52 protein-coding genes and 6 pseudogenes (1 of these 58 cut by a window edge) are annotated in these 57,551 nt (G+C 52.8%); 27 read left to right on the top strand and 31 right to left on the bottom strand.

The annotated features are described in order from the left end of the window. A pseudogene (hrpA, locus tag AC5JPW_RS25055) lies at nt 1-1,186 on the bottom strand (ATP-dependent RNA helicase HrpA); it reaches 2,718 nt to the left of the window's first position. 201 nt (nt 1,187-1,387) lie between these two features. Between hrpA and azoR the strand changes: the two are divergent. Next, nucleotides 1,388-1,993 (top strand): FMN-dependent NADH-azoreductase, encoded by a 606-nt coding sequence (gene azoR / locus AC5JPW_RS25050; protein WP_494244137.1) that lies wholly within the window; start codon nt 1,388-1,390, stop codon nt 1,991-1,993. A 35-nt stretch (nt 1,994-2,028) separates the two neighbouring features. Here the strand turns inward: azoR and AC5JPW_RS25045 are convergent, their stop codons facing one another. Genes AC5JPW_RS25045 through AC5JPW_RS25035 form a run of 3 tightly spaced genes read right to left on the bottom strand, consistent with a single transcriptional unit; the run spans nt 2,029 to nt 5,323 of the window. Next, nucleotides 2,029-2,469, bottom strand: a complete 441-nt coding sequence (locus AC5JPW_RS25045; protein ID WP_494244135.1) for a GFA family protein — start codon at nt 2,467-2,469, stop codon at nt 2,029-2,031. A gap of 38 nt (nt 2,470-2,507) precedes the next feature. Then, nucleotides 2,508-2,684, bottom strand: a complete 177-nt coding sequence (locus AC5JPW_RS25040) for a YnbE family lipoprotein (RefSeq protein WP_494244133.1) — start codon at nt 2,682-2,684, stop codon at nt 2,508-2,510. Next, nucleotides 2,681-5,323, bottom strand: coding sequence for a YdbH family protein (locus tag AC5JPW_RS25035; RefSeq protein ID WP_494244132.1), 2,643 nt, complete (start codon nt 5,321-5,323; stop codon nt 2,681-2,683). Before AC5JPW_RS25035 ends, AC5JPW_RS25040 begins: the two co-directional genes overlap by 4 nt. 208 nt (nt 5,324-5,531) lie before the next feature. Here AC5JPW_RS25035 and AC5JPW_RS25030 point away from each other — a divergent pair, with 208 nt between their 5' ends. Both AC5JPW_RS25030 and hslJ read left to right on the top strand, forming a co-directional pair. Next, nucleotides 5,532-6,521 carry a 2-hydroxyacid dehydrogenase gene (locus tag AC5JPW_RS25030; protein WP_494244130.1) on the top strand — a complete coding sequence of 330 codons (990 nt, stop codon included), beginning with the start codon at nt 5,532-5,534 and terminating at the stop codon, nt 6,519-6,521. Between the two features lie 110 nt (nt 6,522-6,631). Next, complete coding sequence (hslJ, locus tag AC5JPW_RS25025; protein ID WP_494244128.1) at nt 6,632-7,060, top strand: heat shock protein HslJ; 429 nt, start codon at nt 6,632-6,634, stop codon at nt 7,058-7,060. Here the strand turns inward: hslJ and AC5JPW_RS25020 are convergent. Beyond that, nucleotides 7,054-7,320, bottom strand: a complete 267-nt coding sequence (locus AC5JPW_RS25020) for a putative hemolysin (protein WP_494244127.1) — start codon at nt 7,318-7,320, stop codon at nt 7,054-7,056. The two genes, hslJ and AC5JPW_RS25020, sit on opposite strands and share 7 nt — an antisense overlap. A gap of 181 nt (nt 7,321-7,501) precedes the next feature. Then, nucleotides 7,502-7,723 carry a hypothetical protein gene (locus tag AC5JPW_RS25015; protein WP_494244125.1) on the bottom strand — a complete coding sequence of 74 codons (222 nt, stop codon included), beginning with the start codon at nt 7,721-7,723 and terminating at the stop codon, nt 7,502-7,504. Between the two features lie 688 nt (nt 7,724-8,411). Here AC5JPW_RS25015 and nifJ point away from each other — a divergent pair. Continuing rightward, a pseudogene (nifJ, locus tag AC5JPW_RS25010) lies at nt 8,412-11,938 on the top strand (pyruvate:ferredoxin (flavodoxin) oxidoreductase). Nucleotides 11,939-12,060: 122 nt separating this feature from the next. Continuing rightward, complete coding sequence (locus AC5JPW_RS25005; RefSeq protein ID WP_494244124.1) at nt 12,061-12,273, top strand: KTSC domain-containing protein; 213 nt, start codon at nt 12,061-12,063, stop codon at nt 12,271-12,273. A gap of 310 nt (nt 12,274-12,583) precedes the next feature. On the opposite strand, the gene AC5JPW_RS25000 is transcribed toward AC5JPW_RS25005, so the two are convergent. Further along, a complete protein-coding gene (locus AC5JPW_RS25000; protein WP_494244122.1) occupies nt 12,584-13,477 on the bottom strand; it encodes a LysR substrate-binding domain-containing protein in 894 nt (297 codons plus the stop codon). Nucleotides 13,478-13,582: 105 nt separating this feature from the next. Between AC5JPW_RS25000 and AC5JPW_RS24995 the strand changes: the two genes are divergently transcribed. Then, nucleotides 13,583-14,221: an NADPH-dependent F420 reductase gene (locus AC5JPW_RS24995; RefSeq protein ID WP_494244120.1), complete on the top strand. Its 639-nt coding sequence runs from the start codon at nt 13,583-13,585 to the stop codon at nt 14,219-14,221. A gap of 113 nt (nt 14,222-14,334) precedes the next feature. Continuing rightward, complete coding sequence (locus AC5JPW_RS24990; protein ID WP_437890339.1) at nt 14,335-14,430, top strand: YoaK family small membrane protein; 96 nt, start codon at nt 14,335-14,337, stop codon at nt 14,428-14,430. Between the two features lie 37 nt (nt 14,431-14,467). Here the strand turns inward: AC5JPW_RS24990 and AC5JPW_RS24985 are convergent, their stop codons facing one another. Then, on the bottom strand, nt 14,468-15,001 hold the full coding sequence (locus AC5JPW_RS24985) for a hypothetical protein (RefSeq protein WP_494244117.1): 534 nt from the start codon (nt 14,999-15,001) through the stop codon (nt 14,468-14,470). A gap of 67 nt (nt 15,002-15,068) precedes the next feature. Here AC5JPW_RS24985 and AC5JPW_RS24980 point away from each other — a divergent pair. After that, a pseudogene (locus tag AC5JPW_RS24980) lies at nt 15,069-15,292 on the top strand (tyrosine-type recombinase/integrase); the annotation flags it as partial. A 48-nt stretch (nt 15,293-15,340) separates the two neighbouring features. After that, a pseudogene (gene ttcA, locus AC5JPW_RS24975) lies at nt 15,341-16,278 on the top strand (tRNA 2-thiocytidine(32) synthetase TtcA). Between the two features lie 30 nt (nt 16,279-16,308). Here the strand turns inward: ttcA and ynaL are convergent. The 3 genes and pseudogenes from ynaL to AC5JPW_RS24960 all read right to left on the bottom strand — a co-directional run. After that, the gene (gene ynaL / locus AC5JPW_RS24970; protein WP_494244115.1) at nt 16,309-16,455 is read right to left on the bottom strand and encodes a proline-rich small protein YnaL; all 147 of its coding nucleotides are present in this window, start codon (nt 16,453-16,455) and stop codon (nt 16,309-16,311) included. A gap of 276 nt (nt 16,456-16,731) precedes the next feature. Next, nucleotides 16,732-17,721: pseudogene (gene zntB, locus AC5JPW_RS24965) on the bottom strand (zinc transporter ZntB). A gap of 266 nt (nt 17,722-17,987) precedes the next feature. Next, nucleotides 17,988-18,967, bottom strand: a pseudogene (locus tag AC5JPW_RS24960) (methyl-accepting chemotaxis protein); the annotation flags it as partial. 553 nt (nt 18,968-19,520) lie between these two features. Here AC5JPW_RS24960 and AC5JPW_RS24955 point away from each other — a divergent pair. Continuing rightward, on the top strand, nt 19,521-20,888 hold the full coding sequence (locus AC5JPW_RS24955; RefSeq protein WP_494244113.1) for an MHYT domain-containing protein: 1,368 nt from the start codon (nt 19,521-19,523) through the stop codon (nt 20,886-20,888). Between the two features lie 175 nt (nt 20,889-21,063). Then, nucleotides 21,064-22,284, top strand: a complete 1,221-nt coding sequence (locus AC5JPW_RS24950; RefSeq protein WP_494244112.1) for a GGDEF domain-containing protein — start codon at nt 21,064-21,066, stop codon at nt 22,282-22,284. Between the two features lie 52 nt (nt 22,285-22,336). On the opposite strand, the gene AC5JPW_RS24945 is transcribed toward AC5JPW_RS24950, so the two are convergent. The 5 genes from AC5JPW_RS24945 to AC5JPW_RS24925 all read right to left on the bottom strand — a co-directional run bounded on the left by AC5JPW_RS24945 (nt 22,337) and on the right by AC5JPW_RS24925 (nt 26,066). Further along, nucleotides 22,337-22,525, bottom strand: a complete 189-nt coding sequence (locus AC5JPW_RS24945) for a YdiH family protein (RefSeq protein ID WP_494244110.1) — start codon at nt 22,523-22,525, stop codon at nt 22,337-22,339. 103 nt (nt 22,526-22,628) lie between these two features. Further along, complete coding sequence (locus AC5JPW_RS24940; RefSeq protein WP_494244108.1) at nt 22,629-23,393, bottom strand: class I SAM-dependent methyltransferase; 765 nt, start codon at nt 23,391-23,393, stop codon at nt 22,629-22,631. A 271-nt stretch (nt 23,394-23,664) separates the two neighbouring features. After that, a complete protein-coding gene (locus AC5JPW_RS24935; protein ID WP_494244106.1) occupies nt 23,665-23,874 on the bottom strand; it encodes a hypothetical protein in 210 nt (69 codons plus the stop codon). Nucleotides 23,875-23,997: 123 nt separating this feature from the next. After that, nucleotides 23,998-24,258 (bottom strand): hypothetical protein, encoded by a 261-nt coding sequence (locus tag AC5JPW_RS24930; RefSeq protein WP_494244104.1) that lies wholly within the window; start codon nt 24,256-24,258, stop codon nt 23,998-24,000. A gap of 191 nt (nt 24,259-24,449) precedes the next feature. After that, nucleotides 24,450-26,066, bottom strand: coding sequence for a peptide ABC transporter substrate-binding protein (locus AC5JPW_RS24925; RefSeq protein ID WP_494244102.1), 1,617 nt, complete (start codon nt 26,064-26,066; stop codon nt 24,450-24,452). Nucleotides 26,067-26,249: 183 nt separating this feature from the next. On the opposite strand from AC5JPW_RS24925, the gene mpaA reads away from it, so the two are divergent. Then, nucleotides 26,250-26,963 (top strand): murein tripeptide amidase MpaA, encoded by a 714-nt coding sequence (gene mpaA / locus AC5JPW_RS24920; protein ID WP_494244100.1) that lies wholly within the window; start codon nt 26,250-26,252, stop codon nt 26,961-26,963. On the opposite strand, the gene ycjG is transcribed toward mpaA, so the two are convergent. Next, entirely contained in the window at nt 26,945-27,919 is a 975-nt protein-coding gene (gene ycjG, locus AC5JPW_RS24915; RefSeq protein ID WP_494244098.1) for an L-Ala-D/L-Glu epimerase, read from the bottom strand. The genes mpaA and ycjG overlap by 19 nt on opposite strands. Before the next feature lie 117 nt (nt 27,920-28,036). On the opposite strand from ycjG, the gene tpx reads away from it, so the two are divergent. Next, the gene (gene tpx, locus AC5JPW_RS24910; protein WP_494244096.1) at nt 28,037-28,543 is read left to right on the top strand and encodes a thiol peroxidase; all 507 of its coding nucleotides are present in this window, start codon (nt 28,037-28,039) and stop codon (nt 28,541-28,543) included. A gap of 42 nt (nt 28,544-28,585) precedes the next feature. On the opposite strand, the gene tyrR is transcribed toward tpx, so the two are convergent. From tyrR to pspA, 7 genes are all read right to left on the bottom strand, one after another. Beyond that, nucleotides 28,586-30,127 (bottom strand): transcriptional regulator TyrR, encoded by a 1,542-nt coding sequence (tyrR, locus tag AC5JPW_RS24905; protein WP_494244094.1) that lies wholly within the window; start codon nt 30,125-30,127, stop codon nt 28,586-28,588. A gap of 150 nt (nt 30,128-30,277) precedes the next feature. Next, entirely contained in the window at nt 30,278-31,330 is a 1,053-nt protein-coding gene (locus tag AC5JPW_RS24900) for a TIGR01620 family protein (protein WP_494244092.1), read from the bottom strand. Next, entirely contained in the window at nt 31,327-32,724 is a 1,398-nt protein-coding gene (locus AC5JPW_RS24895) for a YcjX family GTP-binding protein (protein ID WP_494244438.1), read from the bottom strand. The genes AC5JPW_RS24900 and AC5JPW_RS24895 overlap by 4 nt, the downstream gene beginning before the upstream one ends. Before the next feature lie 116 nt (nt 32,725-32,840). Continuing rightward, the gene (pspD, locus tag AC5JPW_RS24890; RefSeq protein WP_494244091.1) at nt 32,841-33,062 is read right to left on the bottom strand and encodes a phage shock protein PspD; all 222 of its coding nucleotides are present in this window, start codon (nt 33,060-33,062) and stop codon (nt 32,841-32,843) included. Between the two features lie 17 nt (nt 33,063-33,079). Further along, nucleotides 33,080-33,439: an envelope stress response membrane protein PspC gene (gene pspC / locus AC5JPW_RS24885; protein WP_494244089.1), complete on the bottom strand. Its 360-nt coding sequence runs from the start codon at nt 33,437-33,439 to the stop codon at nt 33,080-33,082. After that, entirely contained in the window at nt 33,439-33,663 is a 225-nt protein-coding gene (gene pspB, locus AC5JPW_RS24880) for an envelope stress response membrane protein PspB (RefSeq protein ID WP_494244087.1), read from the bottom strand. The genes pspC and pspB overlap by 1 nt, the downstream gene beginning before the upstream one ends. Nucleotides 33,664-33,719: 56 nt before the next feature. Further along, complete coding sequence (gene pspA / locus AC5JPW_RS24875; RefSeq protein WP_494244085.1) at nt 33,720-34,388, bottom strand: phage shock protein PspA; 669 nt, start codon at nt 34,386-34,388, stop codon at nt 33,720-33,722. A 166-nt stretch (nt 34,389-34,554) separates the two neighbouring features. On the opposite strand from pspA, the gene pspF reads away from it, so the two are divergent. The 10 genes from pspF to pdeR all read left to right on the top strand — a co-directional run bounded on the left by pspF (nt 34,555) and on the right by pdeR (nt 47,590). Continuing rightward, on the top strand, nt 34,555-35,535 hold the full coding sequence (gene pspF, locus AC5JPW_RS24870) for a phage shock protein operon transcriptional activator (RefSeq protein ID WP_494244083.1): 981 nt from the start codon (nt 34,555-34,557) through the stop codon (nt 35,533-35,535). 98 nt (nt 35,536-35,633) lie between these two features. Next, entirely contained in the window at nt 35,634-37,274 is a 1,641-nt protein-coding gene (sapA, locus tag AC5JPW_RS24865) for an ABC transporter substrate-binding protein SapA (protein WP_494244081.1), read from the top strand. Next, nucleotides 37,271-38,236, top strand: coding sequence for a putrescine export ABC transporter permease SapB (gene sapB, locus AC5JPW_RS24860; RefSeq protein WP_494244079.1), 966 nt, complete (start codon nt 37,271-37,273; stop codon nt 38,234-38,236). Before sapA ends, sapB begins: the two co-directional genes overlap by 4 nt. Then, a complete protein-coding gene (gene sapC / locus AC5JPW_RS24855; protein WP_494244077.1) occupies nt 38,223-39,113 on the top strand; it encodes a putrescine export ABC transporter permease SapC in 891 nt (296 codons plus the stop codon). The genes sapB and sapC overlap by 14 nt, the downstream gene beginning before the upstream one ends. Beyond that, the gene (gene sapD / locus AC5JPW_RS24850; protein WP_494244075.1) at nt 39,114-40,106 is read left to right on the top strand and encodes a putrescine export ABC transporter ATP-binding protein SapD; all 993 of its coding nucleotides are present in this window, start codon (nt 39,114-39,116) and stop codon (nt 40,104-40,106) included. 1 nt (nt 40,107) lies between these two features. Next, complete coding sequence (sapF, locus tag AC5JPW_RS24845; RefSeq protein ID WP_494244074.1) at nt 40,108-40,914, top strand: putrescine export ABC transporter ATP-binding protein SapF; 807 nt, start codon at nt 40,108-40,110, stop codon at nt 40,912-40,914. A gap of 124 nt (nt 40,915-41,038) precedes the next feature. Beyond that, nucleotides 41,039-41,827, top strand: coding sequence for an enoyl-ACP reductase FabI (gene fabI, locus AC5JPW_RS24840; RefSeq protein WP_494244072.1), 789 nt, complete (start codon nt 41,039-41,041; stop codon nt 41,825-41,827). Nucleotides 41,828-42,069: 242 nt separating this feature from the next. Beyond that, a complete protein-coding gene (locus tag AC5JPW_RS24835; RefSeq protein ID WP_494244070.1) occupies nt 42,070-43,227 on the top strand; it encodes a carboxymuconolactone decarboxylase family protein in 1,158 nt (385 codons plus the stop codon). 128 nt (nt 43,228-43,355) lie between these two features. After that, the gene (locus AC5JPW_RS24830; protein ID WP_494244068.1) at nt 43,356-45,290 is read left to right on the top strand and encodes an exoribonuclease II; all 1,935 of its coding nucleotides are present in this window, start codon (nt 43,356-43,358) and stop codon (nt 45,288-45,290) included. Nucleotides 45,291-45,604: 314 nt separating this feature from the next. Then, nucleotides 45,605-47,590: a cyclic di-GMP phosphodiesterase gene (gene pdeR, locus AC5JPW_RS24825; protein ID WP_494244066.1), complete on the top strand. Its 1,986-nt coding sequence runs from the start codon at nt 45,605-45,607 to the stop codon at nt 47,588-47,590. Nucleotide 47,591: 1 nt separating this feature from the next. Here the strand turns inward: pdeR and AC5JPW_RS24820 are convergent, their stop codons facing one another. Next, on the bottom strand, nt 47,592-48,461 hold the full coding sequence (locus AC5JPW_RS24820) for a crotonase/enoyl-CoA hydratase family protein (RefSeq protein WP_494244064.1): 870 nt from the start codon (nt 48,459-48,461) through the stop codon (nt 47,592-47,594). A gap of 194 nt (nt 48,462-48,655) precedes the next feature. Between AC5JPW_RS24820 and yciZ the strand changes: the two genes are divergently transcribed. The 3 genes from yciZ (at nt 48,656) to osmB (ending at nt 50,164) form a co-directional block, all read left to right on the top strand. Continuing rightward, nucleotides 48,656-48,838, top strand: coding sequence for a protein YciZ/DeoL (gene yciZ, locus AC5JPW_RS24815; RefSeq protein ID WP_494244062.1), 183 nt, complete (start codon nt 48,656-48,658; stop codon nt 48,836-48,838). Nucleotides 48,839-48,926: 88 nt separating this feature from the next. Then, a complete protein-coding gene (yciT, locus tag AC5JPW_RS24810) occupies nt 48,927-49,685 on the top strand; it encodes a DNA-binding transcriptional regulator YciT (RefSeq protein ID WP_494244060.1) in 759 nt (252 codons plus the stop codon). 260 nt (nt 49,686-49,945) lie between these two features. Further along, entirely contained in the window at nt 49,946-50,164 is a 219-nt protein-coding gene (osmB, locus tag AC5JPW_RS24805; protein WP_494244436.1) for an osmotically-inducible lipoprotein OsmB, read from the top strand. A gap of 116 nt (nt 50,165-50,280) precedes the next feature. On the opposite strand, the gene yciH is transcribed toward osmB, so the two are convergent. The 5 genes from yciH to pgpB all read right to left on the bottom strand — a co-directional run bounded on the left by yciH (nt 50,281) and on the right by pgpB (nt 53,917). Continuing rightward, nucleotides 50,281-50,607 (bottom strand): stress response translation initiation inhibitor YciH, encoded by a 327-nt coding sequence (yciH, locus tag AC5JPW_RS24800; RefSeq protein WP_494244058.1) that lies wholly within the window; start codon nt 50,605-50,607, stop codon nt 50,281-50,283. Next, the gene (pyrF, locus tag AC5JPW_RS24795; RefSeq protein ID WP_494244056.1) at nt 50,607-51,344 is read right to left on the bottom strand and encodes an orotidine-5'-phosphate decarboxylase; all 738 of its coding nucleotides are present in this window, start codon (nt 51,342-51,344) and stop codon (nt 50,607-50,609) included. Before pyrF ends, yciH begins: the two co-directional genes overlap by 1 nt. A 182-nt stretch (nt 51,345-51,526) precedes the next feature. Then, complete coding sequence (lapB, locus tag AC5JPW_RS24790) at nt 51,527-52,696, bottom strand: lipopolysaccharide assembly protein LapB (protein ID WP_494244055.1); 1,170 nt, start codon at nt 52,694-52,696, stop codon at nt 51,527-51,529. 6 nt (nt 52,697-52,702) lie between these two features. Continuing rightward, nucleotides 52,703-53,011, bottom strand: a complete 309-nt coding sequence (locus tag AC5JPW_RS24785; protein ID WP_494244053.1) for a LapA family protein — start codon at nt 53,009-53,011, stop codon at nt 52,703-52,705. 141 nt (nt 53,012-53,152) lie between these two features. After that, entirely contained in the window at nt 53,153-53,917 is a 765-nt protein-coding gene (gene pgpB, locus AC5JPW_RS24780; RefSeq protein ID WP_494244052.1) for a phosphatidylglycerophosphatase B, read from the bottom strand. Nucleotides 53,918-54,101: 184 nt separating this feature from the next. Here pgpB and ribA point away from each other — a divergent pair, with 184 nt between their 5' ends. Next, a complete protein-coding gene (gene ribA, locus AC5JPW_RS24775; protein ID WP_494244050.1) occupies nt 54,102-54,692 on the top strand; it encodes a GTP cyclohydrolase II in 591 nt (196 codons plus the stop codon). 43 nt (nt 54,693-54,735) lie between these two features. On the opposite strand, the gene acnA is transcribed toward ribA, so the two are convergent. Further along, nucleotides 54,736-57,411 (bottom strand): aconitate hydratase AcnA, encoded by a 2,676-nt coding sequence (acnA, locus tag AC5JPW_RS24770; RefSeq protein WP_494244048.1) that lies wholly within the window; start codon nt 57,409-57,411, stop codon nt 54,736-54,738. Nucleotides 57,412-57,551: the final 140 nt, after the last annotated feature.

Genomic DNA, 57,551 nt, shown 5'->3' with positions numbered 1-57,551 from the left:
CTGGTTCGCCGAGGCCTGAGAAACTGGCTCAATCGGCAGACGCTGCACTTTTGTGCGGTAGCTGTAACGGCTGATACGCGCCGTACCCGGGTCAATAACGTACTTAATGCCCGGCACGGTCAGAGAGGTTTCCGCCACGTTGGTCGCCAGCACAATGCGCCGCCCGCTGTGGGACTGGAACACACGGTTCTGTTCACTGTTGGACAGACGCGCATACAGCGGCAGCACTTCGGTGTGCCGCAGGTTCAGCTTGTTCAGAGCATCGGCGGTGTCACGAATTTCACGTTCACCGCTCATGAAGATCAGAATGTCACCCGGCGCTTCACGGCCCAGTTCATCGACCGCGTCAAAAATAGCCTGCAACTGGTCGCGCTCGGTATCGTCTGCCTCTTCGACAATCGGGCGATAGCGGACGTCAACCGGATAGGTTCGCCCGGACACTTCAATAATCGGCGCATTGTTAAAGTGGCGCGAGAAACGTTCCGGATCGATGGTCGCCGAGGTGATGATGATTTTCAGGTCCGGGCGACGCGGCAGAAGTTCTTTCAGGTAGCCAAGCAGGAAGTCGATGTTCAGACTGCGTTCGTGCGCTTCATCGATGATGATGGTGTCGTACTGCATCAGCAGGCGGTCCTGCTGAATTTCCGCCAGCAAAATACCGTCGGTCATCAGCTTGACCATCGTGTTGTCGCTGACGTGGTCGCTGAATCGCACTTTATAACCAATGCAACCACCCGGCTCCGTTTGCAACTCTTCGGCAATACGGTTCGCCACGGTGCGTGCCGCCAGACGACGCGGCTGGGTGTGGCCAATCAGCCCTTTCACCCCACGTCCAAGATCCATACAAATTTTTGGTAACTGGGTGGTTTTACCGGAGCCGGTCTCACCCGCCACGATCACCACCTGGTGGTCACGAATGGCTTCCAGAATGTCTTGCTTCTTCTGACTGACCGGTAAATTTTCAGGGATAGGTAATGGACGGACGCGACGCCTCACGCAGCAGAACTTTCTGTGCCGCTTCGGCGATCTCCCGGTGCATTGTCTGGAAAACAGCCTGTTGTGATTCAGGATTTTTAACCTTCTTCACGCCCTGCAGGCGGCGGGCAAAGCGCTGTCTGTCACGTAGCATCAGCGTATCGAGCTGGCGGTGAAGATCGGCGAGGGTCAATTTTTGTTGTTCTGTCATAATCTTATCGGGCAGAGCACTGCCGGAAAACTTCTCTTTATCTGATTGGGCGTAGAATACCACAACGCGTTATTTCATTTCTTGTTCAAGAAATTCGAACATAGGATTCGATATATTGCGCTATTCACGCAGCAGTTTTGTGAATAGAGTGTCACCTAACAACGGGGCATGCACCCCATCTTAAATAACAAGGATACACCCATGAGCAAAGTATTAGTTCTTAAATCCAGTATTCTGGCAGGGTACTCGCAGTCTGGTCAGTTGGCTGACTATTTTGTTGATCAGTGGAAAGCAAAACACGCCGCTGATGAAATTACCGTTCGCGACCTGGCCGCTAACCCAATCCCGGTACTGGATGGCGAACTGGTAGGCGCGCTGCGTCCTTCTGACGCTCCGTTGACCCCGCGTCAGCAGGAAGCGCTGGCACTGTCCGACGAGCTGATCGCCGAACTGAATGCCCATGACGTTATCGTCATCAACGCCCCGATGTACAACTTCAACATCCCGACGCAGTTGAAGAACTATTTCGACCTGGTGGCTCGCGCTGGCGTGACCTTCCGTTACACCGAGAAAGGACCAGAAGGTCTGGTGACCGGTAAACGTGTGGTTATCGTTTCCAGCCGTGGCGGCATCCATAAAGATAGCCCGAGCGACCTGGTTGCACCGTACCTGAAACTCTTCCTGGGCTTCATTGGCATTACCGATGTGAACTTCGTGTTCGCAGAAGGCATTGCTTACGGTCCGGAAGTGGCTACTCAGGCACAGACCGACGCGAAAGCCGCTATCGACAGCCTGGTGGCTGCGTAAGTGCTGCCCCCCTTCCGCTTCGGCGGAGGGGGCATTTATTTCTCGCCCGCCTTCAGCTCTTCGTAACGCAAATACCCCACCACGCCGTGACTTCCACCATCTTTGGGATGATTAACGCCGTCCATCACTGCTACGCTTGCAAAATCAAACGGTGACACATTTTCAATGCAGGCCACGTTAACACCGTACTGTTCCGTGTTTGAACGCCGCTGATGAAACGTGTATATCCCGCAAACGGAGCAGAAGAAATGCACCGCGGCGCCAGAGTTAAATCGATATTCGGTCAGCTTATCCTGCCCGCGGATCACCTTAATGCCGGAAAGCGGTGCCGAAACCGCGATCGCCCCACGCATGCGGCAAAAAGAGCAGTTGCAGCGGCGGATAGTATTGAACCCATCGCTGAGTTGGACAGTAAAGGCCACTGCACCACAGTGACATTGAGCGTTAACTTTTTCCGGCGTAGCAATAGCAGTCATGGTCTGATTTCCAGTAAAACGTTATGCGGCAACACCGGTTACGGATTCTGCTTATCCAGCAGCGCTTCCACTTCTTTATCCGCTTTGATGTTGATGTCGTGTTCAATTTTCACGTTCATGTTGATGGTGATCGGCTCTTTCGGTGCCGCCACTTCAATGCGCGGCGTGCAGGCCGCCAGCGTCAGGGTCATCATTATCACTGGCAGAAATTTCATTGGTCTTCCTCACACACTTTTCCGTTTGCACAGGGCACCCTGGGCAAGGTGGCATTCTGCTTAAGCAGTGACTGAAGGTTGTCACCGAATCGCAGACTACGCCACAATTCAAAGACATTCTCTTCATGGGTATAGTTCAGGTTCACGGTATTGCTTTTTCCTTCAACAAAGCTGGTGCCTTTGATGGCGGCCTGCATTTTCAGCACACCTTTCCTGTCCAGTTCCAGTTTTGTCCAGGAGCGCGAAATTTCCATATAACGCAGCCAGTTAATCGCCACGCCAGCGGCCATATTGTCTTTGACCAGCGCGTCGGCGGTGTCTTTATCGACGCGTAAGGTCATCGGGCCAGGGTTGTGCAGCCAGCCATCTTTGATTATCCAGTCATTATTGTTATCGAGCCATAGAGGCAGCGCGCCATTAAAGGGACCGGACATCGCAAACTGTTTGGGGTTGATGGCGCTGATCAGTTCGCTGGAGGAAATATTCTGCAACCGCAGCAACGCGGGATCGTGCTGCGGCAGACGCAGCTGGCGCATCGTGACTTTACCGCCCAGCACGTCGATACTGACGTCGCTCAGTTGTAGCGGATTCTCTTCGCTCCACGGGTAATTGCCTTGCAGATCTGCCGCAATATTTTTGGCCGTCACCTGGTTTACAACTTCACCAATGCGCAAGGAGACCGGCCTGCGCGTTCCCAGTTGCCAGTTCCCTTCGCGATAGCGGAACGGCAGCACAAAATCGACGCCCGAGATTTGGTTATCCGGCATCCAGGCGCTGCCACCATGCAGGACACCATGCCCACCGGCTTCAAACCCCTGCCCGGCTGCGGCTGAAAAGGCCACCTGCGCGTACAATTCGCCTCCCAGCAGGTTCATTTTTGACTCGGGCGGCACCAGGGGCTGGAAAACGGTCAGTGACTGGCGTGGCCACCAGGCTTGACCACGTAAACGCACACCGTCCCAGCGTCCGTTGACCCGCACCGGTCCAATTTTATCCGCACGTAAATCCCCCTTAAACTGGAAGAACGTCGGTTCACTTCCTTCTACATTAAAGGTGAGTGTCGAAGGGGGTAGCACACTGCCGCCGGTAAAAGTCGTCTGCCCGGCATCCAGCGTCAGTCCACCGCCAAAGAAGGGATGATCGTTGTCACGCAGCCAGCGAACCGGTTCATTGAGCACCAGACGCGGAGTACTGACGCGCATGGTGCCGTATTGCAACTGGTCAAAGCCCGTCGAGAGTTCACTCAGTTCAATAGTTTTATCACGCCATTCGCCTCGTCCGGCTACATCCCAGCGGGCATTCATCGGTGTGAAGTTGCCGTCGCCCCAGTAGCGCCACTGCCAGAGGCCCTCGTCCGGTAAGAAGTCCTGCGCCCGGCCATCAAGATGAAGAGTGAAATCACCCATGCTGTTTTCATGGGCACGTAATATCGCCTGTAATCGGCCATCCACGCCATGCTGAGTCACTTTCACTCCTGCCAGCGGCCAGCGAATTTCATCGATGTTCAGATCCTCAATGACCCGACCACGTGAACGCAACAGCGCACCTGGTGTAAAGGCGAGCTGCGGATCGCTTAACCCCCCGGTCAGAGCCGCAGGCAGCACAGCATAGAAGGTCATTTCACCCTGCTTGGCTTCACCGGTGAGTTGCAGCGGCATGTCCGTGTCCACCATGCTGAGGCGCCCCGGCCCGATAGTCAGCACGGCGTTACCTTTGCCTGCATCGCCCTGGGTCAATACGTTGAGACGTCCGCTGATTTGTGCGTTTTGCAGCCCTTTTTGCCAGTCATCAATCTGCACCCCAACTCGCCCACTTAACGGGAAGCCTTGATAAGGCCAGTTCCAGCGCCCATCGCTGATGATCAAACGCTCCCGCGTGGCCTGCCAGGGCAGATCAAGGATCGGTTCAGGGTTATCCCGGGCCATCACAATCAGCTGCCCTTCGTTGTCTCGCCATTCAATGTCAGCATCGACCAGCCCGGGTTGCGTCGGCAAGGTTAAGGTGGTCTGCGCATGGCCATTAACCGGCACGCCTTCTGGTACTTTAGGTAGTGTGAACTCACCGCCTAAGGTAATCGGAGGTTGGTTTTCCAGCAGTCCGATCTGCATTTTCTCCAGCGTCATTACCTGACCACGCAGCTTTGCGCTCAGGGAGATCTTTTCACCGTTGTAGTGGAGCACCTGTTGCTCTTCAGACAATGCCAGCGAAATTTTGCCCTGCCACTCCTGCCAGGGAGAGACCGTGAAACGATCAATATTGACCCAGGTTTTGGGCAACATGGATTGCCACTCGGCCAACGTCTTAGGCGCCGCTGGCGAGGGTTCCGTTTCAGGTAGCTTGTTCAGGCAGGTGGTATTGAGATCCAGAGAGTCAATATCGAGTTTCCAGCGGCTGGGGTGCGTTAACGCTGCACCTTTGATCAATGCCAGCGGGCAGTCATCAATCAGATAACGCAGATCGGGGATCTGTAAAGAATGCCGGGTAAAACGCGGGCTCTCTTCCAGCGCAATGCGCGTACCAACTGGCAACCAGATGCCCACCAGCGTGGGCACCCAGTATGCGAGCGTCATTAGCAGCGTCAACGGCAGCAGTATAAATAGCAGTATCAGCGCGAGTGCGGCTTTGTATTTACCCTTCATGGGCAGTTAATATCCTGATTTTGCATATGATTAAGCCGATTCTGGCCGGTATTGTTGCATGTTTAGCCTGGCAAAAAAAGTTGCTGCCCGCTTTAAGCGTAGATGTTTTAGAATGAAGTATATGTCTCTGTTTATAAAATATTTTTTATAATTTACATGATTATTTGAATCATGCTAATGTGGATACAAATCTGATGGAGAAAGTCTTATGAAACTCGCGGTATACAGCACAAAGCAATACGATAAAAAGTATTTGCAGCACGTGAACGAGAAGTTTGGCTTCGATCTTGAATTTTTCGACTTTCTGCTCACTGAAAAGACAGCAAAAACGGCCAACGGCTGCGAAGGTGTCTGCATTTTTGTAAATGATGATGGTAGCCGTCCGGTACTTGAAGAGCTGAAAAAGCATGGCGTGAAATTTATCGCCCTGCGCTGCGCCGGCTTCAACAACGTGGATCTTGACGCGGCAAAAGAGCTGGGTTTACAGGTTGTACGCGTTCCGGCCTACTCACCGGAAGCCGTTGCCGAACATGCCATTGGTATGATGATGGCGCTTAACCGCCGCATTCATCGCGCGTATCAGCGTACCCGTGATGCTAACTTCTCCCTTGAGGGGCTGACGGGCTTCACGATGTTCGGTAAAACCGCCGGGGTGATCGGTACCGGTAAAATCGGCGTTGCCGCTCTGCGTATCCTTAAAGGCTTCGGGATGCGTCTGCTGGCCTTTGATCCCTACCCGAGTGCCGCCGCGCTGGATTTGGGCGTGGAGTACGTTGATCTCACAACGCTGTTCTCCGAGTCGGACGTTATCTCTCTGCACTGTCCACTGACACCGGAAAACTACCACCTGCTAAACCAGACGGCTTTTGATCAGATGAAAAACGGGGTGATGATCATCAACACCAGCCGCGGGGGTCTGATTGACTCTCAAGCAGCGATTGAAGCACTGAAAACCCAAAAAATCGGTGCGCTTGGCATGGACGTCTATGAGAACGAACGCGACCTGTTCTTTGAAGATAAATCCAATGATGTCATTCAGGACGATATCTTCCGCCGTCTGTCAGCTTGTCACAACGTGCTGTTTACAGGTCATCAGGCATTCCTTACCGCCGAGGCATTGATCAGCATTTCCGAGACGACACTTGGCAACCTGAGCCAACTGGAGCGCGGCGAAGCCTGTCCTAACGCCCTGTTTTAATCTCTACATTCCCCTCTTCGGAGGGGAATCGTTTCAGAAAATCCCCGGTGACAACCTCGTCCCGCCTGTTAAAATCCCGCCGTTACGTTAGAAAAGTCTTAGAGGAAGTGATGAAAAAATTGATTATCCTGGTGGCCTTAAGCGTCTTGCTGACGGGCTGTGTGCGCAGCGGTGCCAATAATGTGTCCGTAAAAGCGGAACAACTGGCCGGACACCGTTTTGTGCTGGACGCCGTCAATGGGCTGGCGGTTGAACCAGGTGAACACCCGGCAGAAATCAGCTTTGATAAAGAGATGAAAATCTCTGGCTACATGTGCAACCGCTTTACCGGTCAGGGCAAACTCTCTGAAGGTAAGCTGACCGTCAAGAACATGGCGATGACACGCATGTTATGCGTAGACGCCCAGCGCAACGAGCTGGATAACACCCTCAGTAGCGTACTGAATACCGGTGCTCAGGTTGACCTCACGGGTAATCAACTCACCCTGAACACGGCTGAAAAAACGCTGATTTTTACGCTGGCGGATAACGCTCAGTAAGAACCGCAGGTTCCGGCGGCAAGCGACTGTTCACTACAGCGTTTGCCGTTTGGTAAAGCACACATGCCGACAGCCGTCCCATCAAGTTGACGAGCAACCGATAATGCCCCTCCGATCATGGCACAGTTGGCTTCCCCACCACTGGACATTGCCGCTCTTAAACCTGGTGCTACATGCGCAGCCGTTGCTTGTTGAACCGGCTCATTGCTGCACGCAGAAAGTAATAATGCGGCACACCCCACCCAAAACGCTGAACGCATTTCTCATCCCCCGAAGATTTAGCAAAACCTAAGCATCATAGGCAGCGCAACCCGGTACGTCGAGAGTGCAAACGCACCTTTATGCGCTTTAGCAACATTTTGATGCGATTTTTTGCTCAATGGCTGGTTGATGAGGCGCAATGACGGAATTTGAGTACCGGGAGAGAGGGAGGGTAAATGGTTAAAAATCCTCTTTTTCACCTGCACCATTTTGCTGAAGTGCTTTGATGATCACCTTACCTTCCGTAAGCGCAGACTCCTGTTCGAGGACTACGTTGACCAGTTCTTCAATGGCCGCAGCGGCGGTGAGTACCAGCTTTTTTTCCACTACGCACTCTTCGCGCTCATCCTCGACAACTTTCTTCAGGTGTTCAGCGTAAGCCTGATAGGTTCTGATTGGCATCGTCCATTCCCTTTTCTTTATTTACTGCCACTATAAACAATCGATACCATGAATAAGTCGTATGTAGGGGCTTTTAGGATTAATGCGAATACGCTTTCAGACGATTACCTAATACCTAATTCCCGTCATTCTGCCCCACGTATAAAAAAGCCTGTCCCGGAGAACCGGCTTCAGGACAACAAACCAGGTTGTGGCTATACACTGCCTGGTTTTAATAAGCAGTTAACATGATCCCTGATGTTACAGACCAGCCCCGCCACTACTGAAATTCATCACGTAAAGCCATTGATAACACCTGGTTGCCTGATCTGACCTGTAATTTTTAGGCCCTCACCGGCAGCCGAGACGTAAAAGTAACGAGTGCTACTTACGGGAAAATGTGGCATCGCGTTTTGCGGTATTTTTACGGACACGAATTATGTGGATATGTTGATGTGTTTAATGCATTTAACTGATGAATAAATGTCGGCAAACACCATGAGATCAAAAACCCGCAAGCACGGGCTGTCTATACTAAAAAGTATGCCTGCCACGCCTTACGGTGCAGTAATGATTGAAACAAGATTGAGCACAATGCTGGTTTGCCAGGCTTAAAAACAAGAGAGCGGGTGCGACTTATCGACACCAACGCACCCACCGGGCAAACAGAGTCCATACAAATCTTATCGTTGAGCAATGAGAGTACATTATGATTACTACTGACGGTAATGGTGCAGTCGCATCCGTTGCGTTCCGTGCCAGTGAAGTTATCGCCATTTACCCCATCACGCCGAGTTCCACGATGGCTGAGCAGGCCGATGCCTGGGCCGGAAACGGGTTGCTGAATGTCTGGGGTGATACGCCTCGCGTTGTCGAGATGCAGTCCGAAGCCGGTGCGATCGCCGCCGTGCACGGTGCGCTGCAAACCGGTGCCCTCTCCACCTCATTCACCTCATCGCAGGGTCTGCTGCTGATGATCCCGACGCTGTACAAACTGGCCGGTCAGTTAACCCCGTTTGTGCTGCACGTCGCCGCGCGTACCGTTGCAACCCATGCCTTGTCCATTTTTGGTGACCACTCCGATGTGATGGCGATTCGCCAGACCGGTTGCGCCATGTTGGGCGCGGGTAGCGTGCAGGAAGCGCAGGATTTCGCCTTAATCTCGCACATTGCGACGCTGAAAAGCCGGGTGCCGTTTATCCATTTCTTCGATGGCTTCCGTACCTCACACGAAATCAACAAGATTGTTCCCCTGTCGGATGACACCATCCGCACACTGCTGCCGCAGGCTGAGATCGATGCGCACCGTGCACGTGCGCTCAACCCGGAGCACCCTGTTATTCGTGGCACGTCGGCTAACCCGGATACTTACTTCCAGTCCCGTGAAGCAACAAACCCGTGGTACAACGCGGTGTACGACCACGTGGAACAGGCGATGGATGATTTCGCCGCTGCGACCGGTCGTCAGTACAAACCGTTTGAGTACTACGGACACCCGCAGGCCGATCGGGTGATTGTGTTGATGGGCTCGGCGATTGGCACTTGTGAAGAAGTGGTCGATGAATTGCTGACGCGCGGTGAGAAAGTGGGTGTGCTGAAAGTGCGCCTGTTCCGTCCGTTTAGCGCACACCATTTACTTTCTGTCTTGCCGGAAACCGCAAAAACCATTGCCGTGCTCGACCGAACCAAAGAGCCGGGCGCACTGGCCGAACCGCTCTATCTGGATGTGATGACCGCGCTGGCGGAAGCCTTCAGCCAGGGCGAGCGCGAGACCCTGCCGCGCGTGATTGGTGGACGTTATGGCCTCTCCTCGAAAGAGTTTGGCCCGGACTGCGTGCTGGCCGTCTTTAATGAGCTACGCGCCGCTAAACCTAAGCCCCGCTTTACCGTCGGTATCTACGACGATGTCACCAACCTGTCGCTGCCGTTACCGGAAAATACCCTGCCGTCTCGCGCTAAACTCGAAGCACTGTTTTATGGACTGGGCAGCGACGGTAGCGTGTCGGCAACCAAAAACAACATCAAGATTATCGGTAACTCCACGCCATGGTATGCGCAGGGCTACTTTGTCTACGATTCTAAAAAGGCCGGTGGCCTGACCGTTTCCCACCTTCGCGTCAGTGAGCACCCGATCAATTCAGCCTACCTTGTTTCCCAGGCCGATTTTGTCGGCTGCCACCAGTTGCAGTTTATCGATAAATACGAGATGGCGGAGCGGCTGAAACCCGGCGGTATCTTCCTGCTCAACACCCCGTACAGTGCAGATGAAGTCTGGGATCGCCTGCCGCAGGAAGTGCAGGCTGCGCTGAACCACAAAAAAGCCCATTTCTACGTCATCAACGCGGCGAAAATTGCCCGTGAATGCGGCCTGGCGGCGCGTATCAATACCGTCATGCAGATGGCCTTTTTCCATCTGACCCGGATCCTGCCGGGTGACAGCGCGCTAATGGAACTACAGGGCGCGATTGCCAAAAGCTACAGCAGCAAGGGCCAGGAACTGGTCGAACGAAACTGGCAGGCGCTGGCGATGGCGCGTGAGTCACTGTTTGAAGTGCCACTGCAACCGGTGAATGTGCAAAGTGCGCAACGCCCACCGGTGGTGTCTGACGCTGCCCCGGACTTTGTGAAGACCGTCACCGCCGCGATGCTGGCAGGTCTCGGCGATGCTCTGCCGGTTTCTGCACTGCCGCCGGACGGGACCTGGCCTGTCGGCACCACGCGCTGGGAGAAACGCAACATTGCCGAAGAGATCCCTATCTGGAAAGAAGATCTCTGTACCCAGTGCAACCACTGTGTTGCCGCCTGTCCGCACTCTGCTATCCGTGCCAAAGTGGTTCAACCTGATGCAATGGATGCCGCCCCAGCCAGCCTGCACTCTCTGGATGTGAAATCGCGGGATATGCGCGGTCAGAAATACGTTCTGCAGGTCGCACCGGAAGATTGCACCGGGTGTAATTTGTGTGTGGAAGTGTGCCCGGCAAAAGATCGCCAGAACCCGGAGATCAAGGCCATCAACATGATGTCCCGCCTTGAACATGTGGAAGAAGAGAAAGTGAATTACGACTTCTTCCTGGGTCTGCCTGAAATCGACCGCAGCAAACTGGAGCGCATCGACATTCGTACCTCGCAGCTTAATCAGTCCGCTGTTTGAATACTCCGGTGCCTGCTCTGGCTGCGGCGAAACCCCGTACATCAAACTGCTGACGCAGTTGTACGGTGACCGTATGTTGATTGCGAACGCCACCGGTTGTTCGTCCATTTATGGCGGGAACCTGCCATCAACACCGTATACAACAGACATCAACGGGCGCGGGCCGGCCTGGGCTAACTCGCTGTTCGAAGATAACGCCGAATTCGGCCTGGGCTTCCGGTCTGACTGTCGATCAGCACCGTAAACGTGTGATGCGCCTGTTGTCGCAGTTTGCCGATAAGATCCCTGCGGAACTAAATGATGCGCTGCATGCAGAGGCCGCACCAGAGGTTCGCCGTGAACAGGTGGCCGCCCTGCGCCAGCACCTGGCGGGCAATGAAGAGGCTAAAGAGCTGTTAACCGATGCTGACGCACTGGTGGAAAAATCCATCTGGTTGATTGGCGGTGATGGCTGGGCCTACGATATCGGCTTTGGCGGTCTCGACCATGTGCTGAGCCTGACCGAAAACGTCAATATTCTGGTGCTCGACACCCAGTGTTATTCCAACACCGGTGGCCAGGCGTCAAAAGCCACGCCGCTGGGCGCGGTCACCAAGTTTGGTGAACACGGCAAGCGGAAGGCGCGTAAAGATCTCGGTGTCAGCATGATGATGTACGGTCATGTGTATGTGGCGCAGATTTCGCTCGGTGCCCAGCTCAATCAGACGGTGAAAGCGATTCAGGAAGCGGAAGCTTATCCGGGGCCGTCACTGATCATCGCCTACAGCCCGTGTGAAGAGCATGGCTACGATCTGGCGTTAAGCCATGATCAGATGCGTCAGCTTACTGCCACCGGCTTCTGGCCGCTGTATCGCTACGATCCGCGCCGCGAAGCCGAAGGCAAACTGCCGCTGGCGCTGGACTCTCGCCCACCTTCCGACGCGCTGGCGGATACCCTGCTCAACGAGCAGCGCTTCCGTCGCCTTAATGCGCAGCAACCGGATGTGGCAGAGCAGCTGTGGAAGGATGCGGCGGCTGATTTGCAAAAACGCTATGACTTCCTGGCACAGATGGCAGGTAAAGCGGAAAAAACATCGGCAGAATAATAAGATACATTGATAAAAGCCTGCATATTTGCAGGCTTTTTTATGTCTTTGCCGCTTGCCAGAACCCACTTTCTTAGGGGATGATAATCTTTCCTCGCGCCGTGTAGTAAAGGACATACATCATGAAACACCATCCCGTTAAATCATCACGCATTTTATCCGTCGGCTACGAGGAAAGTACCCGTATTTTAGAAATCCACTTTCACGATAAAAGTACCTGGCAATATCACAATGTCCCACCACGCATTTTCACCGTTTTTCTGACCGTGGTCTCAAAAGGCCGCTATTACGACGGTGTGGTAAAAGGCAAATTCCTCGCAAAGAAAGTGGCCTGAGCAAACTCCCCCACGTCTTCGTTCTGCCATTTATCTGTTATAAAACTGTAAAATTTATGCGCGACACTGCTCGCAGGTAAGACGTTATTCATGTCTCACCTGTTACCCATAGAAACCTGAGATAAACGCATGAAGCAAAGCAGAACCCGTCGCACAATGCAGATCCACTGGAGCCTGCAACGCAAACGTGACAACCATGAGTGGAAGAAATTCAGCCTGGTGCTGACCAACCGCAGAGCCTGACCTGTCATACTCCGTAAGCCGTTATGGTGTTTGTCACGCGTAACGGCAATGCCCCTTTCCCCATCGTTCAATCTGGCCCAAATGCTTTCCTGAGCGCATCGATAAAACATTGAATTTTGACCGTCTGCTTCTTCGCGGTGGGAACCAATACGTGCATAGGCCTCGATGGGCCGTCGTAATCCGGCAGTACACGCACTAAATGACCTTTTTTAATCTCATTATTGAGTACATCCGCCGGGCCTAACGTGACACCGTAACCTTCGACGGCGGCCTGCATCAGCGCCTTCCAGTCGTTAGAGCGAAAGCGCCCTTCCGGCCTGACTTCCTCATTTTTACCGTTTTTGGTGAAGAGCCAGCGACAGGGCATGGAGGGCGACCAGTGCCCGTACACCAGGCAGGCATGCTGATGCAAATCGGCGGCACGTTCTGGCATGCCATATTGCGCAATGTACGAGGGCGACGCACAGGCAATGAGCCGGTAAGGGGCAAGCGGCCAGGCCACCATGCCGCTGTCTGCCAGCTCGCCAATGCGGATGATGACCTCAAAATCCTCTTCAATCGGATCAACGATGCGGTCACTTAACGTCAGTTCAACCTGCACATCCGGGTATTGCCCCAGATAACGCGTGATAAACGGTGACAGCGTGTGGGAACCAAAAGTGACGGGCGCATTGACCCGAATGATGCCGGACGGCGTGGCTTTCATGTTGGTGACAATGGCATCCGCCTCGTCCACTTCAGCCAAAACAATCCGGCAGCGTTCATAATAGCTGCGGCCAATATCCGTGAGATTTTGCCTGCGGGTGGTTCGGTTGATGAGTGCCGCACCCAGCCGGGATTCCAGTGCCGTAATGTGTTTTGCGACCATCTGCGGCGACATCGTCAGCGCCTCCGCGACAGCGGCAAACGAGCCCATTTCGGCGGCTTTCACGAACACTTTCATTCCGGTCAGCTTGTCCACAATTCACTACTCTCAGTTGTTTTTCATTCCACCATCATACGATTTATCTTCATTCAGGGGGCAATTAAAGTGGAGCCCGGTTGTTAAATTCTTCAGGAGTCGAAGATGAAAATTGGAATTATCGGGGCAGGCTTTGTCGGGCGTGCCATCGCAAAACTGGCGATTGATGCCGGACATCTGGTCATGCTCAGCAACTCCCGCAGCCCTCAAACGCTGTTCAGCCTTAAGCCAATGATTGGCTGTGAAATTGGCACCGCGCAGGAGGCGGCCCGGTTTGGTGACGTTGTGGTGATAGCCGTGCCTCTGACCGCCATTGATGCATTACCGCTGGCCGAACTTCAGGGCAAACCGCTGCTTGATGCCGTTAACTACTACCCGGATCGCGACGGCCGCGTTGACGTTCTGGACACCCGGCAGACCACCACCAGCGAGCTGCTGGCAAAAACGCTCGGCAGCACCAGAGTGACCAAAGCGTTTAATGCCATTCCGATGACCCAGCTTGAGAGCGACGGGCTTACGCAAGGCAGCGCAAACAGACGCGCCCTGCCGCTGGCAGGTGATGATGCCGAGGGTAAACGCATCGCCACAGAACTTTATGAAGCATTTGGCTTTGATGTGGTGGATGTCGGTCCGCTGGTTGAAGGATGGCGATTTGAGCGCGGTATGCCCGCGTACTGCGTGCGGATGACGAAGCACGAACTGGAAGAGACACTATCTACTTCGCGGCGTGGAGGGCAAGCTTAAGCCTGACAGACCGTGATTTTCGTGACCAGTTAAAATAAGTTGCTGGCGATTTGAGGTCATTTCGGATAAAAGGGGTATCCCTATGATTTCAAACCGCCAGGAACCTCGCTGTCATGAGAATTGGTATTGCCTTCCCGATTTTAGTTTTTATCGTTGCCGTTGCGTTTCTGACCTGGTTTGTGGTTGGGGGTTATGCTACGCCAGGCTGAGGGCGAGCTTTAACTGTCTGCAACTGACACTTTTCAGTTAATGAATCGCTTCATGACCGAGAATTTTCCCGCCATGCGCCGAAATGCGCTTATCCACGCGCATATAATCGGTATAAAAGAAGGTTGAGGCATCATCGTTGTGGCAAAACTCGATTTCGCGCTGCAGAAAAGTGTCGTAATAAATCACGCCCGCCTTGCATGTACAGTGTCTGCCGCACGAAGGTCCAGGATAAACCATCCTGAACATGTACTTATCACTCACCCTCTGGTGGGCGTTAGCCACCATGATGGCTTCCGGCACGTTCCAGAATAAGCATCCCACCGATCCTGCCACAATAAAGAAGGCGGCAATGGGTCCCCCCTTCTTTTGACCGGGCAGATTTCCATGTCTGAAAACGCGCCACGCGGCGAGTATTCCGATGACGCTGGCGAGTGCAACAATAATGAGCTTAATGCGGGAACCTTCAAGCAAGTAAGCCTGATCTGTATATTCCCGAACCCAAAAGACCCAGGCAACCAATAGTAATGCGACAATGCCACTCGCGATTTCTGTCTTTGTCGGCAATCTCATTTTTCTTATCCACCGATGTTTTTTATATGTGCAGCAAAATAACAAAATGAAAACCCGAAGTGAACGTCGTTGCCAGTCTACTGTAAAACGTGCTGGCTTTCGTCGCCGCAATCCGTACCATACACGACACACTTTCGCATGTCGGTTTAATCCGCAGGCGCTAACCCGTCTTTTATTGTTAATCAGAGGGGGCACGAAAATGCGCAGACAGTGTATGAAATCTATGCTTCATGGCATGAATCAATAAATAGTGAGCAGGTGGCGATGCTGAACGCCAGGCTGGCCTTTTAACATGCCGCTGCCCCACCGTGCCCCATTTGAGAGTTGAGTAAAGAACAAATGTCGCAGAATCAAGAAACTACAAAGAAAGAACAATACAATCTGAACAAACTTCAGAAGCGCATTCGCCGTAATGTCGGTGAGGCGATTGCCGACTTTAATATGATTGAAGAAGGCGACCGTATTATGGTCTGCCTCTCTGGCGGCAAAGACAGCTTCACCATGCTGGATATACTGCGCAATCTGCAACAGAGCGCCCCGATCAATTTCAGTCTGGTCGCTGTCAACCTCGATCAGAAGCAACCTGGCTTCCCGGAGCACATTCTGCCTGCATACCTGGAATCCATCGGCGTTGAATATAAGATTGTCGAAGAAAATACCTACGGCATCGTTAAAGACAAAATTCCTGAAGGCAAAACCACCTGCTCTCTGTGCTCTCGTCTGCGCCGCGGTATCCTTTACCGTACGGCAACGGAGCTGGGTGCCACAAAAATCGCGTTAGGCCACCATCGTGATGACATCCTGCAGACCCTGTTCCTCAACATGTTCTATGGCGGGAAAATGAAAGGGATGCCACCGAAACTGATGAGCGACGATGGTAAACATATTGTCATTCGCCCACTGGCCTACTGCCGCGAAAAAGACATTGAGAAATTTGCCGAAGCGAAAGGCTACCCGATTATTCCATGCAACCTGTGTGGTTCTCAGCCGAACTTACAGCGTCAGGTGATTGGCGATATGCTGCGTGACTGGGATAAGCGTTATCCTGGGCGTATTGAGACCATGTTCAGCGCCATGCAAAACGTCGTCCCATCGCACCTGAGCGATACAACGCTGTTTGATTTCAAAGGCATTCAGCACGGTGCTGACGTGCGTCGATGGCGGGGATTTGGCGTTTCGACCGTGAAGAGATCCCGCTTCATCCTGCGGGCTGGAAGCCGGATGAAGACGACGGCGACTTTAACGCCGTTCGACTGGATATTCTGGAAATCAAATAGACGAAAGCCCTCGAGTCCGAGGGCTTTTTTTTAGCGATGCGGCGGTGGGTCGATAATGGGACGCGGATCCGGATCTGGCGGGTCGGGTAACGGTTGAGGTCGAGGGATTGGGTCAGGAATCGGGACAGGATCGTTCGGAATGGGGTCACTCACCAACAAGGGATCAGACGCGTACATAGTTGCCTCCAGTAAAGGTATTGCCGTCCTTTAAGGGTAGACCGGGCTAAACAAGAGGCAAAAAAAAGCCGACTATTCTAAGTCGGCGTCGTACGAATCAATTGTGCTATGCAGTAATTCAAAAAAGGAAGTAAGACAATATGGAGCGCAACGCCCATCGCTTGACGTTGCATTCACCTGCGAGATGAATATTGCCTGTTCCCGGCACTGCATATATTGATATGGCTCAATTTAAACAGCGATTTTATGTTCATTTTTTGTTAAAAAAGTGAAATTTTACAGCCATTTACTGCGATGCAACCACCATGCAACACCGCCTATCAGAACGACCAACATTATAGCAGAAGACCGCAGAAGCCGAAACGGTATCCGCCGCCGGGAATACCACCAAGGTTGACGCCAAACAGCCCGGTTAAAAATGTGCTGGGCAGAAAAACCATTGCCATCAGCGACATTGTATAGGTTCTGCGTGACAGCGACTCCTGCATGACCTGGGTAATCTCATCGGTCATGACAGCCGTGCGCGCGATACAGGAGTCGATCTCGTCCAGCCCACGCCCTAGTCGGTCCGCAATATCCTGCATACGGCGACGCTGGTCGTCGTTCATCCACGGCAGACGTTCACTCGCCAGACGAGCAAAGACATCGCGCTGGGGCGCCATGTAGCGGCGCATCACAATCAACTGTTTGCGCAGCAAAGCCAGAAAACCACGCGGAGGAATTTCCTGATCGAGCAGATTATCTTCAAGGTCGATAATTTTATCGTGCAGCTCTTCGATAAATTCGCTGGCGTGATCGGTCAGGGCATCGCAGACATCCACCAGCCAGCCGCCGCAGTCCAGTCGGGCCGGTCCCTTCCTGCAGATCGGAGACCACATCATCCAGCGCCAGCACTTTGCGCTGACGCGTTGAGATGATCATCCGCTCATCCATATATAAGCGCACCGCCACCAGCTGGTCCGGGCGCTCATCCGTGCTGCCGTTAATGCAGCGCAACGTTATCAGCGTGCCTTCTCCCATTCGTGTAACGCGCGGACGCAGGCTTTCACCGGCAAGAGCATGGCGAACGTGCATTCGGCAGACAGCGGTGTGGTTTCCAGCCACTGTGCGCTTTCAGGGCTGGTATAGTTCAGATGAAGCCAGCAGGGATGTCTGTGCATCAATCACATCATCATTCTCGAGCGGCTTCACGCCCCCTTTCCCATCCAACTGCCACGCGTATACCGCATCCGGGATATTAACATCCGATCCTTTAATCGCTTCCACGGAGACTCCACAATCAACTCAAGCATTGTTGTCAGTCTAGCTATCCGTGGCGCGTTAAGCAACCATCATGCTGAATTCGTTAGCAAATGTAAAAAAAAGGCCCGCTAAGCGGGCCAGTGGAGGGACAAAAAATCAGAAGGAGTGCCAGTAGTTTTCCTGATTACGTAGCACCGGCCTGATGAGACGAGACTGGCGTTTGATCCTTGGTGTTCTGAGGCTGTGGCTTGCGATACCGTAGCTTGGGTTGCAGGCAGTGCAGCCTGCCCTGCGAGACGGAATTTGCTGGTACGTTGTTGCAATTCAATCACCTGATTTTTCAGGATATCCGATGAACCCGCGAGTTCATCTACCATGCTGACGTTGCTTTGCGTCACTTTTTCCAGCTCCGACAGCGCCAGGGTAATCTGAGAGATGCCCTTCTCCTGTTCCAGCGTCGATACCGCAATTTCATCCATCAATTTGCTCACCACGCTCGCACCGGAGACAATTTCCTGCATATTTTTCTCTGCTTCAGAGACAACAGTCGCCCCCTGAGTAACGTTGTCTGTGGTCACTGCAATCAGTGATTTAATGTTTTTTGCCGCTTCCGCGCTGCGATGCGCCAGGCTACTGAACTTCACCCGCCACCACCGAGAAGCCTTTGCCGTGATCCCCGGCGCGGGCGGCTTCAACGGCTGCGTTCAGCGCCAGGATATTGGTCTGGAAGGCGATACCATCGATGATCGCAATGATTTCCGTCATCTGATTGGCGCAATCAGTAATTGATTGCATATTTTGCGCCACCTGCCCCATCAGGTTCCCCCCTTTGCGGGCACTGCTGCTGGCATCACTTGCACGGGAGCTGGCAAGACGCGTGTTTTCAGCGTTATTTTTGGTGCTACTGGCCATCTGTTCCATACTCGCGGCCGTTTGCACCAGAGCTGCAGACTGCTCTTCAGTTTTCACTGACAGTTCACCGCTACGGGAAGCAAGCTCATCTGAAAGATCCAGCGCCGTCTGAGATGATGATCGAATTTCGCCCACCAAAGTCGCAATGCTGGCCAGACAGGTTATTGATACCAGGGATTAATCGCCCCGCGCAGTTATTACCAAATACCGGAATAGTGATAGAGAGATTACCGGAGGTAACCTCTTCGATGCTTTTTTTAACTGTGTTGATTGGCGTGACCAAATAGTGAGTCATATATAGCCAAAGTAACCCTAACGTCGTCATTAAGAAAACAGTTAGCGCCACGGATAATGCCATATTTTTTGCGACAACGGTCACTAAAACATCCGCAATTATGAAAGCACACGTCAGGAATAATATTATAAAAGTTCTGACACTCATATTTTTAAGCATAGCGACACCAACGATACAACTAAGGAAGGTATTATTCTTATAGCATCCGAAATGCACTTTTTCACTCTCATTTTAATCCTGAAAAATGTTCAGTTGATAACACTGCAAATTTGCATTAGGCGTGAAATATAAGACCACAAACACACCATTTAAAAGGGTTTAAGTGCCATTTTTAGCTTAATTAATCCGAAATGTTTAAAGGATATATGATATAAAACCCTGTAACTTAACTGACAATTAATTCAATGATAAGCCCTACAACATATTTAAGCTGGGCTAAAATAACCCTTTAAAATTAAAGCTTCCACCTTAAATACCGATAACGATTTACATACAAGTTAAAATTAAAAAAATAGATTAAATATTTATATTCACGTACCCACTAAATTCATCAGGTTAGCTGCTAAAATAAATTTCAGGATTTCCCTTTGTCTCTAACACTGACGTGGAATGCATAATGCTTTATGTATCGTGGGACCCTATACTTATCGGTATTTCTTTTGTGGTGGCTTTCATTGCTGCCTTTGTCGCGCTCGATAGCGCCACTAAAATTGGCGCATCAAATGTACGCAGCGCCTTGTTCTGGCGGATTTGTGGCGGTGCGACATTAGGCATGGGAATCTGGTCCATGCATTTTGTCGGTATGCTGGCCATGAAAATGCCCATCGTCATGCATTATGACATTGTGTTAACCATCGCTTCATTCGGGGTCGCATTGGTTGCTGCTACGCTCGCACTGAACGTCGCCGTAACGAAAGAAAAGCTGCCTTTCCGGCGTCTGGTGCTTGCCACGGTGTTGCTGAGCGGTGGCGTTATCACCATGCATTCTCTCGGCATGATGGCCTTAACCGATCACGTCACATTGACCTGGAATACCCCACGGTTGCTGTTCTCCATCTTTATCGCTTTTTTTGCATCCGGACTTGCGCTCTGGCTGGCTTTTGGTCGCAAACTGGTTCGCCATCACGCTTTTATCAACCATGTACTCGCTGCGCTGGTCATGGGTGTCACCATTTGTTCAACGCATTATCTGGCAATGAGCGCCGTGCAGTTCAGTGATTCGAAAGATTCCATGGGCATTGTCGTGCGGGGCAGCGCCTACGCTGCAATGCACTCCAGCGTAAGCGAAACCGGGCTCTCTATTTGGGTCTCGACCTCAACACTGATTGTCCTTGGCATCATGCTTTTTATTTCGCTGATTGATTCACAAATACGCACGTCTCGCCTGACCGACAGTTTAAGCCAGCTTAATATGCAACTGGAAAAGCAGGCCTACTTTGACCCTTTAACAAACCTGCCCAATCGCCTTCAATTTGATAATCGCCTCGATAAGTGCCTGACCAATGCGATGTCCACCCACTCTCGCTTTGCGCTACTTTTTATGGACCTGGACCGCTTTAAAGAAGTGAACGACGTCTGGGGGCATCATGTGGGAGACCTGTTGTTAAAATCGGTCTCCACCCGACTGCTGGCGTGCATCAGTTCTAAAATGACCCTCGCACGCCTGGGCGGTGATGAGTTCATTCTGCTGGTGCCGGAGAGTGATGAAAATGACGTGACGCTGCTGGCCGAGCATTTGGTGGAATCCGTCCATATCCCATTTTATGAACTGGGCCATGTGATTAAAGTTTCGTTGAGTGTGGGGATTAGTTTTTTCCCGTCTCACGGTGACAGCGCACAGGATTTGAAATTTAAGGCCGATGCAGCGATGTATAACGTCAAACAGAAAGGGCGTAACGGCTGGGAAATCTGGCATCCTGCCATAGAGCAATTGGCGGCCAATACACCGGTTTACCTTTCAGATATCCCCATGGGGGGTCAGTAACGGCTTTGCCTTCACATAATGCCCTAAAAAAATAACCCCCTTTTCTTAGAGAATCCCCTCAAGTTGCATGAAAAAAATGCCGAAAAAGGTATTATCAGGTAAGTTAAAAATAGGTAAAAAAATTCGCAACTTACCCATTACGCTGGATGTAACGCGCAAGAGAGGGGAATAGCTTATGCTGACGAATCACCTGGATGCGCTCAATCTGCTGACCACGCCCGTTTGGGTTGTCTCGCCGGATACTGAAGAAGTGCTCTTTGCCAACATTCGTGCGAAGACGCTGGCTGCAGATAGCGCATTGGTTGATATGCGCACGGGAAAATATTCTGCCCTGGCTCACAAGCATCTCGCGATGTATATCCCTGGTTTGCATAACGGTGATGAGATTGTTGAAGTCTGGACTGTTTTCCTCGACGGGGAAGCCACGACGCTGAGCTGTAAAGCGTTGCTGCGCAACATTGAGATGTTTGGCGACGTCATCGTGTTTGAGGGATTGCCGATAAGCCCCCCCTCAGGGTTGAAATCCAGTCGTTCCACATCCTACCGCCCCCGTAAACATGGCTTCTATGCCCGCTTCTTTCACACCAATTCGGCCCCGATCCTGTTAATTGACCCGGCTCGCGATGGATTGATAGTGGATGCCAATATCGCGGCCCTGCATTTCTATGGCTACAGCCATGAGGATATGTGCCGGCGGCATACCTGGGAAATCAATACCCTTGGTCGCGGCATTTTACCCGTGATGGCAGAGATCGCCCGCCTACCGGGGGGGCATAAACCGCTTAACTTCGTCCATGTGCTCGCTGACGGCTCCACACGCCATGTTCAGACCTACGCCGGGCCAATTGAAATCTATAATGATCGGCTGATGTTATGCATTATTCACGATATTACCGAGCAAAAACGGCTGGAGCAGGAACTGGAATACGCCGCACACCGCGACGCCTTAACCGGTCTGCTTAATCGGCGTCAGTTCTATCACTTGACTGAACACATCATGCCGACGGCGATGGACTTTAGTTTGCTGCTGGTGGATGCAGACTATTTCAAACGGATTAACGATCAATTTGGACATCAGAAAGGCGACGAGGTATTGATTCAACTCTCACGCACGCTGGAGCAACAGACCCGCAAGGGAGACTATGTCTTCCGCTGGGGAGGTGAAGAGTTCTTGCTGTTGTTGCCGCAAACCTCTCTGGATGAGGCGCTGAACGTTGCCGAAAACATCCGGATAACGCTGGCAAATCTGACATTACCGGACTTTCCGCACTTTACCGTAAGCATTGGTGTGGCCCGTCACCAGCCCGATGAAAGCCTCGACGCGCTGTTTAAACGGGTTGATGATGCGCTTTATCGTGCGAAAAATGATGGACGCAATAAGGTGCTCGCTGCCTGACTGCAGGCAAAAAAAGCGCCCGTTCGCGGGCGCATCTTTCAGCGTAACGTGCTCAGTGAATCCCCAATCGCCAGGCAAAATCGATCTCTTCTTTAAGCTCGTTATGCGAGAGCGTGAGCAAATCAGCAAATTCCAGACTGAGCTGTTTTAATTTCTTGAGGTATTGCGCAGGCGTCATTGTGCTTTTATCACGACGTAAGTATTCGATGGCCAGTTGGGTGGGGTCTAATTCGTTGTGCATAGCATCCTCTTCAGTGGTTAAGGAATAACCACTATAACACATTTTACTGCACAAATTTTGACCTCAGCCAGGATCCCATCACCCTACCGTTTCGCTTACCGCCTCACTTGCGTGAGCAACAGGCGATGTAATTCAGTTGCTTACGGTGTGCGCGGAAATAACGGAACATACCGGTAAAACGTACGCGATTTTCGCGAGTCCGCATGCCGTTAAAGACGATTTTCAGTGCACCGCCCAGCCCCTCGTCACGAATAAGTCCCGCAGGTGACATCAATGACATGACCCCATTATGGGTGTCGACTCGCGTAAATCCGCTGTCAAGAAAGAGCTGCCGCCAGTTACTGAGACTCATCGGGCTCACGTGTGATTTCACCACATTCTGCAACTGACCATGAGAGCCGGACGCCAGCTCACCGCGGGACAGCATGATGTCGTGCGTCAGCAGACAGCCGCCTTTTTTCAGCACGCGGTAGTATTCGTTCACCAGCTTCGATTTGGCTTTATCCGCATACATGGTCAACATGGCTTCATTGATGACCACGTCAAAACTCTCATCCGGGAACGGCAGTTTGGTTGCATTCGCTTCAAGGATATGAATTTTATCGCTCAGCCCTGCTACTTTCACCCGCTCGGTGGCGATTTGCAGCGCCTGTTTATCCATGTCGATGGCACAAATCTGGCACCCAAAGCGCTGAGCCAGTTCTATGGAGGTCGTTGCCATATTGCAGGCGACTTCCAGCACCTTAATATCGCCATTTAGCTGAGCCTGATCGATCAGCCATTCCGTTGCTTCAATGCCGCCTGGTCGTAAACGTGTTTTCCCCAGGCTCGCTAAAAACGTATGGCCTGCCTTCTCGCTCACGTTCATGTTCAATCCCTCACTTAAAGTTGCATTATAAATACATCATTTTAGTGATGAGATGAAGTATGGGAATGATTTTTATTTACCTGGATCAATTTTGTGCAGAACACACAAAAAAAGGGGTTGATCGCCAAGATGATAAAGATTATCTTTCTCATCACTGAATAGTTGACTTAAATAGTCAGGTATTCAGTACGACATTGCTCACATTGCTTCCAGTATTGTTTGCCCGCTTCTCTGAAGCGGGCTTTTTTTTGGCTCGCACCAGGTAAACTGCTTATTCGTAGTCTTCCAGCGCGTCCTGAATGGCATCAGCTAAAGAGGAGACCTCTTGTGAGACGTTGCGTAAATCCATCTGACTACGGATGCCAGAATTCGCTGTGGATGCTGAAACGGATGCTTTTGAAATCTCTAGTGCGGCCTGCACGGCAAGCAATCGTTTCTTCTGTTCTTCCGTCGCAGCGGTACCAAAATAGGCTTCTAACATTCCTCTCTCCCTAAAATCACATGTAAACAAACATACTACTGGAAAGCAGCGATGCTGGCGGGGAAAAACCACCAGCAAGTGTTAATAAATCAAAAAAAGTCTTTCGGAATGTTGACAGGCAGGTTAGTGAGATTGCTGGATCATCTGAATTGTCGCCTCCTGAGATAATCCATGCCCCTGAATGTGGACCGGGAAAGCGACATCCTGGGTTTCGTTGTGGAAGGTTTCATCCCCTTCACCGTGGAGTACACCGACAACGATATCGCCTCTCTCAATGTTGTCACTGCCCAACAGTTTTACAACGGTGAAGTTGTTATATTCATCACGAATGATGACAAAACCAATACGGTGCTCGTGATGCAGAACGACGCCGCGCATGCGCATATGACTGCTCCTTTTGGTTATGTGTTAACCGAAGCATAGCTGAGCATGGCGCTGTTAACAGTTAGGCAGCTAGCAATTTAACAAGCCGAACGGCAAATCAATATGCCGTGGCTGAATGGTAAAGAAAATGCTGGCGCTAAAATTTACGCCAGCACGCACTCATGACGACGTTAATCAAAGAGTGTCTGCCATTAATGCTTCAGCAGATACATCGTCCTTGTATACGCCACATCTTCCGGATTGTTAATCGGATACCCCTTCAGCCACGGTTTGATGAGACGTCCGTTGGTGTACTGGTAAATCGGAATAATAGGTGCTTTTTCAGCAATGATTTTTTCCGCAGCGTTGTAATCCGCATTACGCGCACTCGCCTGCGTTTCCTGCGTTGCCTGGTTTATCACCTTGTCGTAAGCCGGATCGTTGAAACGAGTAATGTTGCCGCTATGACCCGACGTCAGCAGTGAAAGGAAGGTCGAAGGCTCGTTGTAATCACCAATCCATGACGCACGTATCACATCAAAATTTCCGGTGTTGCGGCTATCAATATAGGTTTTCCACTCCTGGTTTTGCAGTTTGACGTCAATACCAAGATTCTTTTTCCACATCGATGCCACAGCAATGGCAATCTTCTGGTGCGTTTCAGACGTGTTATAAAGCAGCGTCAGGTTAAGCGGACGTTGCGGCCCGTAACCCGCCGCCTGCAACAGCGTTTTGGCCTGCGCATTAAGCTCTTCCTGACTCATCTGTTCGAATGGCGAAGGCTGCGGTGTGAACCCGGCCGTCACGTCCGGTGTGAAGCGCCAGGCCGGTTTTTCTCCTGTGCCCAGTACTTTTTCCGCCATTATTCGGCGATCGACCGTCATGCTCAGCGCCAGACGCACGCGTGGATCGGCAGTCGGACCTTTTTGTGTGTTCAGCGCATAATAGTAAGTCCCGAGCTGTGGCGGTGTATAAACCTGACCCGGAATCTCTTTAAGCAGCTTCTGATACTGACTCTTCGGGAAGGATTCAGTGATATCGATGTTACCCGCCAGATAACGGTTTGTCGCAGCAGTTTCCTGGTTGATCGGAACAAAGGTCACTTTCTGAATGACGGTTTTAGCATTGTCCCAATAGTATTTATTTGGCGTAAATTCAAGCTTCTCGTTCACGACACGCGCCGCAAGGACATAAGCGCCGTTGCCCACCAGATTCCCCGGACGCGTCCAGTCCTGCCCGCCTTCTACATTGGCTTTCTGCACCGGGTAAAAGGCAAAACTGGCGGCCATATTCGCAAACCACGGCAGCGGTTTATCTAACTGAACGCGCAGGGTTTTCGCATCCACCGCCGTCACACCCAGCTTGTCCGGGCTAACTTTACCGTCGATAATATCCTGTGCCTGGCTGATGCCCGCCAGCGCGGCAAAAGAGGCAAAAGGCGAAGTGGTTTTAGGGTCGACCAGGCGCTGCCAGCTATAGACAAAATCCTGTGCGGTGACGGACGTACCGTCTGACCATTTTGCATCGTTGCGTAGGGTAAACGTCCACACCCGATTATCGTTGCTCTGCCACTTTGACGCGACGCCAGGCACAATGTCGCCCCTCTCATTCTGATTGACGAGCCCTTCATATAAGTCACGGATAACCTGAATTTCCGGCAGGCCAACCGCTTTCGCCGGGTCCAGCGTCGCGGGTTCATCTTTGATATGGCGAACCAACTCCTGCTTTTTCGCCAATTCGGCCCCTTTGGGCACATCGGCCGCCCAGGCCAGTGAAGTGAAACCGCACAAATAAAGCGCACAACCGATCAACGTCACAGGATGCTTCATGTGATCCCCTTTTATTTTTGTAGCAAAGCGAAAGATGAGGTAATTATTTGTTTTAACACGGGGGAATGCAAATTCCCACCGCCAGAATGTTGACGACACGCCAGTTTATACGTGACCTGTGCATTTGCCGGGTTGGGTAAAATGCTCAACACTTAGTGAAGGTTAACCATCATAAGGACGATTATGCACGTCTCACGACCACGCCAGGAACGCGGTGCTTTTCCTGGCGATAGCGAAACGTATGGCCACTCGCTGTTGGGGGCGCCGCTTATCTGGTTCCCTGCTCCTCAGGTCTCTCATGACAGCGGATTGATCATTGCGGGAACCCATGGGGATGAAAATTCATCCGTGGTAACCCTTTCGTGCGCCCTGCGTACACTCAAACCTGAACTTCGTCGCCACCATGTAGTGTTGGCAGTGAACCCAGATGGGTGTCAGTTAGGTTTAAGGGCCAATGCCAGCGGGGTGGATCTGAATCGTAATTTCCCTGCCGCAAACTGGAAGCCCGGCGACACGGTCTATCGCTGGAACAGTGCAGCAACCGAGCGAGATGTCGTCCTGTCGACAGGAGAGCGCCCCGGTTCAGAAGCTGAAACACAGGCGCTCTGTACCCTGATCCATCGTATTCGTCCGGCATGGGTAGTGTCGTTTCACGATCCGCTTGGGTGCGTTGAAGATCCGCGTCGCAGTGATTTCGGAGCATGGCTTGCCACACAGTTTGCGCTTCCACTGGTCACCAGCGTGGGCTATGAAACGCCCGGTTCGTTTGGCAGTTGGTGTGCGGACATGCATCTGCACTGCATTACCCTCGAATTTCCGCCGGTCTCCTCTGATGAAGCCAGCGAGAAGTATCTCGGCGCAATGACCGCGCTCCTGCATCACGATGTGGAGAGGTGAAGCTCGCCTGGCGTGAAGTGCAGTGCTGGCTCAACGTCCACCGCCAGCCAGGTCGGGCCGTCCAGGTCGGCAAAACGGACGTTACCCGCCAAAGGTAATGCCGCGCTAATGGCGCGCGAAGTGCAGATCATACAACCGAGCATCAAACCAAACCCCTGCGCACTGGCTTCATCCGCCAGTGCCAGAGCCTCTGTCAGACCGCCGGTTTTATCAAGCTTGATGTTCACCATGTCATAACGGCCGACCAGAGCAGGCAGATCCGCCCGGGTGTGGCAGCTCTCGTCGGCACAGATGGGGAGCGGGTGGATAAAATGGGTCAGCGCATCATCTTCACCGACGGGCAGCGGTTGTTCCAGCATTGAGACGCCCAGGTCAGCCAGCAGCTGGCAACGTGCCGCCAGTCCTTCGCTACGCCAGGCTTCATTCGCATCGACGATCAACGTGGCATCCGGTGCCGCAGCGCGAATGGCGACCATCCGCTCGCTGATGAAATGATCGTCAAGTTTAATTTTGAGCAGGCGCGCGCCCCGTTCAACCAACGCTGCTGCACTTGCCGCCATCTGTTCCGGCGTACCAATCACCACCGTCTGGGCAGTGGTGACCACTGAAGGCAACACCACGCCCGCGTAGGCGGTGAGCGTTTTCGCTGAACGACGGGCTTCGAGATCCCAGAGAGCACAATCCACCGCATTGCGCGCCGCACCTGCTGGCAACAGGGTTTGCAATTCCTCGCGCGTCAATCGGTTTTCCAACTGTGCGATATGGCTCATGATTTGAGCAATGACCGATGCCTCACTTTCACCATAACGCAGATAGGGAGTGCACTCGCCAACCGCCTTCACTCCGTCTTCTTCCAGTTCAACCACCACCACCCGCGCTTCATTGCGGCTGCCTCGTGAGATCACAAACGGCGTATGCAGCGGCCAGGTTTCTTCGTAGACCTTCACACTTCTCATCCCTTGCTCCTCTGGCGGTTTCTTAACGAGTATAGATTCGAAATTAGGTTTGCCGCGCTCCTCGCTTTCGGCATAAACTAGCGTTGAAGTTAACTATATGTAAACAGGAAGATATATATGTCACAACTTGTCCATTTCCAGGGTAATCCAGTTTCCGTTGCCGGCCAGATCCCGGCTCAGGGCAGCAAAGCCGCTGCCTTCTCTCTCGTGGCGAAAGACCTGTCTGACGTGGCCTTAAGCCAGTTTGCTGGTAAACGCAAAGTCCTGAACATTTTCCCAAGTATTGATACCGGCGTGTGCGCTGCATCGGTGCGCAAGTTCAACGAACTGGCGACCGAAATCAACGATACCGTGGTGCTGTGCATTTCTGCAGACCTGCCGTTTGCCCAGTCTCGTTTCTGCGGTGCAGAAGGTCTGAGCAATGTCATTACCCTGTCGACCCTGCGTAACCCGGAATTCCTGGCCGACTACGGTGTGGGCATTGCTGAAGGTGCGCTGAAAGGCCTGGCTGCGCGCGCCGTTGTGGTGATCGACGAGAATGACAAGGTGATTTTCAGCCAACTGGTAAATGAAATTACCAATGAACCGGACTATGCGTCTGCGCTGGAAGTGCTGAAGGGTTAATCCCTGCAGTTGCCCGGTAATCACTTACCGGGCCTCTCTCTTTTACTCGTCGCCCTTCTTCTGACTCAATCCGTACTCACGCAACTTATTCGCAATCGCTGTATGCGAAACGCCCAGACGTTTTGCCAGCTTACGTGTGCTCGGGAAGCTGCTGTAAAGCTGAATCAACACAGAACGCTCGAAGCGGCTGGTTATCTCATCCAGCGAACCTTCCATCGCATCTTCGCCCACCGCCATCGTCGCGGCATCATAGTCCGGCAGGATGATATCCTGCGCCCGCAACTCGTACCCTTCCAGCTGCGTCAGGGCGCGATAAATCGCATTCTTGAGCTGACGCACATTGCCCGGCCAATTATAGCGACTAAGGATTTGGTTCAGTTCGTGTGCCAGTTTGGGACGCGGCACACCCTGTTCATCGGCGAAACGGGCCACGAACAGCTCAGTCAACGGCATGATGTCCTGCGGACGATCGCGCAGCGGGGGCAGATTCAGGGTCAACACATTCAGACGATAATAGAGATCCTCACGGAACAGCCCCTTTTGCACCAGGTCGACCAGGTTCCGTTGGGTCGCGCAGATTACGCGCACATCGACATGTACTTCGTGATCTTCGCCAACGCGACGGAAGGTGCCGTCGTTCAGGAAACGCAACAGTTTTACCTGCATACGCGGTGACATTTCACCGATCTCGTCCAGCAGCACGGAGCCGCCATTTGCCTGCTCAAAGAAGCCCTTTTTCCCTTCCGGCGCGTGACCAAAAAGTTCACTTTCAACAGCATCTTCGGGAATCGAGGCACAATTCAGGGCCAGATAAGGTTTTGCCGCACGTGGGCTGGCAAGGTGACAGGCGTGGGCAAGCAGATCTTTGCCAGTTCCGGTATCACCCACAATCAGCAGCGGCGCGGTTAAGTTGGCTAATTTGCGCGCCTGCTCCAGCACCTGACGCATCTTCGGGCTAACTGCCACAATCTGACTGAACGCGCTAAGGTCCTGCTGGGAGAGATTTTGTAGCTGGCGGCCCATTCGTGCGGTAGAACGCAGCATGACCACTGCGCCCGTCAGCACGGCTTCACCGGTCTCCCCTTCGAGATGCACGGGGGTGATTTCCATCAGAAAATTCTGGCCGTTGATGGCGACATGTTCGCTCTGAGAGATGTGCGGGTTGCTTTCCAGCCAACGCGTGAAGTTGAAGCCGGAGATGAGTTGCGAGGCGTTAAAGTTACGCAACTTGTCCTGATCCTGGCTAAACAGCTGGCAACTGGCCGGGTTCGCCAGTTCAATTTTGCTTTTCATGTCCAGTGACAACACCGGCTCTGGCAGCGCTTCAAGCACTGCACTCATGGCACGATGCTCACGTTCTGATGGCATCCACAACACCGTACGAACATCAGTGACGCCGGGAATGCGACGAATTTCTGCCATCAGGCTACTGAATGTATCAAACGCCAGTGCAGCAAAGTTCAGGTAGATACGCCCAATCGGGTCAATCTCGATTCCGCGTAAGTCGATGCCGCGTAACACCAGCAAATCCAATAGCTCACGAGTCAGACCCAATCGATCTTCACAAAACACTTCAAGACGCATGGAAACATCACCCTACATTATCGACTAATGTCGCGATGATATGTCAGTTCAGGTCTGGCAGGAAGATGTCTGTCAACAATTATTGACAGTTTGCGGCAAAAACGGGCGCTGTGCCGTAAAGTTAAGCGCGCAGGCCCGTTTCTTAGCCAATCAGGACGAGGATTTATTCTTCTGCAACGTCTCTTTGACCTGCATGATCAGTTCGCGACGAAAATCGCCAAGGCGTGGCTTGTCATCTTCCATCCAGGGGAGTGGCCGGCAAAGCTCCATCGCTTTGATGCCCAGGCGGGCGGTCAAGAGCCCGGCACCAATGCCCTGTGCGGCACGGGCTGAGAGGCGAGCGGCCAGGTCCTGTGACATCCAGTCCAGTCCGACTTCACGTACCATCTCGCTGGCTCCCGCGAAGGCAATGTTCAGTAGCACCAGGCGGAATAAACGTAGCCGACTGTAGTAGCCCAGTTCGATACCATAAAGCGCGGCAATACGGTTGATCAGGCGTAAGTTGCGCCAGGCGATAAACGCCATGTCCACCAGCGCCAGCGGACTGACCGCAATCATCAGCGTGGACTCGGCTGCAGAACGGCTAATTTCACGCCGGGCCTGGCTATCCAGCACCGGCTGAACGATACGGGCATAAAGCGACACCACTTCCCGGTCATTCTGAGTTTCGTGAATAGCGGCATACCAGCGCTGCAGCGCCGGATGCGCATGGTCAATACCCGCCTGATGGGCAAGGTGTTCGCAAAACGCCCGGCCTTTGCCGCTGCCGTGGCTATGTAGCAAGTCTCGCGCTTCGTCACGCGCCTCGGCACGCTGGCGCAACCGCCATAAGCGACGCCATTCGGTAGCAACCGAGCCGACTCCGGCCCCGACAATCAGCGCCCCGGCGGCACATCCGCCCATCGCCACCCAATCCTGCGTTTGCCAGGCATTCATTGCCCATTGCACGCCTTGCCCCACAACGCTTATGCCGAAGAGCGCCATGCCGGCTAACACCATTTTGCGCCACAGGCTGCGTTTAGGCCGCAATGCTGATTCCACGGCGGCTTCTGCCAGCCCGTCTTCGCGACGCTCTTCCAGGCTGACGGGGGAAAAATTATCGACCTGCTCGGTACTGAACGTCTGTGCAGCCTTCACACGGGTCTCACTTTCCGCTTCCAGCGGACCGGAAAAATCGATACGCGGTTTAAGTGGCTCGGTCATCGCAATTTATCTCCCAGTAAAAATTCCAGCGCGGCATCCAGCCGGATATGCGGCAACGGTTTATCCACATCCAGCGCCTGAGGGCGGAATGACTCGAACTGGAAGCCCTGCTTATCCCAGAATGCCTGCCCCGGTAGCCTTGCGGGCACTTCACCCGGGTAAAAGGTCAGCGGTTCGCCATCATTGAGGCGATGCCCACGCAGCGCCGGGATCTTCTCCCCGTTCACATCAATCAGGCCACTTTGCGTTGCCTGTACCGATGCCAGCCCTACACAGTCCATGCTGATGCCTTCAAAAGCGGCGTTTTGCCAGGCGTCCTGAATCAGTTGCTGGAGCAGAGAAACCATGTTGCCGTGCTGATCAATCGTCACATGGTCAGCCTTGGTGGCCGCAAACAGCAGCTTATCAATGACGGGGGAAAACAAACGTCTGAACAGTGTGCGCTGCCCATAGTGGAAACTCTGCATTAATTGGGTCAGTGCCAGTCGCATATCGTTGAAGGCGTGCGGCCCGCTGTTTAGTGGTTGTAGGCAATCCACCAGCACAATCTGGCGGTCAAAGCGCAGAAAGTGATTCTTATAAAAATCCTTCACCACATGCTCGCAATAGTAGTTAAAGCGTTCACGCAGCATGCCTGCATTGGTTTGCTTCCCGGCCTGCGCCAGTTTCGCCTCTCCAGTGGCATCAACATCCGGCCAAGGAAAGAATTGTAATGCAGGCGCACCGGCCATCTCGCCTGGCAGCACAAAGCGTCCTGGCTGAATAAAATGCAGTCCTTCACGTTTGCACTGATGCAGATAATCGGTCCAGGCGGCGGCAATTTCCGCCAGTCGGTTCTCATCCGCAGGTGCAAGCGGATCAAGGCCTTCACTAAGTGTGCGCCATTTAGCAGACCATTCGCCACGTTGCCCCTGCAACAGTCCTGTCATTTGTCTGGACCAACTCAAGTAATCCTGTTCCAGCATCGGCAAGTCAAGCAACCACTCTCCCGGATAATCGACAATTTCCAGGTACAGCGTAGAAGTCTCTTTAAAGTGGCGCAGGAGTGAGTCCTGAGAGCGGAAACGCAAAGCGAGGCGGATTTCACTCACCCCGCGCGTCGGCGTCGGCCATGCTGGCGGCGAGCCGTAAAGCTGCGCCAGGCCTTCATCATAGGTAAAGCGGGGGATACCGAAGTCCCGCTGTGGCACACGCTTCACGCCAAGCAACCGCTCTTCACGAACCGCGCTGAGCAGCGGCAGTCGCGCCCCTGCGTGGATATTCAGAAGTTGATTCACCATCGCCGTTATAAACGCGGTTTTACCACTGCGGCTCAGCCCCGTCACCGCCAGTCGCAAATGACGGTCCATGCCCCGGTTCACCAGGGCATTCAGTTCATTTTTCCAACGTTCAATCGCCATTCCGTGCCGCCATGAAATTTGAAAATCCAGTATCAGAATAAATAAGTAAGGGTTTTAGAGCGAGTATTCAAGGCGACGCGGTGAGTGCGCCGCCGTGGAGATAATGTGATTTACGGCTTGGTAAAACGTTTTGAAACTTTGCTCGCTGCCCGGTTCAGTAACGGTTCCAGAGCGAAGGCCAGCAGTAATTTTACTGGACGGCGGGCGACGGATTTCACCGCCCAGCCGGCCACACCTGCCGGGCCAAAACGCAGCGCGGCAAGCAGAGCCAGTTTCCCGGCGATTTTTACGCCCGGTTTGATTTTTTGAGTTGCCTGTTGCCATTTCGCCATGGAGGTTTACCTCGTCATTAAAGCTGTCGGAAGCGGCTGCGCAGAGAGAAAGTGTCTGAAGTCACATAGCGCTCCATCTGCCGCAACCTTTGTTCTCCGGCATTCAATTCTGCATCGACCCTGTCCAGCAGTTCACGGCTGGTGGGGGCGTTTTCGTCTTCATCAAGATGATCCGGCATAGGATCCAGTACAAAGGTCATGATGATGTATGCCACCACAACCGGGAAAAACAGGCCAAACAACATGGCGAGGACGGTTATCAGTCGAATTAGTTTGACCGGGACATCCAGATAGTGTGCCACACCAGCACAGACGCCTTTCACCATGCCCTGCTGTGGAATACGCCAAAGTTTTTTATTCAAATTTAAACCTGCCATCAGCGATCTCTCCAGTTGGGATGCTCCGCATCGAGAATATCTTCCAGCGCCTGAATACGTTCGCGCATGCGTCTTGCGTCATCGGTCAGTTGCCCCAGTCGCTGCTGCTCACTTTGCGAGAGTTCGCCTTGTGAGGATCGATTGTTGTAATGCAACCAGAGCCAGACCGGTAAAACAAACAGGACGAACAGCGTCAGGGGAATAGCCAGAAAAAGCGCGCTCATGTGTACTCCTTACAGGTGATAATGGAGCGGCATCTCCCGATGCCGCGCGAATAACGTTACTGGTTATCCTGTTTCATTCTGGCTTTCAGTTGCGCCAGTTGCTCGCTGATTTCATCGTCGGCTTTCAGCTCAGAAAACTGCTGATCCAGCGTTTTCTGTTTGCCAAAACCGTGGCTTTCCGCTTCGGCTTCCATCTGATCAATACGACGTTCGAAGGATTCGAAACGCGCCATCGCTTCATCAATTTTGCCGCTGTCGAGCTGACGACGCACATCGCGGGACGAGTTTGCCGCCTGGTGACGGAGCGTCAACGCCTGCTGGCGCGCACGGGTTTCGCTGAGTTTGTTCTCCAGCTCGCCAATCTCTTTTTTCATGCGGGTCAGGGTTTCGTCCACCAGCGTGACTTCCTGCTCCAGCGTACCGATGATGTCCGTGACTTTCTGTTTTTCGATGAGTGCAGCACGCGCCAGATCGTCTTTATCTTTACGCAGTGCAAGCTCAGCTTTTTCCTGCCACTCTTCCTGCTGTGCCGACGCCTGTTCAATACGACGCGTCAGCTGTTTTTTCTCCGCCAGCGCACGTGCCGATGTAGAGCGCACTTCCACCAGCGTGTCTTCCATTTCCTGAATCATCAGACGCACCAGCTTCTGCGGGTCTTCTGCTCTTTCCAGTAGCGAATTAATATTGGCGTTCACGATGTCGGCAAAACGAGAAAAAATACCCATAATCGGTTCCTCTTGATTTCTGTAATCGGGCACTGCCCTGCTCTCTGGCTATTACAATCTTCGTGCCAACTTTTAACTTATTGATTTTACTACCAACCAACAATTTTACCGTTTCGGTTTTTTAGGCTACAGTGGTGAATAACACTAACAAATAGTGAAATTCATCATGAGTGAACATAAAGACAATCTGCTCGGCGAAGCCAACAGTTTTCTCGAAGTACTGGAACAGGTTTCTCGCCTCGCGCCGCTCGACAAGCCCGTGCTGGTCATTGGCGAGCGCGGTACAGGTAAAGAGCTGATTGCCAACCGCCTGCATTATCTCTCTTCCCGCTGGCAGGGGCCGTTTATTTCACTCAACTGTGCTGCATTAAACGAAAATTTACTCGATACCGAGCTGTTCGGGCATGAAGCTGGCGCGTTTACCGGGGCGCAAAAACGCCATCCGGGGCGTTTCGAGCGCGCAGATGGCGGCACCCTCTTTCTTGATGAACTCGCCACTGCCCCCATGCTGGTGCAGGAAAAACTGCTGCGCGTGATTGAATATGGTGAGCTTGAGCGTGTGGGCGGCAGTCAGCCGCTGCAGGTGAACGTTCGCCTGGTGTGTGCTACCAATGCCGACTTGCCGGAGATGGTCTACAAAGGCACCTTTCGCGCGGATCTACTCGACAGACTGGCGTTTGACGTTGTGCAATTGCCTCCGCTGCGTCAGCGTCAGAGCGATATCATGTTGCTCGCAGAACATTTCGCTATCCAGATGTGCCGTGAACTCAAGCTCCCACTCTTTCCGGGCTTTAGCAACCGGGCACGGGAAACGCTACTCGATCACCGTTGGCCAGGAAACATACGTGAGTTGAAAAACGTGGTAGAGCGCTCAGTCTACCGCCACGGTACCAGTGAAAGCCCGCTGGACGAGATTATTATCGATCCCTTTAATCGCAATACTCCCCCTAATCAGGATTTGCCGCAGTCGACGCCGACAGCCCCTTCGCTACCCATCGACCTGCGTGCGTTCCAGAATCATCAGGAACATGAGCTGCTGGTCGATAGCCTCCAACAGGCTAAATTCAACCAGAAACGGGCCGCTGAGTTGTTAGGTTTAACCTATCACCAGTTCCGCGCACTACTGAAAAAACATCAGATAAGCTGAAATCGCCGACAATAGCAGCAGTCACTCTCAGAGTTTTGTACGCAGCCCTGGCAAGTGCGATACACTTTGCACATGAATCTAAAAACGTTGAATAAATCATGCGTCAGGTTTTCTCCTTCCTGCTGTTGACCGCAAGCCTGTTGTCGGGTGAAACCTTGGCCGCGTCGCCTCAGTCTGCCAGTGCAGATATTCGCGACAGCGGCTTCGTTTACTGTGTGAACGGACAGGTCAGCACTTTTAACCCGCAAAAAGCGGGAAGCGGATTGATTGTGGATACGTTGGCAGCGCAATTATATGACCGCTTACTGGACGTCGATCCGTATACCTATCGGCTGGTGCCAGAATTAGCAGACAGTTGGGAAGTGCTGGATAACGGCGCGACATACCGTTTTCATCTGCGTGAGGGGGTTAATTTCCAGACCACCCCGTGGTTTACTCCTCGTCGGACGTTGAATGCCGATGACGTGGTGTTTACCTTCCAGCGCATTTTCGACCGTGACAACCCGTGGCATAACGTCAACGGTAGCGCGTTCCCCTATTTTGACAGTCTGCAATTTGCCGACTCCGTTCAAAGCGTGCGTAAACTGGATAACCGCACGGTTGAGTTTCGACTGCGCCAGCCAGACGCCTCTTTTTTATGGCACCTGGCCACCCATTACGCCTCGGTGATGTCGGCAGAGTATGCCAATACGCTGGCTAAAAACGACCGCCAGGAATTGCTTGACCGCCAGCCTGTAGGCACTGGCCCCTTCCAGCTTGCCGAATACCGTGCAGGACAGTACGTACGGTTACAGCGCCACGCCCATTTCTGGCGCGGCACGCCTTTGATGCCGCAGGTGGTGGTGGATTTGGGTTCCGGTGGAACTGGACGCCTGTCGAAACTGCTCACCGGTGAGTGTGACGTGCTGGCCTGGCCTGCCGCCAGCCAGTTGACCATTCTGCGCGATGACCCACGCCTGCGTCTGACGCTGCGCCCTGGTATGAACATCGCCTATCTGGCGTTCAACACCGACAAACCGCCATTAAATAACCCGGAAGTCCGTCATGCGCTGGCGCTGGCCATTAATAACCAGCGCCTGATGCAGTCAATCTATTACGGTACTGCTGAGACTGCTGCCTCCATCCTGCCCCGTGCGTCGTGGGCCTATGACGGCGAAGCCAAAGTGACAGCTTACGATCCCGAGCAATCACGGGCACGCCTGAAAGCGCTGGGGCTGGAAAACCTGACGCTCCGGCTTTGGGTACCGACAACGTCTCAGGCCTGGAACCCCAGCCCGCTAAAAACCGCCGAACTGATTCAGGCTGATATGGCGCAGGTGGGCGTAAAAGTGGTGATCGTTCCCGTCGAGGGCCGTTTCCAGGAAGCCCGTCTGATGGACATGAATCACGACATTACGCTTTCTGGCTGGGCGACGGACAGTAATGACCCGGACAGTTTCTTCCGTCCGTTACTTAGCTGTGCGGCTATCGATTCGCAGACCAATTTTGCGCACTGGTGTAACCGCGAGTTTGATAGCGTGCTCAAAAAAGCCCTGCTGTCTCAGCAACTGTCGGCGCGTATTGATGCCTACGATGAAGCGCAAAAGATCCTCGCAGAGGAATTACCGGTGTTACCGCTGGCGTCTTCACTGCGTTTACAGGCCTACCGCTATGATATTAAAGGGCTGGTATTAAGTCCCTTTGGTAGCGCCTCGTTCGCCGGGGTTTCGCGTGAAAAAGAAGAGGTGAAAAAGCCATGATTATTTTTACCTTGCGCCGCCTGTTGCTGCTGGTCATGACCCTGTTTTTACTGACCTTTGTCGGTTTTAGTCTGAGCTATTTCACCCCCCACGCCCCGCTCCAGGGTGCATCATTGTGGAACGCCTGGGTCTTCTGGTTCACCGGCCTGCTGCACTGGGATTTTGGCGTATCCAGCATTAACGGGCAGCTTATCTCTGAGCAGCTTAAAGAGGTCTTCCCGGCGACCATGGAGCTGTGTATCCTGGCGTTCGGTTTTGCCTTGCTGGTGGGGATCCCGGTGGGGATGCTGGCGGGCATTATGCGTAATAAATGGCAGGACAAATTTATCAGCGCCCTCGCCCTGTTGGGTTTTTCCATTCCGGTGTTCTGGCTGGCGCTGCTGCTGACACTGTTCTTCTCATTGACGTTAGGCTGGCTGCCCGTATCGGGGCGCTTTGACCTGCTGTATGAAGTCAAAAATGTGACCGGTTTTGCGCTTATTGATGCGTGGCTTTCAGACTCCCCGTGGCGCGAAGAGATGATCATGAGTGCCTTGCGTCATATGGTGTTGCCGGTGCTGACCCTCGCGGTCGCGCCTACCACTGAAGTGATTCGTTTAATGCGCATCAGCACAATCGAAGTCTTTGATCATAATTACATCAAAGCCGCAGCCACGCGTGGTCTGTCGCGTCTGACCATTCTGCGTCGACATGTCCTGCATAATGCGCTGCCGCCGGTGATCCCGCGTCTTGGCCTGCAATTCTCAACCATGCTAACGCTGGCAATGATTACCGAAATGGTCTTTAGCTGGCCGGGACTTGGACGCTGGATGATTAACGCAATTCGCCAGCAGGATTACGCGGCGATTTCTGCAGGGGTGATGGTCATTGGCTCTCTGGTCATTATTGTGAACGTGCTCTCTGATATCCTGGGCGCGCTGGCGAACCCATTGAAACATAAGGAATGGTATGCCCTACGATAGTGTCTATAGCGAAAAGAAACCGCCCAGCGCCCTGCTCACCGTATGGCGAAAATTCTATGGCGATACCCCTGCAATGATCGGCCTATACGGCTGTGCAGGGCTGGTCATATTATGCGTGTTCGGCGGCTGGTTCGCTCCTTATGGCCTCGACCAGCAATTCCTGGGATATCAACTTTTACCACCGTCCTGGTCTCGCTATGGGGAAGTCTCTTTCTTCCTGGGTACCGACGATTTGGGGCGGGATGTTTTAAGCCGACTGCTCAGCGGGGCGGCTCCGACGGTGGGAGGCGCTTTCCTGGTCACGGTTGCCGCTACCGTGTTTGGCCTGCTGCTGGGCGTTATTGCCGGGGCGACGCATGGCCTGCGCTCTGCAGTGCTAAACCATATTCTCGACACGCTGCTGTCTATCCCTTCTTTGCTGCTGGCCATCATCGTGGTGGCTTTCGCCGGACCGCATCTGTCTCATGCGATGTTTGCCGTCTGGCTTGCGATTCTGCCGCGCATGGTGCGTTCGGTCTACAGCATGGTCCATGATGAACTGGAAAAAGAATACGTCATTGCGGCCCGTCTTGACGGCGCGTCAACCATGAATATTTTGTGGTTTGCCGTCCTGCCCAATATGACCTCTGGCCTGGTCACCGAAACGACACGCTCGCTGTCGGTGGCCATTCTGGATATCGCTGCCCTCGGTTTTCTAGACCTCGGCGCGCAACTTCCGTCCCCGGAATGGGGTGCAATGCTGGGCGATGCGCTTGAATTGATTTACGTTGCCCCCTGGACGGTCATGCTGCCCGGAGCGGCCATTATGTTGAGTGTGCTGCTGGTGAACCTGTTGGGCGATGGCATACGCCGCGCCATTAATGCGGGGGTAGAATAAATGCCGCTGCTGGATATTCGTAATCTCACCATTGAGGTGAAAACCGGTGAAAACTGGGTCAAAGCTGTGGACAGGGTCAGCCTGACGCTGGCTGAAGGTGAAATCCGTGGTCTGGTCGGTGAATCCGGCTCGGGTAAGAGCCTGATTGCCAAAGCCATTTGTGGCGTCAGCAAAGAGAACTGGCGCGTAACAGCGGACCGTATGCGTTTTGATGATATCGACCTGATGCGCCTCTCGCCGCGCGAGCGCCGCAAATTACTCGGTCACAACGTGTCGATGATTTTCCAGGAGCCGCAATCCTGTCTCGATCCGTCTGAACGGGTGGGCAAACAACTGATGCAGAACATCCCCGGCTGGACGTGGAAAGGTACCTTCCTTCAACGTTTCGGCTGGCGTAAACGCCGGGCCATCGAGTTGCTGCACCGTGTAGGCATCAAAGATCATAAAGATGCGATGCGCAGCTTCCCTTACGAACTCACCGACGGTGAATGTCAGAAAGTGATGATTGCCATTGCGCTGGCTAACCAGCCACGTCTGCTGATTGCTGATGAGCCGACTAACGCAATGGAGCCGACGACGCAGGCACAAATTTTTCGCTTGCTCACCAGGCTCAACCAGAACAATAACACCACCATTCTGCTTATCAGCCACGACCTGCAAATGCTGAGCAAATGGGCTGACCGCATTAACGTTATGTATTGTGGTCAGACGGTGGAAACTGCGCCGAGCGAGGAGTTGGTGAGCACGCCACACCACCCGTACACGCAAGCCCTTATTCGCGCGATACCCGATTTTGGTAGCGCCATGCCCCACAAAAGCAGACTGAATACGATGCCGGGAGCCATCCCCCTGCTGGAGCAATTACCGATAGGCTGCCGTCTGGGCCCGCGCTGCCCGTACGCACAACGCAAATGCATAGAAAGGCCGCTGTTATCGGGTGCTAAAAACCATCTGTACGCCTGCCATTTCCCGCTGAATATGGAGAAAGAGTGAAATGGTTGAGACCCTGCTCGAAGTCCGCAATCTGAGTAAAACCTTTCGCTACCGTACCGGTTGGTTCCGTCAGCAAACTGTTGAAGCCGTGAAGCCCCTGAGTTTTACCCTCAGAGAAAAGCAGACCCTGGCGATCATCGGTGAGAACGGTTCAGGTAAATCGACACTGGCGAAAATGCTGGCAGGCATGATTGAGCCGACAAGCGGTGAGCTGTTGATTGACGATCATCCGCTCAATTACGGGGACTATTCGTTCCGTAGCCAGCGTATCCGCATGATTTTTCAGGACCCGTCGACATCGCTTAACCCGCGTCAGCGTATTTCGCAGATCCTCGATTTTCCGCTACGCCTGAATACCGATCTGGAGCCGGAAGCACGCCAGAAGCGCATCTACGAAACGCTGCGTATGGTAGGGCTATTACCCGATCACGCAAGCTACTACCCGTACATGTTTGCGCCAGGTCAGAAACAGCGTCTTGGGCTGGCTCGTGCGCTGATTCTGCGCCCTAAGGTGATCATCGCCGACGAAGCCCTGGCATCACTGGATATGTCGATGCGCTCGCAATTAATTAATCTGATGCTGGAATTACAGGAAAAACAGGGTATCGCTTATATTTATGTGACCCAGCACATCGGCATGATGAAACATATTAGCGATCAGGTTCTGGTGATGCACCAGGGGGAAGTCGTCGAGCGCGGCAGTACCGCCAGTGTCCTTGCCTCCCCGCTGCACGACCTGACAAAACGTTTGATTGCCGGCCATTTTGGTGAAGCATTGACCGCCGATGCATGGCGCCAGGATCGCTGAGACCAAGGGGGTTGTCAGTGGTCGGATTAACTCATCCGGCGACTCATGTTAGAATCGCCGCGTTTTAACAACGATCCGCGTGTTAACGCCGATCGCATAACAGTGACTATAAGGATTAAAAGCTATGGGTTTTCTTACCGGTAAGCGCATTCTGGTAACCGGCGTTGCCAGCAAACTTTCCATCGCCTTCGGTATCGCGCAGGCTATGCACCGCGAAGGCGCGGAGCTGGCGTTCACCTATCAGAACGACAAACTGAAAGGCCGTGTAGAAGAGTTTGCCGCTCAACTGGGTTCCAGCATCGTGCTGCCATGTGACGTTGCGGAAGATTCAAGCATCGAAGCCCTGTTCAGTGAACTGGTTAAAGTCTGGCCGAAATTTGACGGTTTCGTTCACTCCATCGGCTTTGCGCCGGGCGATCAGCTGGACGGCGACTATGTTAATGCTGTCACCCGCGATGGCTTCAAAATCGCCCATGACATCAGCTCCTACAGCTTCGTTGCGCTGGCAAAATCCTGCCGCGCCATGCTGAACCCGGGCTCTGCTCTGCTGACCTTGTCTTACCTGGGTGCTGAGCGCGCTATCCCGAACTACAACGTGATGGGTCTGGCTAAAGCCTCTCTGGAAGCCAACGTGCGCTATATGGCTAACGCAATGGGTCCAGAAGGTATTCGTGTCAACGGCATTTCTGCAGGTCCGATTCGTACTCTGGCAGCATCCGGTATCAAAGACTTCCGTAAAATGCTGGCACACTGCGAAGCCGTTACCCCGATTCGCCGTACCGTGACCATCGAAGATGTGGGTAACTCCGCAGCCTTCCTGTGTTCTGACCTGTCCGCAGGTATTTCTGGCGAAGTGGTTCATGTTGACGGTGGATTTAGCATCGCAGCAATGAACGAGCTGGAACTGAAATAATCCCCCATACCCCCCAATCCTGGGGGGTATTTCTTTACCCTAATAGTTCGAATTGCATCGCAACAGCACGCGCATGCATCCCCAGTTCGAAATCTGACGGGTATATGCCTTTCTGATATTTATTATCACCTAACAATCTTTCATCCCTCTCTCCGCATACGCCAGGATAATGCAGCGAAAAAGATCCGGCGTATCTGTGCAACGACGTGTCCGGATCGCCACTTTCAGACCAAGGAACGACCATGGAACAACGCCGTTTTTCTGGCAAAAGTCACTGGTATCATGAAACGCAGTCGAGTGCGCGTCAGAATCTGCCGTTATCACTGATGCCTGAAGCGGCACGCGTGGACGATCATTTTCTGCTCGACCTTTCATTACCCGATGATATGACTGAGGCGTGTAGTCGCTGGCTGATGCCGGCAAGAAAGCTCTATGGCTTACTTTTTCCTCAGCGGGTTGCGGTCAATCGACTGCGAACGCTCAGCATCTACGACAGACTAAGTACCGCCCTGACCGTGGCCCAGGTGCATGGTGTGCAACGGCTATGTAACCACTATGCCGCCCGCCTGGCTCCGTTGCCAGGTCCTGATTCCTCACGAGAGAGTAATCGCCGCCTGGCGCAGATTACTCAGTATGCCCGCCAGTTAGCCGCCTCCCCGGACATCATTGACGCACGTGCACGCCAACAGCTCGAAGACGTCGGTCTGACGGAATATGACACGATCCTGATGGTGCAAATTATTGGTTATGTTGGTTTCCAGGCGCGGGCAATCGCAGGGTTCCAGGCACTGTCGGGCCAGCCCGTGCGTCTTATTCCCGGCATGGAGATGCAGCAAGAAACCTCTGCCGCATTGTTTGACGAGCCGCATTCCGAATGGACCGCCGGGATCGTGGGTGTGGATATGCGCATTGCCAGTGCAAGGCAGCTAGAGTCGTTGGCGGCCTGGCAGCCCTTGCCCGCCTTCCGTTTGCTGGCGCCCGTGCTGGCGCATGAATCCCCCTCGCTGGATGAACTGGGGGAGATTTACTGCGGTGCGCAATCGGTACTGGTGGACGAAGAGATAACCGAACTGATAACACTCTACAGTGCAAGAATTAACGGAAGCGTTAACTGCTTCAATGAGAGCTGGCAACGCTGGACAGGTTCTGACGAACTGGCTGAAGCTGTCCGTCAGGGCGATCGTGTCCTTAAACGGCTTGGGCAAACCAGAGCAAAAGAAGCGGCGATAACCGGCAGTGTACACATCCTTTCCTGTGCCCCCGATCGCTTCAGTGCAGCGCATTTCTCCTCCCTTTTGGCACTGGGTTTTGCCGCCCCCTCAGCCATTGGAATTGTGGTCTGGTGCGGATTGTGCGGCTGGCTCAATCGGCTGAAAATTGCACTGGGCGATGTGGGCTGACGTTTTCTCTCACCCGGAGGCTAAATGCTTAGCCTTCATAGGGTATTTTTGCCCAAAGAGCGCTTGCTGCAACCCCCAGATTCGCGTAAAACTGTCAGCCGCTCTTTCAGCCACGAAAATAGAAAACTATGTTTCAGGATAACCCGCTGCTCGCGCAGCTAAAACAGCAACTTCATTCCCAAACACCTCGTGCGGAAGGTGTCGTGAAAGCCACGGAAAAAGGCTTTGGTTTCCTCGAAGTCGATGCGCAAAAAAGCTATTTCATCCCACCACCGCAGATGAAAAAAGTGATGCATGGCGATCGAATTATCGCCGTTATCCATACTGAAAAAGACCGTGAGTCCGCTGAGCCGGAAGAGCTGGTTGAACCTTTCCTGTCGCGTTTCGTCGGCAGGATCCAGCGCAAAGACGACCGCCTGTCTATTGTCCCGGATCATCCGTTAATCAAAGATGTTATCCCCTGCCGTGCAGAGCGTAACGTCACGCATGATTTTAAAGACGGTGACTGGGCCGTAGCAGAAATGCGCCGCCATCCGCTCAAAGGCGATCGCACGTTCTACGCTGAATTGACCCAATTTATCACCTTCGGTGACGACCATTTCGTACCGTGGTGGGTAACCTTAGCGCGTCACAACCTTGAAAAAGAAGCCCCAGACGGTGTTGCAACCCACATGCTGGATCAAGGTCTGGAACGTGTTGATTTGACTGCACTGGACTTCGTCACCATCGACAGTGCCAGCACGGAAGATATGGACGATGCCCTCTATGTTGAAGAGAGTGCTGATGGAAAGCTTCTGCTGACGGTCGCCATTGCCGATCCTACAGCGTGGATTGCAGAAGGCAGCGAAATCGACAACAACGCCAAAATTCGTGCCTTTACCAACTACCTGCCGGGCTTCAATATTCCGATGCTGCCGCGTGAACTGTCTGACGACCTGTGTTCACTGCGTGCGAATGAAGTTCGTCCGGTGCTGGCATGTCGCATGACCATCGACGACGAAGGCAGCATTGAAGACAACATTGAATTCTTTGCTGCCACTATTACGTCGAAAGCCAAACTGGCCTATGACGACGTGTCTGACTGGTTGGAAAATATCGGTAACTGGCAGCCGCAGAGTGAAGCCATTGCTGCACAGATTCGTCTGCTGCACCGTGTTTGCCTTGCCCGTGCGCAGTGGCGTCAGACCCACGCGCTGGTGTTCAAAGATCGCCCTGATTACCGTTTCATTCTCGGTGAAAAAGGTGAAGTACTGAATATCGTGGCGGAACCCCGTCGCATCGCTAACCGCATTGTTGAAGAGTCAATGATTGCCGCGAACATCTGTGCGGCCCGCGTACTTCGCGACAAACTCGGCTTCGGCGTTTACAACGTCCACATGGGCTTCGACCCGGCCAGCAGTGAGCAACTCGCCGCCCTGTTGAAAACCCATGGCATGCATGTTGATGCAGAAGAAGTCCTGACCCTCAGCGGCTTCTGCAAGCTTCGTCGTGAGCTGGATGCACAGCCTTCCGGATTCCTCGACAGTCGTATTCGTCGCTTCCAGTCCTTCGCTGAAATCAGCATTGAGCCAGGCCCACACTTCGGACTCGGTCTGGAGGCATACGCGACCTGGACATCCCCGATTCGTAAGTATGGCGACATGATCAACCATCGCCTGCTCAAGGCCATCATCAAAGGTGAATCCATTGAGCGTCCGCAGGCAGAGGCTACCGTACAGATGGCGGAACGTCGCCGTCTGAACCGTATGGCGGAACGTGACGTTGGCGACTGGTTGTACGCTCGTTATCTGAAAGATAGCGCCGGTACTGACGTCCGCTTTGCGGCCGAAATTATTGATATCAGCCGTGGCGGTATGCGTGTTCGTCTGGTGGATAATGGCGCAGTGGCCTTTATTCCGGCACCGTTTATTCACGCGGTTCGTGATGAGCTGGTATGCAGCCAGGAAAACGGAACCGTACAGATCAAAGGTGAAGCGGTATTTAAAGTAACTGATGTTATTGATGTCACCATTGCCGAAGTACGCATGGAAACACGTAGCGTTATTGCCCGCCCGGCCGTCTGATTATTGTTATCTGATACGCTCCCCCGAAATTTAGGGGGAGCGTTCTTCCCCTCATGGATGCGATTCCACGAGCATTTTTTCTCTAATTCCCCCACAAACCGTGTAAAACAGCCACAATAAAAAAATAACTGCGCGCAACGTCAGTCATTAACTATGCAAATTTTACGCACCCGCTATATTTTTAAACGGGACTCGTTTTATTATGAGATTGTAAATAAAAACAATACGTTTTCCCTGGTTCCCCCTTATGTACAGGTAGTTAATCCATCGTCGAATGAGTTTCCGTTGCGCTTTTTGGTGGGTTGGGAGATAGCATGAAAGACTCGCAGGAACAGAACTTGCTGTTTCGTTATTTGGGCTCAAACAGCCCTTTCTGGCGCCTGAGTGCGGACAGTAATGCCCTGCACTTTGCGCCTGATGAAGACTCTGACATCAGTCAGGTCGTTACACTCAGTGATGATCAAGCTTCAGAGCTTCGCCAGATGACGGTGATTACGTCCAGTCTGACGATGCATCTTTCGCTCTTTGGTGACGACGTTCCTGTGCATCTCGTGGGACGTAAAATCAGTAAATATGAATGGGCAGGTACCGCTTCTGCATGGAACGATACCTCTTCTGTTGCACGCGATCTGGTGCAAGGGCTCTCTTTTGCCGAACAGGTCGTGTCGGAAGCGAACTCCGTTATTGTTATTCTCGACAGACACGGCAGCATTCAGCGCTTTAACCGCTTGTGTGAAGAATATACTGGTCTCAAAGAACATGAGGTGATTGGACAGAATGTCTTTAAGCTGTTTATGAACCAGCAAGAAGCTGCTGCATCCCGGCAAAATATTACGGAATTTTTCCGTAATGGCGCTTCATATGAAGTGGAACGCTGGATTAAAACCCGTAAGGGGCAGCGTCTGTTTTTATTTCGCAATAAATTCGTGCACAGTGGCAGTGGGAAAAATGAAATATTCCTCATTTGTTCAGGCACTGATATTACCGAAGAACGCCGGGCGCAAGAACGTTTACGCGTTTTAGCCAATACTGACACCATAACCGGCTTACCCAATCGTAATGCTATTCATGAATTAATCAGCAACGCAATTGAGAACCGTGGTGGTACACAAATCGGTATTGTCTATCTGGACCTGGATAATTTTAAGAAGGTCAATGACGCATATGGACATATGTTTGGCGACCAGCTTCTACAGGCTGTTGCGCTGGCCATTTTAAGTTGTCTGGACGAAGGTCAGGTGCTGGCAAGATTGGGTGGCGATGAATTCCTCGTTCTGGCTACTGACTCATCCCAGAGCGCATTAGAAGCGATGGCATCACGTATTATCACGCGCTTGCGGCAACCTTTTCGCATCGGGCTTATCGAAGTTTATACCGGTTGTTCACTGGGTATTTCTCTTGCTCCACAGCACGGCAACGATCGGGAAAGTATTATTCGCAACGCCGATACGGCGATGTATATCGCGAAAGAGAACGGACGCGGTAAGTTTTGCGTCTTTACGCCGGAAATGAATCAGCGCGTATTTGAGTATCTGTGGCTCGACACTAACCTGCGCAAAGCGCTCGATAAAGACCAACTGGTGATTCACTATCAGCCTAAAGTGACCTGGCGCGGCGAAGTGCGTAGCCTTGAAGCCCTGGTTCGCTGGCAGTCACCAGAGCGTGGCCTGATTCCGCCGCTCGACTTTATCGCCTATGCAGAAGAGTCCGGGCTCATTGTCCCTCTGGGTCGATGGGTGATGCTGGATGTGGTGCGTCAGGTTGCGAAATGGCGAGATAAAGGCATTAATCTGCGCGTGGCGGTGAACGTCTCTGCCCGTCAGTTAGCCGACCAGACGATTTTTAGCGACCTGAAGCAGGCACTGAGCGATCTTAATTTTGAATATTGCCCAATAGACGTGGAATTGACGGAGAGCTGCCTGATTGAGAACGAAGATTTGGCACTCTCGGTGATTCAGCAGTTCAGTAAACTCGGTTCGCAGGTTCACCTTGATGATTTCGGCACTGGATACTCTTCGCTCTCACAGTTAGCCCGCTTCCCCATTGACGCCATTAAGCTCGACCAGTCGTTTGTCAAAGATATCCATAAACAGTCAGTCTCGCAGTCGCTGGTACGCGCAATTGTGGCGGTGGCCCAGGCTCTCAATCTGCAGGTCATTGCTGAGGGTGTCGAGAATGCAAAAGAAGACGCCTTTCTGACAAAGAATGGCGTCAATGAACGACAAGGATTTCTGTTTGCTAAGCCCATGCCCGCTGCCGTATTCGAGCGATGGTATAAACGCTATCTATCACGCAAATGAATCAGCTGGCTTTACTCAGACTGGCGGCGGCATGCCGATTTTGCAGCTGAACCAGACGTTCCATATAGGCAATGTCTTTGGGTTCCAGACAAAACGCGGCATCCACCCAGTCTTCGGTAATATCCATTAATTCACTGCGTGGAAGCTGCATGACCCGCTGGCGGGCACGCAGCATCGCGCGTACGCCATTCAGTCGGGGCTGCAACGTATCAATAAAAGTCCTGATTGCCATATAACCCTGACCGGGTTCAAACAACTGATCCACTAATCCATATTGCTCATACCACTCCGCGGTATGAGATTCGCCTTTGTAAATCAGCTCCTCGGCAAGTTTCATCCCGGAACGGCGCGCAACCAAAGAGTAACCGCCCATCCCTGGGAACAGGTTGAAGGCAATTTCGGGGAACCCGAGACGCGCATCACGTTGCGCCAGCACGAAATGATGTGCCAGTGCAGCTTCAAACCCTCCACCCAGGGCGCTCCCTTCGACCATAGCCAACGAAATAGCACCGGTATCGAAACCGCGAGAAGCAGCATGTACACAGTCCACGCAGGCGCGCGCGTAGGCACGCAGCGCTTCACGTCGACCATTCTGGATGCACTCAACGAAAAAGCGCAAATCGCCCCCCGTGTTGTACATTCCGGGGACCAGTGAACCCGTGACCCAGAAATCAACGGCGAATCCCGCCTGCCGGACAAGCCAGGACGCATTCATAATCTCTTCGATTAACACATGGTTAAAGCAGGGTCGGGGCTGCGCTCGCAACATCATCCATACAGTGCGGCGTTCTTCTTCGTAATAGCATGAGAGTTGCGTAAAACGGTCAGTGTCCGTAAAAAGTTTGCACGTAGCCTGGTTGATAACTGTCATAGACTTGATCCTCCGGAAATAAAAGCGCGTAGTGCGCAGTGCAAGACTAATCCAGCAGCAAACCCGGCAGTATGTAAGTTAGTGAATATATAATTGGTACTTATAATATTTTGAGATTTCGTTTTTCCGCTTCTCTTTTTACACTGTTTTCTGCATCATTCATTTTGTTAATTTTCAAACATAAAGGTGAAGACATGGCCGACATTGACGTAAAGCAGCTAACCGGACGGATTGATACCGTACTGGATATTCTGGTTGCCGGTGATTACCAATCCGCCATTCGTAACCTGGAGATCCTGAAGGCGGAATTACAGCAATTTGAAATCGCTGGGCAGGATGGTTCGTCCGGGTCGCCTAAAACGCCCTGGGAAGTGTAATTCTTATTCTGTCGTTATACGGCGTAGGGATGTACACGCCGTTATAGCTACCTCTAATCCTTGCTGTAATAACGCATAAGTAGTGTCTATGAATTCCCGACAACAACATATCCTCCAGACGGTCATTGATAAAGGCCGCATGAGCGTTTCGGATCTGGCAAAGATGACCGGTGTTTCCGAAGTCACTATTCGCCAGGATCTTAATACGCTCGAAAAAGAGAGTTATCTGCGCCGCACACATGGCTATGCCGTCCCCCTGGACAGCGATGATGTCGAGACGCGAATGATGAATAACTATACGGTTAAGCGCGAACTGGCAGACTTCGCGGCCTCGCTCGTCAGTGAAGGCGAAACGGTGTTTATTGAGAACGGGAGCTGTAATGCCCTGCTCGCTCGTCGTCTTGGCGAGCAACGCGATATCACTATTATTACTGTAAGCAGCTACATTGCTCATCTGCTAAAAGATGCGCTCTGCGATGTGATTCTTCTGGGTGGGATCTACCAGAAGAAGAGCGAGAGCGTGGTCGGTCCGTTAACCCGACAGTTTGTTCAGCAGGTTCACTTCAGCAAAGCATTTATTGGTATTGATGGCTGGCAGGCCGAGACCGGGTTCACTGGCCGGGATATGATGCGCACGGACGTGGTGAATGCCGTATTGGAAAAAGGTTGTGAGGCGATTGTCCTCACCGACAGTTCAAAGTTTGGAGCTGTCCATCCGTACACGCTGGGCGCGGGCAATCATTTTAATCGGGTGATTACCGATGCGCGGATCCCTGTACAAGCACATACAGAATTGCAACAATCTGGTCTGGTGGTCAATATCGTCGAGACAGCCGTTTCTGCATAAGTGACAAGGCCCGCCATGGCGGGCTATCCCCTTCATATCTGAGATTATTCCGACCTTCCAATTAAGACTTTTTACCCTGCCGCTTCGCGGGTTCAATCGTAAAATTATTTGTAGCGATATAACAGGACGTGACTATCACACACGTGATTTTAGTAACACCTGCGCAACAAAGGTTTTACGGAAAGTCTTTCAGTCACCCCACAAGGGCTATACTTAAAGAGAACACTTTTCCGTGAATCACTCATTCAGGAGAAAGTATGATGATGTTATCAAGTAAAAAAGTCGCTGCTGCTATGCTGGCAATTACCCTTGCAATGTCGCTGAGCGCATGCGGTAGCTGGTCTAAACGTGATCGTAACACCGCAATCGGTGCGGGTGCTGGTGCACTCGGTGGTGCTGTCTTAACAGATGGTAGTACGCTGGGTACACTGGGCGGCGCAGCTGTCGGCGGGATTATCGGCCACCAGGTTGGTAAGTAATTATTTTAAAACGGCATCTACGATTTTATAACGACATTTTCTTTCAGGTCTGAGCATTGAGTGAAAAAGGGTAATGCGTAAAGCGTCACCCTTTTTTTATGGCTGAAATTCTGTACTCAACCACCCGCCAGTTTGACCTTCATCCCTTTGGCTTCAAGTAGCGTTTTAATCAGGTCGCGTTTGTCGCCCTGAATCTCAATGACGCCATCCTTCACTGCCCCACCACAGCCGCATTTTTTCTTCAGCTCTGCGGCAAGGCTGTTAAGCATCGTATCATCGCCATCAATACCTGTAATGAGGCAGACTCCCTTCCCTTTACGACCACTGGTCTGGCGCTGAATGCGCACCACACCATCGCCTTTAGGACGTTCAACCGCTTTTTTCTCTTCCGCAATACGACCGGATTCCGTGGAGTAAACCAGTCGGCTGTTGTTGTCGTTCATTATGCGCTCCGCACCAGTGAGGTGTTAATGTCACGCAGCGTCTGCGCAGGGTCAGCGGACTGGGTAACCGGACGTCCGATAACCATATAGTCAACGCCCGCTGCCAGCGCCTGTTCCGGTGTCATAATTCGGCGCTGATCGCCAGCAGCACTACCTGAAGGGCGAATACCCGGCGTCACCAGTTTGAACGATTGACCAAAAACCTCTTTAAAGCGAACCGCTTCCTGTGCCGAGCAAACTACGCCATCCAGGCCACATTGTTGAGTCAATGCCGCCAGACGTTCGGCATGTTCAGCTGGCGTTGCAGTAATCCCCAGCCCCTGCAGATCGCTGGCTTCCATGCTGGTGAGCACTGTCACCGCAATCAGCAACGGGGCGTCTTTGCCGAAGGGCAGCAACGCCTCTTTGGCTGCCGTCATCATGCGCGCACCACCCGAAGCATGCACATTCACCATCCACACACCGAGATCGGCCGCGGCTTTTACCGCATGTGCTGCAGTATTGGGAATGTCGTGAAATTTAAGATCAAGGAACACATCAAAGCCACGGTGTTGCAGGTCGCGCACCAGATCGGGGCCGAAAAGAGTAAACATCTCTTTGCCCACTTTGAGGCGGCAGTCGCGCGGATCGATGCGGTCAACAAAAGCGAGGGCGTTGTCACGATTATCGTAATCAAGGGCAACAACAACCGGAGAGGTCGTTTTAGCGCGGGAAACAGATGGAGCTGTAGTCGTCATGGTGAGACCTTCTGAGATAAGGGCACCCGCTCAGGCGCAATGAATAAACGGCGAGCATTCTACCTGCGAGGCGGCGGAATTGACAGGCTCCATTATCGCCTGCCAGACAAAGGCCGCACCGTGGCAGGCAGAATGGTGGGGTATTTTATGAGTATGTTGTAACTAAATATGTGTTTTTGAATTTATTGACCGTCTAAGCCACGAATAGGCTTCACGGTGGACCAGGCGCGGCAGGACGGACAGTGCCAGTACATGGTGTACGCAGTGAATCCACATTTGTGGCAGCGGTAACGCGGCTTGCTGCGGATCTGCTCGCCAACCATCTCACGCAGCACCATCAGGCTCTCTTTCGCGCGCCCTTCTTCCGCTTCGTTAAGGTGGTAATCCATCAGCTTGTGGAAAACGCGCATGGTAGGATGGCGCTGGAGCTGGCGTGTGACATAACCCTGCGCGGCGTCCTGCCCTTCGCGGTGCTCCATAATCTCCGCCAGTAACAGGTCTGCGACTGCACCGGTGTTTTCCTCGACGCAACGCTGCAGGAAAGCGGCCCACTCATCATTCTTACCAAGATGCTGATAGCAAACCTGGAGCATTTCAAGCGTTTCGCTGACCAGCTCTTTATCCTGATCGATAACCCGTAACAGGCATTCTACCGCTTTGGCATATTCGCCTTTCGCCATATGCACACGTCCCATCATGATGGAGACGCGGGGGCTCTCACGGTCGGCAGAAGCGCCTTTTTTCAGCAACGACATTGCGCGATCGAGATCGTCGTTGCCCATCTGCTGCAATGCCAGCTCGCAGTAGAAATGAGCAATTTCACCACGCTGTTTATCTTTACCGAGCTTCACCAGCTTTTCTGCCACATCAATGGCTTTCTGCCATTCGCTGGTCGCCTGATAAATTTGCAGCAGTTGCTGCAAAGCGCCTACGCGAAAATCGGTTTCATCCACCAGCTGATTGAACATGTCTTCCGCCCGGTCGTACATCCCGGCGGCCATGTAGTCACGTCCTAGCTGTTGTACGGCAAGCAGGCGTTGATCGTAAGAGAGAGAAGCGCTTTCCATCAGGGTCTGATGGATACGGATGGCCCTGTCGACTTCACCACGGGAGCGAAACAGGTTTCCTAGCGTCAGGTGGGCTTCAACGGTCCCGGTATCCTCTTTCAACATATCGAGGAACAGGTCAACCGCTTTATCTTGTTGGTTACTGAGCAGCAGGTTAACGCCGGCTACGTAATCACGTGAGAGCCGGTTCGCCTCATCTTGCTTCGTTTGTTGAGCATTTCTGCGCCCCATGTACCAGCCATATGCTGCGGCGACAGGTAACAACAGAAACAGCAACTCCAACATAGACGATTATTCCTTGACCACAACGGTACCGGAATGTGCCGGAGTATCAGCAACGGGGGCAATTTTTTGCTCCAGACGCTTAATTTTTCGCTCAGCACGCACCAGAGAGACACGCACCCGCAGCCAGAACAGACCACAGATCAGCCAGCCGATGGCAAAGCCCGCAGCAAACAGCACGGCCAGCAATGTTGAAATACGGTATTCACCCTGAGCGAGCAGATAATTGAACGTCACCTGCTGATCGTTTTGCGCACCCAACGTGACAGAAACGACAAAAATCGCCAGGACCAGTAAGAAAATGAGTAAATATTTCACATTACTTCCCGTTATGTGGTTATGAGCGAATAAATTATGTTCAGCCGACTGCATCCAGCCTTATAACCTACCATTTTAGTGACTGGCGCGAAACGGAAATGCGTAATGCGCCATAGTGATTTAAGGGCAGTTTGACCGATTTCAACTCTCCCGCTCCCTTTCTGCTATTTCCTGCTTCTCAATGACAGGGGGAGTCAGAGGCCCACATAACTTTTCAGCCAGCCAGGTTGCAATGGTTATTAGCAGCCAGGAGATAAACGTTGCAACCACCAGATCCCTTGGCCAATGCATTCCCAGAACCAGACGGCTGCCCATCACGCCAGAGGCCCAGGTAAGAAGAATCACGATTGTCCAGGTACGGCGTCGAGGCCAGAGCAATCCGACGCCGAGCAGTGCCCAGCTTGCCGCAAACATCGTATGGCCCGACGGAAAGGCAAAACCGGTCTCTTTTTGCCAGTGCTTACGCAGGAAAGGCGGGACGTTTTGTTCTTCAGCGAGCTGTTCCTGGACAAGATGGCTACGATCGTCACGTTGCAGGCTATAGAAATGCGCCGCATTAACATCGTGTGTGCCTTCCAACCAAACGACGAAGGGACGGGGCTCCTGCACACGCTCCTTGACCCAGGACTTCACTCCCTGCCCCGCAAGAATGGCGCAGGCAAGAATGACAAAGAGCATTACTGCCGCTTTAAGCCGAAAACGTAAGCACCAGAGGAACCAGCCGCAAAGCACCAAATGCGTGATAATTCCCCAGGGCTGGGTGACCGTTTCGGTAATCCAGTATGCCGCCCGTAACAATGCTGTATTTGCGCCCGGTTGCCAGCTCCAGCCAGAAATCCAGACCAATACTGGCATCACCATCAATATGCCTGCACCTACAGTCGTACGCTTCGCAATAGCCCGCATTCTTTCTCCTTTCAATCGAGCCACAATCATAACCGAAAAATAACATTTCCGGGGGAATCCGCCGTATTTGTGCGTTTAATCAGCGATGTGTCTGCAGGTGGTTAGTGATGTAAAGCGCATTGTGGCAAAATAGCGTGATACATAAGGCCAGCCCGATAGCGGCCAATATAATCTGGAGAATCACATGCAGCTTAAACGCGTGGCAGAAGCCAAACTGCCAACCCCATGGGGCGATTTCCTGATGGTGGGTTTTGAAGAACTGGCAACCGGACAGGACCACGTTGCGTTGGTTTATGGCGACATTTCCGGGCAGACGCCGGTGCTGGCGCGCGTCCATTCTGAATGTCTGACAGGTGATGCGCTCTTCAGCCTGCGCTGCGACTGTGGATTCCAGCTCGAAGCGGCGTTGACCCATATTGCCGAAGAAGGCCGTGGCGTGTTGCTTTATCATCGTCAGGAAGGTCGTAATATTGGCTTACTGAACAAAATTCGTGCCTACGCGCTGCAGGATCAAGGGTATGACACGGTCGAAGCCAACCACCAGTTGGGTTTTGCCGCGGATGAGCGTGACTTCACGCTATGTGCAGATATGTTCAAACTGCTGGGCGTTGATGAAGTGCGTCTGCTGACCAATAACCCGAAGAAGGTGGAAATTCTGACTGAAGCGGGGATCAATATTGTGGAACGCGTACCGTTGATCGTCGGGCGTAACCCGAAAAATGCCCACTATCTCGATACCAAAGCGGCGAAGATGGGCCATTTGCTAAGCGAATAAATCAGTGCCGGCCGTGAGATTTATTCCCACGGCCAGTTCAGTCTTAATGCAACATATTACGAATAACGTAGTGCAGAATACCGTCGTTCTGGTAGTAGGTCAGTTCCGTCGACGTATCAATACGACAGCGGCAGTTCAGTACCTCTTGCGTGCCATCGGCCCGCGTCAGAGTCACCGGAATGATTGCCCCCGGTTTAAGCTGATTCAGATCGGCAATATCCAGCTTCTCTTCCCCACTCAGCCCTAAGGTTTTGCGCGTCGCACCTTGCGGAAACTCCAGCGGCAAGATCCCCATCCCTATCAGATTCGAACGGTGAATACGTTCAAATGATTCCGCAATCACGACACGGACACCCAACAAGCGTGGACCTTTCGCAGCCCAGTCACGGCTGGATCCCGAGCCGTACTCTTTCCCGGCGATAACCGCAAGCGGTGTGCCTTGCTGCTGGTAGCGCATGGAGGCGTCATAAATCGAAATAACCTCGTCGCCCGGCAGATGACGGGTCATCCCCCCTTCAACACCCGGTACCATTTCATTACGGATACGGATGTTGGCGAAGGTCCCGCGCATCATCACTTCGTGGTTACCGCGTCGTGAACCGTAAGAGTTGAAATCCCGGCGCTCCACGCCATGGCTTTGCAGGTAACGCCCAGCCGGGCTGTCAGCTTTAATACTCCCCGCCGGGGAGATATGGTCAGTGGTGACCGAATCACCCAACATCGCCAGAATACGCGCGCCATGAATATCCTCGACCGGTTTTGGCATGGCTTCCATGTCGTCAAAGAATGGTGAGAGACGAATGTAAGTGGAATCTTCCTGCCAGCCATAGGTGTCTGAGCGCTCGACCTGAATGGATTTCCACTCTTCAGTCCCTTCAAACACTTCAGCGTACTCTTTGCGGAACATCTCAGTGGAGACCTGCTCAACTGCACGGGCAATATCCCGACTGGATGGCCAGATATCTTTCAGATACACCGGGTCACCTTTGCGGTCATGACCGAGTGGATCGGTTGCCAGATTGATGTTCATGTTACCCGCCAGAGCATAGGCAACCACCAGCGGCGGTGAAGCCAGCCAGTTGGTTTTCACCAGCGGATGAATACGTCCTTCAAAGTTACGATTGCCGGAAAGCACAGCTCCCACGGTAAGATCGCCCTGCTTGATCGCCTGCTCAATCGGCTCCGGGAGCGGCCCGGAGTTACCGATACAGGTCGTACAGCCATATCCCACCAGGTTAAACCCCAGTTCATCGAGATAGGGTGTAAGTTTTGCCTGTGCCAGATAGTCAGATACCACTTTTGAACCCGGCGCAAGCGAGGCTTTTACCCATGGCTGACGTTTCAGCCCTGCATTGACCGCATTCTTCGCCAGCAAACCCGCAGCCATTAGCACGCTAGGGTTGGAGGTGTTAGTGCAAGACGTGATGGCCGAAATAACAACGGCACCGTCAGGCAACTGATGTTTTTCACCCTTAAACGTGTATTCAACCGACTGACGATCTTTTTGTGCCGTATTCAGTTCAAGCTCAGAACTGGCCGCAAAGGCTTTAGGCACATCGCCCAGAGCCACGCGATCCTGCGGGCGTTTTGGCCCTGCAAGACTGGCTTCAACATCGCTCATGTTGAGTTCGAGGGTGCTGGTGAAAACAGGTTCATCTCCGGTGTTACGCCACATTCCCTGTGCTTTCGCATAGGTTTCCACCAGTACGACCTGCTCTTCACTACGCCCGCTCAGGCGCATATATTCCAGCGTTACGCCATCGATAGGGAAAAATCCGCAGGTCGCGCCATATTCCGGAGCCATATTGGCAATGGTCGCTCTGTCGGCAAGGGGTAGTGAATCCAGCCCGTCACCATAGAACTCCACAAATTTACCCACCACTCCATGCTTACGTAGCATCTGTGTGACGGTTAAAACGAGGTCAGTCGCCGTGATCCCTTCCTGCAGTTTACCGGACAGCTTGAAGCCCACCACATCCGGGATCAGCATCGACACGGGTTGCCCCAGCATGGCGGCTTCCGCTTCAATGCCTCCCACGCCCCAGCCGAGGACGCCCAAACCATTAATCATCGTGGTGTGTGAGTCCGTCCCAACCAGGGTGTCGGGATAGGCAACCCACTCTTTATCCTGCAACTCACTCCACACCGCTTTGCCCAGGTATTCCAGGTTGACCTGGTGACAGATACCGGTACCGGGGGGAACAACGCTAAAACGACTGAACGCCTGTTGGCCCCATTTCAGAAACAGGTAGCGTTCGTGGTTGCGCTCCATTTCGAGACGTACGTTTTCCTCGAAGGCGTCATCATCACCAAAGTGATCGACGGTCACGGAGTGATCAATCACCAGATCGACCGGAGAGAGGGGATTCACTTTCGCCGTGTCACCGCCGAGGCGTTTAACCGCTTCGCGCATGGCGGCAAGGTCAACGACGGCGGGGACACCGGTAAAATCCTGCATCAGGACGCGGGCGGGACGATAGGCAATTTCCCGGTCGGCATGAGCGTTTTTGAGCCAGCCTGCCAGCGCGCGAATATCGTCCTCGGTAACCGAATCATCATCCTGCCAGCGCAGAAGATTCTCCAGTAAGACTTTTAGTGACTTGGGTAGACGCGCAATATCCCCAAGTTCCTGTGCGGCCAGCGGCAAGCTGTAGTAGCGATACGTCTTATTCTCTGCCTGCAACGTATCCTTACTGGCTTCGCGTAGGGTCAACGACATATGCTCCTCCTTAATTTCAGGGATTGCGAAACCCTGATTGTTATCAGGGTCTGTATTAAAGATAACACAAACATGTCGTAACGTTTTGATAACAACCCAAATCGCTAAAAGTGGTAAAACCGTTGTCAGAAGAAATGAAG

It is taken from the genome of Phytobacter sp., from assembly GCF_059074235.1.
This window is presented reverse-complemented; position numbering and strand designations above follow the sequence as displayed.

Coding starts and splice junctions, on each gene's coding strand:
- pspB (WP_494244087.1), bottom strand. CDS start 33,663: ATGAGCGCGCTTTTTCTGGCTATTCCCCTGACGCTGTTCGTCCTGTTT.
- AC5JPW_RS24990 (WP_437890339.1), top strand. CDS start 14,335: ATGAGAATTGGTATTGCCTTCCCGATTTTAGTTTTTATCGTTGCCGTT.
- AC5JPW_RS25005 (WP_494244124.1), top strand. CDS start 12,061: ATGAAACACCATCCCGTTAAATCATCACGCATTTTATCCGTCGGCTAC.
- AC5JPW_RS24955 (WP_494244113.1), top strand. CDS start 19,521: ATGCTTTATGTATCGTGGGACCCTATACTTATCGGTATTTCTTTTGTG.
- AC5JPW_RS24830 (WP_494244068.1), top strand. CDS start 43,356: ATGTTTCAGGATAACCCGCTGCTCGCGCAGCTAAAACAGCAACTTCAT.
- pspC (WP_494244089.1), bottom strand. CDS start 33,439: ATGGCAGGTTTAAATTTGAATAAAAAACTTTGGCGTATTCCACAGCAG.
- pspF (WP_494244083.1), top strand. CDS start 34,555: ATGAGTGAACATAAAGACAATCTGCTCGGCGAAGCCAACAGTTTTCTC.
- AC5JPW_RS24820 (WP_494244064.1), bottom strand. CDS start 48,461: ATGACAGTTATCAACCAGGCTACGTGCAAACTTTTTACGGACACTGAC.
- azoR (WP_494244137.1), top strand. CDS start 1,388: ATGAGCAAAGTATTAGTTCTTAAATCCAGTATTCTGGCAGGGTACTCG.
- pspA (WP_494244085.1), bottom strand. CDS start 34,388: ATGGGTATTTTTTCTCGTTTTGCCGACATCGTGAACGCCAATATTAAT.
- acnA (WP_494244048.1), bottom strand. CDS start 57,411: ATGTCGTTGACCCTACGCGAAGCCAGTAAGGATACGTTGCAGGCAGAG.
- pspD (WP_494244091.1), bottom strand. CDS start 33,062: ATGGCGAAATGGCAACAGGCAACTCAAAAAATCAAACCGGGCGTAAAA.
- AC5JPW_RS24935 (WP_494244106.1), bottom strand. CDS start 23,874: ATGTTAGAAGCCTATTTTGGTACCGCTGCGACGGAAGAACAGAAGAAA.
- pdeR (WP_494244066.1), top strand. CDS start 45,605: ATGAAAGACTCGCAGGAACAGAACTTGCTGTTTCGTTATTTGGGCTCA.
- AC5JPW_RS25045 (WP_494244135.1), bottom strand. CDS start 2,469: ATGACTGCTATTGCTACGCCGGAAAAAGTTAACGCTCAATGTCACTGT.
- lapB (WP_494244055.1), bottom strand. CDS start 52,696: ATGTTGGAGTTGCTGTTTCTGTTGTTACCTGTCGCCGCAGCATATGGC.
- sapA (WP_494244081.1), top strand. CDS start 35,634: ATGCGTCAGGTTTTCTCCTTCCTGCTGTTGACCGCAAGCCTGTTGTCG.
- hslJ (WP_494244128.1), top strand. CDS start 6,632: ATGAAAAAATTGATTATCCTGGTGGCCTTAAGCGTCTTGCTGACGGGC.
- sapD (WP_494244075.1), top strand. CDS start 39,114: ATGCCGCTGCTGGATATTCGTAATCTCACCATTGAGGTGAAAACCGGT.
- AC5JPW_RS25030 (WP_494244130.1), top strand. CDS start 5,532: ATGAAACTCGCGGTATACAGCACAAAGCAATACGATAAAAAGTATTTG.
- yciH (WP_494244058.1), bottom strand. CDS start 50,607: ATGAACGACAACAACAGCCGACTGGTTTACTCCACGGAATCCGGTCGT.
- ycjG (WP_494244098.1), bottom strand. CDS start 27,919: ATGAGAAGTGTGAAGGTCTACGAAGAAACCTGGCCGCTGCATACGCCG.
- mpaA (WP_494244100.1), top strand. CDS start 26,250: ATGCACGTCTCACGACCACGCCAGGAACGCGGTGCTTTTCCTGGCGAT.
- AC5JPW_RS24900 (WP_494244092.1), bottom strand. CDS start 31,330: ATGACCGAGCCACTTAAACCGCGTATCGATTTTTCCGGTCCGCTGGAA.
- pyrF (WP_494244056.1), bottom strand. CDS start 51,344: ATGACGACTACAGCTCCATCTGTTTCCCGCGCTAAAACGACCTCTCCG.
- AC5JPW_RS24985 (WP_494244117.1), bottom strand. CDS start 15,001: ATGAGATTGCCGACAAAGACAGAAATCGCGAGTGGCATTGTCGCATTA.
- ribA (WP_494244050.1), top strand. CDS start 54,102: ATGCAGCTTAAACGCGTGGCAGAAGCCAAACTGCCAACCCCATGGGGC.
- ynaL (WP_494244115.1), bottom strand. CDS start 16,455: ATGTACGCGTCTGATCCCTTGTTGGTGAGTGACCCCATTCCGAACGAT.
- pgpB (WP_494244052.1), bottom strand. CDS start 53,917: ATGCGGGCTATTGCGAAGCGTACGACTGTAGGTGCAGGCATATTGATG.
- yciT (WP_494244060.1), top strand. CDS start 48,927: ATGAATTCCCGACAACAACATATCCTCCAGACGGTCATTGATAAAGGC.
- yciZ (WP_494244062.1), top strand. CDS start 48,656: ATGGCCGACATTGACGTAAAGCAGCTAACCGGACGGATTGATACCGTA.
- AC5JPW_RS24995 (WP_494244120.1), top strand. CDS start 13,583: ATGAAAATTGGAATTATCGGGGCAGGCTTTGTCGGGCGTGCCATCGCA.
- AC5JPW_RS24930 (WP_494244104.1), bottom strand. CDS start 24,258: ATGCGCATGCGCGGCGTCGTTCTGCATCACGAGCACCGTATTGGTTTT.
- sapB (WP_494244079.1), top strand. CDS start 37,271: ATGATTATTTTTACCTTGCGCCGCCTGTTGCTGCTGGTCATGACCCTG.
- AC5JPW_RS25035 (WP_494244132.1), bottom strand. CDS start 5,323: ATGAAGGGTAAATACAAAGCCGCACTCGCGCTGATACTGCTATTTATA.
- osmB (WP_494244436.1), top strand. CDS start 49,946: ATGATGTTATCAAGTAAAAAAGTCGCTGCTGCTATGCTGGCAATTACC.
- tyrR (WP_494244094.1), bottom strand. CDS start 30,127: ATGCGTCTTGAAGTGTTTTGTGAAGATCGATTGGGTCTGACTCGTGAG.
- AC5JPW_RS24925 (WP_494244102.1), bottom strand. CDS start 26,066: ATGAAGCATCCTGTGACGTTGATCGGTTGTGCGCTTTATTTGTGCGGT.
- AC5JPW_RS24940 (WP_494244108.1), bottom strand. CDS start 23,393: ATGAACGTGAGCGAGAAGGCAGGCCATACGTTTTTAGCGAGCCTGGGG.
- AC5JPW_RS24835 (WP_494244070.1), top strand. CDS start 42,070: ATGGAACAACGCCGTTTTTCTGGCAAAAGTCACTGGTATCATGAAACG.
- AC5JPW_RS25020 (WP_494244127.1), bottom strand. CDS start 7,320: ATGCGTTCAGCGTTTTGGGTGGGGTGTGCCGCATTATTACTTTCTGCG.
- tpx (WP_494244096.1), top strand. CDS start 28,037: ATGTCACAACTTGTCCATTTCCAGGGTAATCCAGTTTCCGTTGCCGGC.
- fabI (WP_494244072.1), top strand. CDS start 41,039: ATGGGTTTTCTTACCGGTAAGCGCATTCTGGTAACCGGCGTTGCCAGC.
- AC5JPW_RS24945 (WP_494244110.1), bottom strand. CDS start 22,525: ATGCACAACGAATTAGACCCCACCCAACTGGCCATCGAATACTTACGT.
- sapC (WP_494244077.1), top strand. CDS start 38,223: ATGCCCTACGATAGTGTCTATAGCGAAAAGAAACCGCCCAGCGCCCTG.
- AC5JPW_RS25040 (WP_494244133.1), bottom strand. CDS start 2,684: ATGAAATTTCTGCCAGTGATAATGATGACCCTGACGCTGGCGGCCTGC.
- AC5JPW_RS25015 (WP_494244125.1), bottom strand. CDS start 7,723: ATGCCAATCAGAACCTATCAGGCTTACGCTGAACACCTGAAGAAAGTT.
- sapF (WP_494244074.1), top strand. CDS start 40,108: ATGGTTGAGACCCTGCTCGAAGTCCGCAATCTGAGTAAAACCTTTCGC.
- AC5JPW_RS24950 (WP_494244112.1), top strand. CDS start 21,064: ATGCTGACGAATCACCTGGATGCGCTCAATCTGCTGACCACGCCCGTT.